The sequence below is a fragment of the Ferrovibrio sp. genome (assembly GCF_025869515.1).
Taxonomy (GTDB): Bacteria; Pseudomonadota; Alphaproteobacteria; order Ferrovibrionales; family Ferrovibrionaceae; genus Ferrovibrio.
On the sequence record NZ_JAOZVR010000051.1, the window covers coordinates 1 to 55,314 of the forward strand.

The following is a 55,314-nucleotide window of genomic DNA, read 5'->3' on the forward strand; positions in this document are numbered from 1 at the left end:
AAAAATACACCATGGCTGGCAGGCTTGACCGGTCCGGGGATTGATCCAGATTGCAAATGGATACGTACATTACGGTGTAATCCAGAGACCGGAACTTCGCAAAGACCATGGCTGTGACCGATTTGGCCGCTTATCCCGATTCGCCCCGCGGTTCCATGCAGGGACCGGCGCATCATATTCCGGCCGAGTTGCTGTTGGATTACGCTACCGGCACCCTGGCCGAGCCGTGGTCGCTGGTGGTGGCCTGCCATCTGACGCTGTGCCCCCATTGCCGCCGCGAACTGGCCGCCATCGAGGCGACCGCCGGCGCCATGCTCGAGGAGATTGCGCCGCAGCCGGTCAGCGCAGGCGGCTTTGCCGCCGTGGCCGCCAGGCTCGGCCCGCAGGACGCCGCGCCGGCTGTGCGGGCACCGGCAAAGGACGGCCTCCCGGCACCGCTGCGCGATTATCTGGCCACCGGTATTGATGCCATCCGCTGGCGCTGGAGCGGCGCCGGCCTGCAGTCCCATGCCCTGCCGATGCGCAAGACGAGCGGCGGCATGGTCAGCCTGCTCAGGGTCGCGCCGGGTGCCGGGCTGCCGATGCACACCCATGCCGGCAATGAAATGACCCTGGTGCTCAGCGGCGGCTATACCGCCGGGAATGACGCCTTCCGCCGCGGCGATGTCGAGATCGCCGATGGCAGTATCGAGCATCGCCCGGTTGCCATGGCAGACGGCCCCTGCATCTGTCTCGCAGTGACTGACGCGCCGCTGCGTTTCAGCGGCTCTTTCGGATGGCTGCTGAATCAATGGGCCAGACTCTCCGCCTAGCATCATGACGGCAAACGGTGTCGTCTGGATCACCGGTGCCGGCTCCGGTATCGGCCGTGCGCTGGCGCTGCGCTACCTGCGTGCCGGCGCCATCGTCGCCGGCACGGCGCGCCGGCGCGAAACCCTCGACAGCCTGCCGGACGAAGCACGCGGCGCCGGCGGACGTTTTCATGCCTTTGCCGCCGACCTGACCGATCTGGCCGCCACCCGCGCCGTCGTCGCGCGCATTGAGGCCGATCTCGGCCCGATCCGCCTTGCGGTGCTCAATGCCGGCACGCACAAGCCGACGCCGGGCACGCGCTTCAGCGCCGATGATGTGCGCCTGCTGCTCGACAGCAATGTGATGACGGTGGCCAACAGTCTGGATGCCGTGCTGCCCGCGCTGCTGCGGCGCGGCGCCGGCATGGTGGCGATCAATGCCTCGCTTGCCGGCTATGGCGGCCTGCCGTCGGCGGCCGGTTATGGCGCCAGCAAGGCGGCCCTGATCAACATGGCCGAGGCGCTGAAACTCGATCTGCAGGGCCGGGGCATTGACGTGCGGCTGATTTCGCCGGGCTTCATCAAAACACCGCTGACCGATCGCAATACCTTTCCGATGCCCTTCCTGATGCCGGTCGAGGCCGCGGCCGGGCGGCTGTGGCAGGCGCTGGAAACCGGCACGGATTTCGAGATCGTCTTCCCGCGCCGCTTCGCCTGGATCATGAAGCTGCTGCGGCTGCTGCCGTACGGCCTGTATTTCCCGCTGGTGCGCCGCCTCACCGGGATCTAACCCGGGAAGATTTATGACCGGGTGAAACCGTATTGCAGCACGTCGATGGTGCCGGCGTTGAAACCGCCCTCGCAATAGGCGAGGTAGTAGCGCCACATGCGACGGAAGCGTTCGTCGAAAGCCAGCTTGCGGCTGTCCAGCGCGCGAATCTGCGGCCAGGCCGCCTCGAAGCTCTGGTGCCACAGATTGAGCGTGCGGGCATAGTCGCGACCGAAGCTGAACGTATCGGCGATCTGCAGGCCGGCCGCTGCGGCCTGACGCTGCACCGTTCCGGGCGACAGCAGCATGCCGCCGGGAAAGATATGGGCCTGGATGAAATCCATGGTGCCGCGATAGTCCTCGAAATACCGGTCGGCGATCACGATGGCCTGGATGCCGGCGCGGCCCTGCGGCATCAGGCGGTCGCGCAACTGGCCGAAATAGCGCGGCCAGTATTTCTCGCCCACCGCCTCGATCATCTCGATGGAGGCGACGGCATCATACTGCCCGGTCAGGTCGCGATAGTCGCGCAGCTCGATCTGCACGCGGTCGGTCAGTCCGGCCTGCTGCACGCGGCGCTGGGCGTAATCATGCTGCTCGCGGCTGATGGTGATGGCATGCACGCGGGCGCCGAATTCCCGTGCCGCAAGGCAGGCGAAGCCGCCCCAGCCGCAGCCGATTTCCAGCACGCGCTGATCCGGTCTGATCCGCAGCACGTCGCCGGCCAGACGCCGGTATTTGTTCAGCTGTGCCTGTTCCAGCGTCTCGTTTGTGTCGCGCCAGATCGCGGCGGAATAGGTCATCGAGGGATCGAGCCACTGGCCGTAGAAATCGTTGCCGAGGTCGTAATGGTAGGCGATGTTGCGGCGGCTGCCGCGCCGGCTGTTGGCGGCAAGGGCAAAACCAAGCCGGCGCAGCAGGCGCAGCCACGGCTTGCCCATCAGCGTGGAATCCAGATCGCTGTTGCGGCAGGCCCATTCGGTCAGCGCGGCCAGGTCCGGGCAGTCGAAATCGCCATCGAGATAGGCTTCGCCGACCGCCAGGTTGCCGCCGAGCAGCAGCCGCTTCGCCAGGCGATGCGTATTGATGTCCAGCCGCGCATCGGGGCCGGGATGCGGGCCGCGCGCCTGCACGGCGCGGCCGTCGGGCAGGGTGATGGTCAGGCTGCCGTGACTGACACGGGCGGCGAGCGACAGCATCAGGCGGGTCCAGCGCGGCACGTTGTGCAGGCGGAGTGCATCCTGCGCGGACTTGAGCAGCAGCGGTTCGGAAGTGGCGGCATGAGGACCGGGGATGGCCCCGAGGCCTGTATGCGCCATCACTTCGGCGGCGGCATCGCGCGCGGCATCCATGGCAATGTCGGCTGCCCGGTCCAGCGCCGTGGTGCGATCGGCAAAGGCTTCAGTCATGCAATCCGCTCCCGTCAGTCTCGCACCGGCTATTCGTCGATCATCGGCCGGCCCGGCGACACCGCATCGCGCGGCGGCGGGCTCCAGCCGAAAAAGGCCGCGCCCTTGCGCCAGAGCTGCAGCGCCTCCCAGTGGATGCCGGCTATGACTTTTACGGTCATCAGCGGATGCCGGATGACGGCTTTCAACAGACTGTGATCGGTCAGGTCTTCGCGGCGGCCGGTCTGCGTCGCCAGCAGCTGCAAGGCGCCGCCCGGCGCCAGCTGGCGGATCAGGATGCCGATCTTGTCGCCCGGCGGCAGCAGCCGGAAATGGTAGTCGCCGTCCATCGGCAGGAAGGGCGAGACATGGAAGCGCTTGGCCACGCTCTGCTCGATCACCGGTCCGCTGTTGCGGTTCAGCGGCACCTCGATCAGATAGCCATGCTGGTCGCCGAAGGTGTTCTTCACCTCATACAGCACGGCGCGCAGGCGGCTGCGCACGTCGTAGCAGAAGAACACGCTGAGCGGATTGAACACATATCCGAACAGGCGCGGGAAGCAGAAGATGCGGATCTGCGCTGCCGCTTCCTGCAGGCCTTCGCGGGCCAGTGCCGCTTCCACCCAGGGCCGCAGCGGCGCGCCGTCGCGCGGGCCATGGTCGCGGTCGTGGAAACTGACCAGGCCGAAGCGGTTGTGCCGCAGCAGCCGCGAGTTGGCGGCAATCGCCGGCAGCCGGTTGATATCGAGCAGCAGCGAAAAGACGCGATAGGTGAATTTGTGTTTGAACGGCAGCAGCCGCTCATGCACCACCCGGCACCAGTACAGGCTGGCGCCAGGCAGAGTTTCTGGCAGAGTTTCTGGCAGAGTTTCAGGTGGCAGCGGTATGGCGGCGTCCATCATTCAGCCGCATCCCGGAGGCTGGTTGCCGCATCGAACGGCCGGACGCCGAGCGCCTGCGCCACCTGCAGGCCGGCGCTGAAGCCGTCCTCATGGAAGCCGTATTTGCACCAGGCGCCGCAGAACCACAGCCGGTCCTTGCCCTGAATCTCATGCAGCCGCGCCTGCGCGTCGATGGCGGGGCGGTCGAACAGCGGATGCTCGTAGGCGAATTCGGCAAACACCAGATCGGGTCGCGGCTCGACAATCGGGTTCATGGTCACGAACAGCGGTCGGCTGTCGTCGATCGATTGCAGCCTGTTCATCCAGTAGGTCAGGCCGACGCGGCGCTGCAGGTCGCGGCGCTGTTCGGACAGATAGTTCCAGCTGGCCCAGACGCTGCGGCGTCGCGGCATCTGCGCGACATCGCGATGCAGCACGGCACGGTTGGGCTGGAAGCGGAAGGCGGACAGGATGCTGTGTTCCGTGGCGGTGGCGCCGTCATCCAGCAGGCGCAACGCCTGATCGCCATGGCAGGCGAGCACTGCCTGGTCGAAATGCTGGCTGCCGCCGGCGGTGCTCACGGTCACGCCGACCGCTTCGCGGTGCACGGCATGAACGGGGGTATGCAGGTGCAGCGCGAAATCGCCATCGGCGATCAGGCGCTTCACATATTCGCGGCTGCCGCCCTGCACCGTATACCATTGCGGTCGGTCGTTGACGCTGAGCAGGCCGTGATTCTTGAAGAAGTTGGCAAAGGTCTCGGCCGGGAAGGCGAGCATCTCGGCAAGCGGCGCCGACCAGATCGCTGCACCCATCGGCAGCAGGTAATCCAGCATGAAACTGTCGCTGTAGCGGTCCTGCGCCAGATAGTCGCCCAGGCTCAGGCCGGCCATGCGGCCGCCCGCCAGATCGGCGATGGCGCGTTTGTTGAAACGCAGGATGTCGCGCCACATGCGATGGAAACTCGGCCGCAGCAGGTTGCGCTTCTGCGCGAACAGCGTGGAGAGTGTGTCGCCACTCCATTCCAGCGCGCCCCGGGACTCGCCCTGGCCGACCGAAACCGCGAAGGACATGTCGCTCTTGATCGAGGGCACATCCAGCTGTGCGAAAAGCCGGCGCAGGTTGGGGTAGTTCCAGTCGTTGAAGACGATGAAACCGGTATCGACGGCGATGCTGGCACCATCGTAATCGACGTCGACGGTGTTGCTGTGGCCGCCGGGAGTGGCATTGGCCTCGAAGACGGTGACGTCATGGCGTTTCGACAGCGCCCAGGCTGTGCCCAGACCGGCGATGCCGGCCCCGATCACGGCGATACGTTGCCGCCGCTCCCCCGCGACTGTCGTCATTCAGCCCCCGCTGCCTCGGCTGCATCATTGCGCAAAGCGGCGAAGGCTGCCAGTGCTGCCTTGCGCGCCGTATCGTGATCGACCAGCGGCCGCGGATAGTCGCGGCCGAGGACAATCCCCGCCTGATTCAGCACCGTCTCCGGTGCCGACCATGGCTTGTGAATGTATTTATCGGGCAGCGCCGCCAGTTCCGGCAGCCAGCGCCGCACATAGGCGCCCTGCGGGTCGAACTTTTCGCCCTGCAGCACCGGATTGAAGATGCGGAAATACGGCGCGGCATCGGCGCCCGAACCGGCCACCCACTGCCAACCGCCGGCATTGTTGGCCAGGTTGGCATCCACCAGCGTGTCCCAGAACCAGGCTTCGCCTTTGCGCCAGTCCTGCAGCAGGTGCTTGATCAGGAAGGAGGCGGCGATCATGCGCACCCGGTTGTGCATCCAGCCGGTCTGCCAGAGCTGGCGCATGCCGGCATCGACGATGGGATAGCCGGTGCGGGCCTCTTGCCATGCTTTGACGTGATCTGCACGGGGATTCCACGGAAAGGCATCGAAACCGGCGCGGAAATTCTGCTGCGGCAGGGTGGGGAAATGAAACAGCAGGTGATGGCAGAATTCGCGCCAGCCGAGTTCGCTCAGGAATTTTTCGGCATTATGGGCAAGTCCGGCGCCGCCGCGCTCCACGGCCATCTGCACCGCCTGCCAGATCTGGCGCGGGCCGATCTCGCCGAACTGCAGATGGGCCGACAGGCGCGAGGTGCAGTCGAGATCCGGCCGGTCGCGGCCATCGGCATACTGGATCAGGTCATGCTCGATGAAAGCCTGCAGCCGCGCAGCGGCGCCGGCTTCGCCGGGGGTCCAGCGCGCGCGCAGGCCGCCGGCCCAGTCGGGCGCCGTCGGCAGCAGGGCCCAGCTGTCCAGCGCGTCGCTGTCGACGGTCTCGGGCCAGCGCGTCACGCTTTGCGGCGCGCGCTGCGGCGCGGCCGGGCCTCGCGCGCGGCAGGCACGCCAGAACGGCGAAAACACCTTGAACCAGCCGCCTGCCTGGGTCTGCACGGTCCAGGGTTCGAACAGCAGGGCGGCGTTATGCGTCTCGACTGCGATGCCGTCGTCTTTCAGCGCCGTTTTCAGGGCGCTGTCGCGCGCAATCGCCGCCGGTTCGTAACAGCGGTTCCAGTGCACGGTTTCCGTGACGGTTTCGCGCAGCAGGGCCGGCAGGATCGTGGCCGGATCGCCGCGGCGCAGGATCAGCCCGATATCGTATCGTTGCTTGAGATCGGCGCCGAGCTGCACCAGGCTGTGATGCAGCCACCAGCGTGTGGCACCGCCCATCGCCCAGGCCGTGGTTGCCGTGTCGAGGATATAGAGCGCCAGCACCGGCCGGCCGCTCGCCGCGGCTGCCGCCAGGGCCGGATTGTCGTTCAGCCGCAGATCCTGGCGGAACCAGACCACAACCGGAGACAACGCGGATGAAAGAGGCGACATTCTGCCAGGCCGTATCTGCTGCTGCCGCATCCACCGGAACTGACCGTGCGGCGTTCATCATTTGATACGCAAGGCGCGGCGGGGTGGATCACCCCGGGGTTGATGGTCAGCGCAGCGGGGTTTCGCCGTCGCGCTCCAGCAGGCGCAGTGCCAGCGAGGCAGCCTGGGTGCGGTTGAACACCTGCATCTTGGTGAAGATCTGGCGCAGATGCGCCTTCACGGTGACTTCCTGAACGCCGAGCCGGATGGCGATGGCCTTGTTTGAATCGCCCTGGCTGACCCATTTCAGCACTTCGCGTTCGCGGTCGGTCAGCGCGGCGAGGCGCGGATCGGCAGGCTCGCTGGCGGCCGGCGGCCGCGCGGCCCCGTCATCGGCGGCATCGAGTTCATGGCGCAGGCTGCGCAGCAATTCACGATCATCGGCGCCGGCCCTGGCGCGTTCGGCCAGATTGGCGAATTTGGCGGCGGCGATATAGCTGGGCAGGAATTCCTCATACAGCCGCAGTGCCTTCACCACGGTGAGGATCATGGTCTGCTGCGTCAGCTCGGTCTTTTCCTTGTAATCGTTGATGCCGTGGTTCGACACCACGGTCAGCGGCGGGGCCTGGCCCGGCTGGCCGGTGCGGATCACGATCTGCGCCGACTTGTTGTTGAGGTCGGTGCGGATGAAATCCACCAGCGCCAGACCGGCATGCTCGGTCTCCATCACCACATCCAGCAGCACCAGGGCGGTGTCGGGATTGTCGCGCATCACGTCGCGCGCCTCGGTGGCGGAGTAGGCACTGAGGAAGGTGAGGCCGCGCTTGCGGTAGTTGAAATTGCGCAGCAGCAGTTTGGTCAGCGAATGGACATCGGGCTCGTCGTCGACGATCACCACTTTCCAGTTGCGCCGGTCGCTGCCGCCCGTCGGGCCGCCGCCACCGCCACCACCCGGCGGGCGCGTGTCGTCGCGTCGGTCCGCGCGCTCGTCGAGAAAGTTGATTGAAGGTTCCGCCAAGGCTGCTTCTCCCGTACAGCGCGTATTGTAGCGGATCGGCTCGCAAAAGAAACGAGGCGCTGCCTGAAATTCAACTTAAGTTGAGGCTGAAAACCGCAAATCAGGCACGCGTCCGGATCAGGGTGTCGGCGCCGGCGAGTCGGCGTCCGTCGGCGGCGCGCAACTCCAGCGGTTGGACCGGCGCGCCCTTGTCGCGGTCGACCAGTTCGATCCTGCAGGCTTCCCCGGGAAACTGATGGGCCTCGCCCCACTGGCGCAGGGCGACCAGAACCGGAAACAGGTCGCGGCCCTTGGCTGTCAGCACATACTCCTTGTAAGCGCCGCCATCCGCCGCCGGCACGGCGTCCAGGATGCCGCTCTCCACCAGGCCGCGCAGCCGCACGGTCAGGATGTTCCTGGCCATCCCGAGGCTTTTCTGGAATTCGCCGAAGCGGCGCAGGCCGAAAAAGGCGTCGCGCACGATCAGCAGCGACCACCAGTCGCCGACCGCATCCAGCGCCCGTGCCACCGGGCAGTCCGCATCGTCCAGGCTGGTGCGCCGCATGGTTCTCCTCGCGAGGTCTGGCCCACCAATGGATCGGGGCCGGCCAATTTGTGCCCCCGTCACGAGGCGGGTTCACTGATCGGTTGCATCATAAAACTACCAGGTCTACACAGCAAGTATAGTTGCATTATTAAACCAATAACCGGACTGGAGAGACCCATGAGGCTCAAGAACAAGACGGCGCTGATCACCGGCGGAAACAGCGGCATCGGCCTGGCCACCGCCAAAGCTTTCATTGCCGAGGGTGCCCGCGTCGCCATCACCGGCCGCAACCAGGCCACCCTGGATGCGGCTCTGGCCGCGCTGGGCGCCAATGCGATCGCCCTGCAGGCCGACGCCACCGATATCGCCGCCACCGAGCAGGCCGTGGCATCGGCCGTGAAGGCCTTCGGCGGGCTCGACATCCTGTTCGCCAATGCGGGCATCCCGGGCAGCACGCCGCTGGGCGGCAGCAAGCTCGAGGTTTTCGAGCAGATCCTGCGCACCAACATCACCGGCGTCTTCTTCACCGTGCAGGCGGCAGCGCCGTATCTCAACGACGGCGCGTCGATCATCCTGAACGGCTCGGTGATGTCGCAGCTGGGATCGCCCGGGTCATCGGCCTATGCCGCCAGCAAGGCCGGCGTGCGCGGCATGAGCCGCGTGCTGGCCGCCGAACTGGCGCCGCGCGGCATCCGCGTGAATGTCGTCTCGCCCGGCGCCACCCGCACGCCGATCTGGAATGGCGCGGCGCCGACGCCCGAGGCGATGACTCAGCTGGAAAAGCGCCTGGCCGGCATCATCCCGCTCGGGCGTCTGGGCGAGGCGGAGGAGATCGCGAAGACCGTGCTGTTCCTCGCTTCCGACGACGCCTCGAATGTCAGCGGCGCCGAACTCTTCGTCGATGGCGGCAGCAACGGTTCGCCGGTCGGCGGACCGGTGTTTCGCGGCTGAGCGCCACAACGAGATCGTGCGGAGAAGAGGGGCCGGCCGGCCCCTCTTTTTTGCGGGCGGCTACTGCAGCCGGGTGGTCAGCAGTTTGACCCCGGCATAACCGAAGGCCAGCGCGAATGTCGCCTCGAACCAGCGGCGCAGCCGCATATAGCCGCGCGCCACCGGCGGGCTGGAAAACAGCAGCGCATAGCCGTGGAAAACCAGCGTGCTCTGCAGCGCGACGGCGGCGATGATCACCAGCAGCGTCGCCGGCGCGGCATGGGCCGGCACGCCGACGGCATAGAGCGAGCCGAAGAACAGGATCGGCTTCGGATTGGTCAGGTGCAGGCCGAGCCCGGCGGCGTAGGCGCGTTTCCACGTCGGGTTCGCCAGGCCTCCCGGTTCGATGTCGCCCGGCGTCAGAGCCGACCTGGCGGATTTGACGGCGAGAAAGATCAGGTAGCCGGCGCCGCAATAGCGCAGCAGTTCGAACAGCCAGGCATTCGCCAGCATGATGGCGCCGAGCCCGAAGGCGGCCGCCGTCGACCACATCAGCGATCCGGTGCTGATGCCGGTGGCGACGGCGAGGCCGTATTTGCGGCCGGCTTTCATCGAGGTGCCGGCGATGGTCACGGTGGCCGGGCCGGGACTGGACGTGGCCATCAGCGCGGCCAGCAGGATCAGGGGGAGATTGATATCGTCGGGCATGCGCGAGTTTGGTTCGGCGCGTGGCGCGAAGGCAAGGGCGGAGATGTATCGCTACAATCCGCCCGGGCCGATGCGCAGGACGATCAGGCCTAATCCGGCCGCGATGGCGGCGCCGCCGGTGGCGCGCGCGATGCGCGGGCCCGCCGGGGCGAGACGTTCGAGGGTGATGGCCGCCGTGACGATGGCCATCGCGCGCAGGTCCATGACGCCGATGACGAGCAGGATCGCGGTCAGGCCGGCACAGCTGCGGAGGCAGTGCAGGCCGAGGCGCAGGCCCAGATGCAGGCCCTGATGCCAGGCCGTGCCGATGCCCGCCGGTGCCTGCCGGCAGCAGGCCAGGTGGCGCGCCTTCCATGCGGTGCACTGGACCGCGCCGGCGATCAGCACGACCATGCCGGCCGCGACCGGAACGGCGCGCGCCAGCGCCGGCCACTGCGTGGCGCTCTCCGCCAGCGCGGCGCCCAGCAGGAAAATCGCCAGGCCCGCCATGGCCCATACGAAGAAATATCCCGCGCCGGCCAGCGCGGTCGGCCGCGCCCCGCCGCCGGCCCGGTAACAGCGCCACAATGTCGGGGCCAGCGATGGCAGCATCATCGCCGCCATCATCACGACCCACATGCCGAGGAAAGATGCGGCGGCGCCGGCCCAGCTCTGGCCGCACATCGGCATCCAGGCCATCGACATGGTCCAGCCGCCGGCCATCGGGATCTCGCCCATTGTCGCCATCGACAGGCACCACATCGCCGTCACCGTCGCGCTGCCGGCGAACAGCAGTGCCATGATGCCGAAGAAGGCGGCGTACCGGGAGTCCCGTGCGGCCATGCTGCCGCGCGGGACCCTGCCGGTTGCCTGGCTTAGCCGCAGCATGACGCGGCGGGGCGCGTCTTTGCCGCCGGCTGGTCATACTCGTCATGGCGACGCCACCAGATGCCGGCCTCGTTGCGGCCCTTTGGCGCGCGGTCGAGCCACTGATACGACCCCCACAGGCTGTCCAGTCCGCGGGCATAGGTCGAGTAGGTGTGGTAGACCGCACCATCTTCCAGCACGAAACTGCTCATGCCCGGCCGGTCGCGCGAATAGGTGGCGACATCGGTGCCGCAGACCGCCGCGATCCTGACGACAGCGTCGGGAATCACGGTTGCCTTCATCGTCTGGCGGCCGCGGTCGTAGTTGTAGTCGATGTCGTTCTTGCGCTGCTGCTCCTCGGTGAAGGAGACGTTGAAGTCGAAATTGAAGTCGCTGACCAGCGCCGAGGCCCAGGGGAAAGTCCAGCCCATCCGCTGCCTGTAGGCCTGCAGCTTGGCCAGCGGCGCGCGCGACACCGCCGTCAGCGTGACGTCGTGGTTGGCCAGATGCGTGGCGAAACCGTTGAAGCCGTCGGCGATCATCGAACAGGACGGGCAGCCGGCCGTGTAGTCGGGCCCGAACATGAAATGATAGACCAGCAGCTGCGAGCGGCCCTGGAACAGGTCGGCCAGCGTGGCGCTGCCGGCTTCGGTCTCGAACCGGTATGCCTTGTCGACGCGCACCCAGGGCAGGTCCTGGCGCTGCCGTGCCAGTGCGTCGCTGCGCCGCGTCAGCTCCTTTTCCGCTTTCAGCAGTTCGAGCCGCGCGGCCAGCCAGTCTTCGCGGGTGCCGGTGATATGTGTGGTCATGGGTCTGTCTCCTCTGGGTTCGCCGGCATGCGCAGCGTTTTTCGATGCGACAGGCCGGTCGGTGTGCGGAGAAGACTAGGAGCGCGCGGCGCAGGGCAGGGAGTGACAAGTGTGTCGCGATTCCGTTTCCGCGGCGCCGGCGCCAGGCCGCAGCGGGATCGTGCGCGTGTTCGCGATAGTCTGGTTGGCGGAGGACGGATAGACTGGCATCGGACGCGACAGCCGGGAGTCACAGTGTGTCGGGACTGCAATGGATTCGCTGATCACGGCGGCGGCGCGGGCGCTGGCAGGCGGTGATCCGCTCGGCGCGCTGAAACGCGTTGCCCTGCGCGATGACGCGCCGGCCCTGGCGCTGCGCGGCATCGCCATGGCGCAGCTTGGCGATTTCGCCCGCGCGAAACTCCTGCTGCGCGGCGCGGCGCGTGCCTTCGGTGCGAAAGAACCCGTGGCCCGGGCCCGGTGCGTCGTCGCCGAGGCCGAGATCGCGCTGGCCGCGCGCGACCTCGGCTGGGCGGCGAAGACGCTGGATGCGGCCCGCGCGACGCTGGAAGCGCATGGCGACCAGGCCAACGCCGCCCATGCGCGCTATCTCGAGATCCGGCGCCTGCTGCTGATCGGGCGCCTCGACGAAGCCGAGCATCTGATCGGCCGGCTCGATCCGGTGCTGCTGCCGCCCGCCCTGCGCGCCGCGCATGAGATGGTGGTGGCGGGGATCGCGCTGCGCCGCCTGCAGACCAGGGCAGCGCGCGCCGCCCTCGGCCGTGCGGCGCGGGCCGCGCAGCAGGCCGGCATTCCCGCGCTGGCAACCGAAGTCGAAACCGCCTTCCGCGTGCTGGATATGCCGGCGGCACGCCTGATCGCGCGTGGCGGCGCCGAGCGTCCGCTCCTGCTCGAAGAGGTCGAGGCGCTGCAGACATCCAAAGCGCTGGTGGTGGATGCCTGCCGCTATGTCCTGCGCGATGCCGGCAGGACGGTCTCGCTGGCGACGCGGCCGGTCCTGTTCGCGCTGGTCCGCGCGCTGGCCGAAGCCTGGCCGGCCGATGTGCCGCGCGCCGTGCTGCTCGCGAAAGCCTTCGGCGCGAAACATGCCGATGACTCGCATCGCGCGCGGTTGCGGGTCGAGATCGGACGGCTGCGCATGGAGCTGCGGTCCGTGGCCGGGGTGAACGCCACCAAAGCCGGCTTCGCGCTGGCGCCGTGCCGGGCGCGCGAGGTCATCGTGCTGGCGCCGCCGGTCGAGGAGCCGCATGCGGCGGTGCTGGCGTTTCTTGCCGATGGCGAATCATGGTCGAGTTCGGCGCTGGCGCTGGCGCTGGATACCAGTCCGCGCACCGTGCAGCGGGCGCTCGACGCGCTGGCCGCCGCCGGCAAGGTGCAGTCCTTCGGCCGCGGCCGGGCACGCCGCTGGATGACGCCGCCGATCCCGGGATTCACGACGGCTTTGTTACTCCCGACGCCTCTGCCCAATCATTAGGATGACGGCATGACACGATCAGCGAGGAGGACAGACCCATGAAACGATCGACCGCCGACATCATCCGCGAATACGGTCCCTATCCCGGCGTCGAGGCCGTGCATGGCGTCAGCTATGACGGCCGCAATGTCTGGTTCGCGGCCGGAGACACGCTCAACGCCATCGATCCGGACAGCGGGCAGACGCAGCGCACGCTCAATGTTGCCGGGCATGCGGGCACCGCCTTCGACGGAAGGCACCTGTTCCAGATCGCCGAGAACCGCATTCAGAAGATCGACCCGCAGACCGGCGAGGTGCTCGCCACCATCCCGGCGCCTGGCGGCGGCAACGATTCAGGCATGGCCTGGGCCGAAGGCACGCTCTGGGTCGGTGAGTATCAGGCGCGCAGGATCCACCAGATCGACCCCGAGACCGGCGCCATCCTGCGCACCATCGAGTCAAACCGTTTCGTCACCGGCGTCACCTGGGTCGACGGCGAACTCTGGCACGGCACCTGGGAGGCCGACGAAAGCGAACTGCGCCGGATCGATCCGCAAACCGCAGAGGTGCTGGAAAGCATCGCGATGCCGGCCGGCACCGGCGTGTCGGGACTGGAATCCGACGGTGCCGACCGCTTTTTCTGCGGCGGCGGCAACAGCGGCAAGGTGCGGGCGGTGCGCCGGCCGAAGCGGGCATAACGGCGACGGCGCGCCGGCATCCTGCTAGCGCGACGTCTTTTTTCTGTGCGCGCGGCTGAGTTTGCCGGCCGCGCGCAGCCGGCGCCGGAAACTCGGGCATTCCAGATGGCTCGGCGCCTTGCACACCGCGGCGTGGCGCAGCCCGTCGCGCATCGCCGTCAGCCGCCGGATGGTCTCATCCAGCTCGTCCGCCTTGGCGACCAGTTGCTCGCGCCGGATGCGCAGGCGGCCGTTGGGCGAAAACATGCCGGCGATCTCCTCCAGGCTGAATCCCGCCAGCCGCCCCAGCGCGATCAGCGCCAGGTGGTCCAGCACGACCGGTTCGAACAGGCGCCGCAGGCCGCGCCGCCCCACCGAGGCGATCAGGCCTTTCTCCTCATAGAAGCGCAGCGCCGAGGCCGGCACGCCGGCCCGGGCCGAGACTTCCGCGATATCCAGCAACTGCATGCCAAAGAGATTCCTTCTTGACCTCAAGTGAACTTGAAGTCGTAGGCTACCCCAACATCACAACTGCACAAGAGGAATTTCAAGATGCTGGATACGATTTTACAGGTCGCGGCGGTGGGCGCGGGCGCCACGCTGGCGATGGATGCCTGGGGCCTGCTGCTGCGGCGGGTCTATGGCGTGGCCGGACTGGATTATCGCTTCGTCGGGCGCTGGCTCGGCCACCTGCCGCGCGGCCGTTTCCGCCACGATGGCATCGGCAAGTCGGCGCCGGTGGCGGGCGAGGTGCTGCTCGGCTGGGCCGCGCATTACGCCATCGGCATCGCCTTCGCCGCCGGCCTCGTTGCCATCCGTGGCGCCGACTGGCTGGCAACGCCGACGCCGGCGCCGGCTTTGCTGGCCGGGCTGGTCACCGTTGCCGCGCCGTATTTCGTGATGCAGCCGGCCTTCGGCATGGGCATCGCGTCATCGCGCACCCCCGATCCGACGGCGGCGCGGCTGCGCAGCCTGATCACCCATCTGGTGTTCGGCACCGGGCTCTATCTCGCCGCACGGCTGATGGCGGCGCTGTGACTCGCTCTCCCCAACCTGAAAGGAAAGAACAATGATCTCCCCGCGTTTCGCTCCCGTCGTGTTCGGCTTTGTGCTCTCCGCCCTGATGTCCTTCATCGTCTCGGGCATCGCCACCGTCCGCACGGCCGGCCCGGTCGATGGCTTTCTCACTCTCTGGATCGGCGCCTGGCTGCCGTCCTGGCTGGTGGCTTTCCCGGTCGTGCTGGTGGTCGCGCCGGTGGCGCGCAAGATCGTGCAGGGGATGGTGCGGGCATAAGCATGGTCAGGCTGCGGTCGGACAATGGTCTCCGGCCGCAGCTTGCGCTGCGCTTGCATGTCTGGCGATGTCTTGGAGAATGGCTCCCAGGGAGGGATTCGAACCCCCGACCGGGCGGTTAACAGCCGCCTGCTCTACCACTGAGCTACCTGGGACCAGTGCGGCGCGCAACCTAGCCACCCAGGCCCCCGACCGCAAGGCCTGTCCGCAAAAATTCCGCAACCGGTTTTGCGGCCCGTCAAACCGGCTTTTCCCTTTGCGCGCCAGATGCTAAGCGGAAGGTGAGGGAGCCGCGAAAATGAAAATGACCCGGGCCGAACTGGCCGCCTTTCTCGATACCGAATTTCCGCAGATGCGGGCGCAGCAGTTTCGAATCGAACACTGGGACGGCGCGACGCTGCGGCTGGCCATGCCGATCGGCGAGCAGAACCTGCGGCCGGGCAACACGGTGTCGGGCCCGGCGATGATGACGCTGGCCGACTGCGCCGCCTATCTGCTGCTGCTCGGCCTGATCGGCCCGGTGGCGCTGGCGGTCACCACCAACCTCAACATCAACTTCCTGCGCAAGCCGGGCCTGGGCGAGCTGAGCGCCGAAGCCGACATGCTGAAACTGGGCAAGACGCTGGCGATCATCGAGATCACGCTGTATTCGGCCGGGGTGGACGAACCGGTGGCGCATGCGGTGATGACCTACGCGATTCCGCCCAAAGGCTGAGGACAGGTCCAAAGGCTGAGGACTGGCCCAAGAGGACAGACGCGGTAAGCCGGGCAGGGGGCTTGACCCCGGCACCAGCTGTTCCTATATCGTTCTCTGCGTGCAGGGCCGGCATCCGTAAACCCGCAGGAGCAGAAACGAACTCAAACGAAGCGAAACGAACCCGAACGAAGCCAAACGAACCGCAACGAAGCCAAACGAGCACCGAACGAACCGCAACGAACCCAAACGAAGCGGAACGAACGTTTTTCTGAGGTTTCGTCGCGCCCGCGAAGGCGGGAGTCCAGTCTTAAAACCCGGGTTCGATAAATAAGCTGGATTCCCGCTGTCGCGGGAATGAGGATAAAGTTGTTAAGTCTTTGTTTTATATGATCCTGGACAATGGTATCATAATACCGCTATCTAAGATGTTGATTTCTAAGGCCAGAACCTGTTTGACAGCACGCGAAAAATCCTCATAGTGCGCCCCGATCCGCCCGCCGGCTGTCCGGCGGGATTTTACTACTCTGTCAGGACGTCAGATGAAGACTTTCACCGCCAAAGAGTCCGAAGTGGACAAGAAGTGGCTGCTGATCGACGCCGACGGTTTGGTGCTGGGGCGGCTTGCCTCCCTGATCGCCATGCGTCTGCGCGGCAAGCACAAGGCCATCTTCACGCCGAACTGCGATACCGGCGACAATATCATCGTCATCAATGCCGAGAAGGTTCGCCTCACCGGCCGCAAGGCCGCGAATGAGGTCTTCTACTGGCACACCGGTCATCCGGGTGGCATCAAGGGTCGCACCCTGGGCGAAGGCCTGGCCGGCAAGTATCCCGAGCGCGTCATCATGAAGGCCGTCGAGCGCATGCTGCCGAAGGAGAGCCCGCTGGCTCGCCGTCAGCTCACCAAGCTCAAGGTCTACAAGGGTGCCCAGCATCCGCATGAGGCACAGCAGCCGGTGAAGCTGGATGTCGCCGCGCTCAATCCGAAGAACAAGAGGAACGACTAATGGCTGAGTCCCGCACGCTCGCCGATCTGAGCCTCGGCAACGCCCAGGCCGCCGTGGCCGCCACTGCCGCCGCTCCCGCCGAGCGCAAGCTCGACAAGTACGGCCGCGCCTACGCCACCGGCAAGCGCAAGAACGCCATCGCCCGCGTCTGGATTAAGCCCGGCACCGGCAAGTTCACCGTGAACGGCAAGGAGAGCAACGACTACTTCGCTCGTCCCGTGCTGCGCATGCTGCTCGCCCAGCCGATGGTGGTGACCAACCGCAGCGGCCAGTTCGACATCTATGCCACCGTCGTCGGCGGCGGCCTGTCGGGCCAGGCCGGCGCGCTGCGTCACGGCATCTCCAAGGCGCTGACCTATTTCGAGCCGACGCTCCGTCCGGCCCTGAAGGCCCAGGGCTTCCTGACCCGCGACAGCCGCGTGGTCGAGCGCAAGAAGTACGGCAAGCCGAAGGCCCGCCGCAGCTTCCAGTTCTCGAAGCGCTAATAAGACTCGCTGTCATCTGGCGGCGGATGAAAGGGCCGGGGCGCAAGCTCCGGCCTTTTTGCTTTTTTTAAGGATGTATGCATCGCCCAGCGGTGCTATGGCTGAAACGACTGCAACGCTTTAGAATTGCAGCGCAAACGGAGTTTCGCGATGGATGCCGAAGACGCATTGCTTCTGGTTGTGCCGGCGATGCTGGTGCTGCTCGCGGCCGGCGGTCTCGCCGGCTATATCGAAGCCGCGGTCTACCAGCTCTACGGCAGCGGCAGCGGCCCCGGCGATGCCACGCGCCAGGCGCAGATGCAGAGCGACTACAGCCGGCGCCGCACCGACTTCGCCGCCCTGCGCGACGAGAAGGCGCAGCTCGATGCCGATCTCGCCATGCTGATGAAGGACCGCGCCAACCTGCAGGACCAGGAACGCCGTCTCGCCGACCGGCAGAACAACCTGGTGGCGGAGGCCGGCTATCCGGCGCCGGGCACGCCGGGCTTCTATTTCCGCATCGAAGGCCCCGCCGCGGTGATGCCCTTTGCCGGGCTGGCCTCGGTGCCGACCGCGATGGGCGGCAAGCGCCGCGTGCGGCTGGTGGTCTGGGCCGGCAATATGGAAGCGGCGCAGGCACTGGCGGCGAACTGGGTCGGCGATGGCACCAAGATGATCGACAGCCGTGAATTCGCCGGCAAAGTCTTCTGGCACGAGGCCTGAGCGATGGCGGAGCTGCTCACCGCGCTGGCGGCGCTGATCGCGCTGCTGCTGTTCGGCCTGGCGCTGGCCATCGTGGTCGATCGTGCCCGCATGGGCTATCGCCGCGCCGAGTATGAAAAGGCCATGCGACGCCAGGGCGAGCATGAACTCTCGATGCGGCTGGAACAGCTCGAACGCGCCATCGCCGAGCAGCGGCCGGCGATTGCCTCGGCGCGGCGTCAGTTCACCCAGATGCAGGACGAATGCGACGGGCTGAAGCGCCGGCTCGACAGCACCGAATATCCCTTCGCCTATACCGCCGTGCCGATGGAAAGCCGCGACATGTATGCGCGCTCCTGGCGCTTCTCCGCGCGCCATCCCAGCCTCGGCGCCGACCTGTCCGAAATCGAACCGGCCGGGCAGTGGGGGCAGGGACGGCTCTATGTGGTGGCGGCCGAAAACCAGGCCGAGGCGCGCTCGCTGATGGATCGCCTGCTGCCGCGCCATCGCGGCTTCGTCGTGGTGACTGTGGGCGAGGCGCCGGCCGAGCCGCCGCCGCCGGCCTGACATCAGTACGCCGCGTCCGAGTCGGCGCAACGCCCTGCTACCAGCGGTAAAACTCCGATTGATTTGATACTGCCTTTGCCCGACAGTACCCGGAGGATCACTCTAGGGGGCATGGCCAGAGGCCGCCGGCATGGACGCCGTCGACATCGTTTCCGCACTGCTGCCGTCGCTGCTGATGTTCTTCGCCGTCTCGCTCGGCGCGAACAGCCTGGAACGCTATGTCTTCAGTTATGCGCGCGGCCGTTTCCAGCTCGACCAGCTGGTCAGCGAGGCCGAGCAGCTGCGCAATCGGATGGCCGAGATCCGCGTCGACTACGACAAGCTGCAGGAAGACAAGGCCCGGCTCGAGTTACACCTGAGCGAACGCCAGAACACCTATGGCGGGATGATGGCGCGCGAGGTCGAATTCAGCGACGCGCGCAACATGGTGATCTACGAGGTCGGCACGCCCAGGCCGCATCACACCGGCTGGTATGTCAAGCTGATCGGCCCCGAGATGCACGAGATGTTCAGCGGCCCCGGTTCGGGCGTGTCGGCGTTTCCCGGCCGCCGCACCGCGCGGGTGGTGATGTGGGGCATCGAAGACGAGCATATGGCGCGGCTGCGCACCAAGAAGATTTTCGGCGCGCTGTCGGAAGTCATGCTGATCCGTCCGTTCAACGGCAAGATCAGGCTCGGCGATGTCTGAGATTTCCATCACCCAGTTCATCGGCATCCTGGCCGCGGCTGCCAATATCGGCATCGCGGTGATGATCATCATCCTGCTCGGCGAGCGCAGCCATGCCGCCTGGACCCGCGTGCGCCTGAAGGCCGAGGAACTGACCGGCGTCAAGGAAGACTTCGCACGCCAGGTCGAGGATGCGGTGAAGGCCGTGCAGACGCTGCATGAAAGCATCGCCGATCTGAAGAACCAGGTGACGCGCGCCGAACAGGATCTTGAATCGCTGACCAGGCGACACAAGGAAACCGACCTGCCGTTCGGCTACACCGCCACCATCGTGGATATCGTGGACCGCCGCTACCGCACCTGGCGCGTGGTGGTGCGCAATGCCGATCTCGGCGCCCAGGCCGGCTCGTTCAGCCATCCGGCGCATAAATGGATCGAGGGCCGCTTCTACGAAGTGCCGGCGCCCAACATGGAATACGCCGTGCAGGCGATGCAGCAGCGGTTCCTGCTGCGCGACGGCTTCACCGTCGATCCGGCGCCCTTGCGCGGCAGTGTCGCCGAGGCGCCTGCGCCGGCGGCGAGCCTCGAGGCGGCGATCAGCGCGATCTAGCGGTTCAGCTCTTTCATCCCGCGTTCCAGGCCTTCGAGGGTGAGCGGGAACATGCGGTTGCCCATCAGCTGGCGGACCACCCCGACCGACGGCGTGAAGTCCCAGTATTTTTCCTGCACCGGGTTGAGCCAGATCGCCTTCGGATAGGTATCCAGCAGGCGCTGCAGCCACACCGCGCCGGCTTCCTCGTTCCAGTGCTCGACGCTGCCGCCGGGCTGCACGATCTCGTAAGGCGACATGGTGGCGTCGCCGACGAAGACCAGCTTGTAGTCATGCTGGTAGGTGCGCAGCATCTCGAAGGTCGGCGTGAAATCGGCATGCCGGCGGCGATTGTCCTTCCACAGCTTCTCGTAGACGCAATTGTGGAAGTAGAAGAATTCCATATGCTTGAATTCGGCGCGCGCCGCCGAGAACAGCTCCTCGGTGATACGGATATGATCGTCCATCGAGCCGCCGATATCGAACAGCAGCAGCACCTTCACCTTGTTATGCCGCTCGGGCACCATCTTGATGTCGAGATAGCCGGCATTGGCCGCCGTCGACTTGATGGTGTCGGGCAGGTCGAGTTCCAGGTCGGCGCCGTCGCGGGCGAATTTGCGCAGGCGGCGCATCGCCACCTTGATGTTGCGGGTGCCGAGCTCGACGCTGTCGTCCAGGTTCTTGTATTCGCGCTTGTCCCACACCTTCACGGCGCGGCGGTTGCGCGACTTGTCCTGGCCGATGCGCACGCCTTCGGGATTGTAACCATAGGCGCCGAAGGGTGAGGTGCCGGCGGTACCGATCCACTTGCTGCCGCCCTGGTGGCGGCCCTTCTGCTCTTCGAGGCGCTGCTTCAGCGTCTCCATCAGCTTGTCCCAGCCGCCGAGCGCCTCGATCTGCGCCATTTCCTCCGGGGTCAGAACCTTCTCGGCCAGTTTGCGCAGCCATTCCTCCGGGATTTCGGCGGTGATCTCGGCGCCGGCGCCGACGGACTGCAGGCCGTTGAAACACTGGCCGAAGACGCGGTCGAATTTGTCGAGGTTGCGCTCGTCCTTCACCAGCGCGGTACGCGACAGGTAATAGAAATCCTCGACGCGATATTCGGGCACGCCCTTGTCCATCGCCTCGATCAGCGTGAGATATTCCCGCAGCGTGGCGGGCACCTTGGCCTTGCGCAGTTCGAGGAAGAAGTTGATGAACATGCCAGCTCTCCTGGGCGGCCTCGTCTCTAAGGCTTAGTTCCGCTCACGGCGCGCGATGAAGGCGAGCCGCTCAAACAGATGCACATCCTGCTCGTTCTTCAGCAGCGCGCCGGCCAGCGGCGGAATCAGCTTGCCCTGGTCCTTGCTGCGCAACGCATCGGCCGGCAGGTCTTCGGCCATCAGCAGCTTGAGCCAGTCGAGCAGTTCCGAGGTGGACGGCTTCTTCTTCAGGCCGGGCGTCTCGCGGATATCGTAGAAGACATTCAGCGCATCGCGCAGCAGGTTTTTCTGCACGCCGGGATAATGCACCTCGACGATCTCTTCCATCGTCTCGCGTTCGGGGAAACGGATGTAGTGGAAGAAGCAGCGGCGCAGGAAGGCGTCGGGCAGTTCCTTCTCGTTGTTCGAGGTGATGATGATGATCGGCCGCACGCTGGCCTTCACGGTCTCGTTCGTCTCGTAGACGAAGAATTCCATGCGGTCGAGTTCGAGCAGCAGGTCGTTGGGGAATTCGATATCGGCCTTGTCGATCTCGTCGATCAGCAGCACCGGGCGCTGCGGCGCCGTGAAGGCATCCCACAGCTTGCCCTTCTTGATGTAGTTGCGGATATCCTTGACGCGCTCGTCGCCGAGCTGGCTGTCGCGCAGGCGCGACACGGCATCGTATTCGTACAGGCCCTGCTGGGCCTTGGTGGTGGATTTGACATGCCAGGTGAGGAGCGGGGCGTTCAGCGCCCGGGCGATCTCGATGGCCAGCACGGTCTTGCCGGTGCCCGGTTCGCCCTTCACCAGCAGGGGCCGCTCCAGCGCGATCGCGGCATTCACCGCCACCTTGAGATCGTTGGTGGCGACGTAGGATTCGGTACCCTTGAACTTCATTGCGGTTTTCCCGGAGTCTGCAAATGAACAGTGTCGGGACAAACGCTAGGTCGCGCCCCGGCAGGGCGCAAGCCGTGACGTTACGTCAATGCAGCAGCCGCGACCGCAGGTCGCTTCAGTTGGCGGTCTTGTAGTTGACGCAGATTTTGGCTTTTTCACCGGTCTCGATGGCTTCGCCATTGTTGCCGCAGATGCCGGTGGCCGCGTCCGCGCCATTCTGCTGGGCGTTGACGCAGAACAGCGAACAATCCTGGCAGACGCCGAATTCGCTGATCTGGTTGCGGGTCTGCAGGTCGTGCAGCAGGCGCGACAGGCCCTTCACCATCTGGATGCCCAGCTCGTCGGCCACTTCCAGCGTCGCCTGTTCCAGGGTCTGCATCGGGTCCTTGACCAGCATGGCCTGGCCGGCCTCGGTGAGGCAGAGATCCACCTGGCGGCGGTCCTCAGTCTTTTTGCAGCGGGTGATCAGGCCCTTGGACTCGAGGGCGATGAGGGTCTGCGAGACGGTTCCCTTGGTGGCGCCGAGATAATGGGCCAGCGCGGTGGGGGAGCGGGAATATTTGTTGGCCTGGGCCAGGAACCGCAAAGCTTCCCATTGGGCAGGGTTGAGTCCGTCGGCGAACTGCAACTCGCGGGTGAGCCGCCCCAGGCGGTCCAGCAATATGATAACCCGTTGAGCAAGCGCGACTTTTCCCTCATGGGCGGCACCGTTTCCGGTCCCGGCGATCTGGGCGTGGCTGTGGTCGGTGATCGGCATCACAGTTTTGTTTCGACTCGCTAATACGGCTTGCTGGAGGAACGGCCCCGGGCGTATCGTGTTTTTATATCGACCCGATACAAATTAGCCCCTTCGCCTGACCCTGTACTCGGCTCCAGTGCAAGCAACCTAGTGCAGACAAGGGCGAAAGTCGATGGAGGACCTACAAAATGGCCATCGCATCCGCCCCCCGGACTCTCGACAGCGCCGACCGGCGCTACCTGTCCACCGTCATGACCAAGGCCATGCTGACGGAAGAAGAAGAATTAAAGCTGGCCCGCGGCTGGCGCGTTGACGGAGATCAAAAGGCCATGCAGAAGCTGGTCACAGCCTATCTGCGCCTGGTGGTCGCCACCTCGACCCGCTTCCGCAATTACGGCCTGCCGATGCCCGACCTGATCCAGGAAGGCAATATCGGCCTGATGCTGGCGGTCAACCGCTTCGACCCCGAGCGCGGCGTGCGCTTTTCCACCTATGCGTCCTGGTGGATCCGCTCGTCGATCCAGGAATATGTGCTGCGCAACTGGTCGATCGTGCGCTCCGGCACTTCGGCCGGCCAGAAGGCGCTGTTTTTCAACCTGCGCTGGCTGCGCGCCAAGCTGGAACGGGCCGGCGGCGGCACGCTGACGCTGGACAATGCCACCCGCGACGAAATTGCCACGGCGCTCAAGGTGTCGCCGAATGACGTGACCAACATGGCCCAGCGCCTGTCGGCCCGCGACCATTCGCTGAACGAGACGGTCGGCGGCGAGGAGGGCGGCGACGCCTTCCAGGATTTCCTGGTCGATCCCGGCCCGAATCCCGAGGAAATCGTCACCACCAAGATGGATGGCGGCCAGCGCCACGTCTGGCTGACGGAATCGCTGCAGGAGCTCAGCGCGCGCGAGCAGATGATCATCGTCGAGCGCATGCTCACCGATGACAAGGCGACCCTGGAAGAGCTGGGCGGCAAGCTCGGCGTCACCAAGGAACGCGTGCGCCAGATCGAGACCAAGGCCTTCCGCAAGCTGCAGAATGCCGTGCACCGCAAGGCCAAGCAGGCCGGCGAAAAGCTGGCCCCGATGCTGGACGACATGAGCCACATGGCCCCGGCGTGATCCTGGCCTGAAGCCGGGCTGACGAAAGCCTTCCAAGTCTTTGCAGGCGTGGCCGGAATATCGGTCACGCCTGCTTGACATCGGGGGTGGTGAAGGGTAAACCGCCTGCCGCCGCGGGGGTGTAGCTCAGTTGGTTAGAGCGCCGGCCTGTCACGCCGGAGGTCGCGGGTTCAAGTCCCGTCACTCTCGCCATTTCCCCGCCGGCACCTTTTCTCAAAATCCGTCCTGCATGACCGCCCCGCCGGGCGGGCCGAATCCGCGTCTTCGTACACGGATCGATTCGCCCGCAAGTCCTGCCGCGAGTGATTCTCAAAAAGCTGAAAACCGGTTTTTCGCCGGCCACTTGCGGGTTTTTTAGCTCACGGGCGCGTGTTGCGGCGCGGCACGGAACCGGCTAGAACAACCCGGAACTCGGGCAGGGTGGGACCAGCCCGGGCAGACCGTTTGTTCGGAGGGGAATGACCGTGGACGCCCTGCTGCGGGAATATCTGCCGATCCTGCTTTTCCTTGGCCTGGCCATCGCGCTGGCCGTGATTCTGGCCCTGCTGCCCTTCGTGGCAGCCAAGCGCGCGCCGGACCCCGAGAAGAATTCCACTTACGAGTGCGGCTTTGAGCCCTTCGGCGATTCCCGCAAGCAGTTTGATGTGCGGTTCTACCTCGTCGCCATCCTCTTCATCATCTTCGACCTGGAAGTGGCCTTCCTGTTCCCCTGGGCGATCAGCCTGGGCGAGATCGGCGTCTACGGCTTCTGGTCGATGATGATCTTCCTCGGCATCCTCACCATCGGCTTCATTTACGAGTGGAAGAAGGGGGCTCTGGAGTGGGAATGAGCAACGCCATGCAGACTGCCGCCTCACAGAATACCGCCCCGGCCGAAACCGCTCTCAAGCTGGGTTCGGACCAGGACGGCTTCTACAAGGACCTGTCCGACGAACTGGCCGACAAGGGCGTGGTGATTTCCACCCTCGACAAGCTGGCCAACTGGGCCCGCAGCGGCTCGATGTGGCCGATGACCTTCGGCCTGGCCTGCTGCGGCGTCGAGATGATCCACGCCTATATGGCGCGTTACGATCTCGACCGTTTCGGAGCGATGCCGCGGGCCTCGCCCCGCCAGTCCGATGTGATGATCGTCGCCGGCACGCTGACCAACAAGATGGCGCCGGCCCTGCGCAAGCTGTACGACCAGATGGCCGAGCCGCGCTACGTCATCTCGATGGGCAGCTGCGCCAATGGCGGCGGCTATTATCACTATTCCTATTCGGTGGTGCGCGGCTGCGACCGCATCGTGCCGGTCGACATCTACGTCCCCGGTTGCCCGCCGACCGCCGAGGCGCTGGTCTACGGCCTTCTGCAGTTGCAGAAGAAGATCTGGCGCACCGGCACGATTGCCCGCTGAGGGACGCGACATGACCGACAGCAAGGCGATCTTGCATGAACAGGAACAGGCGCTGCGCGACCTGGCCGACCATCTCGCCGCCGGTCTCGGCGCCGACCTGCTCGACAGCCGCATCACGCTGGGCGAGCTGACCATCCAGGTGCCGGCCGAGCGCATCGTCAAGGTGCTGACCTTCCTGCGCGACGACGGCAACTGCCAGTTCACCGAGCTGGTCGATCTCACCGGGCTGGACTGGCCCGAGCGCGCCAGGCGTTTCGATGTCGTCTACCATCTGCTCAGCATGAAGCTGAACCAGCGCATCCGCATCAAGGCGCAGACCGATGAAGAGACGCCGGTGCCGTCGGCGGTCGGCGTCTATGCCGCCGCCAACTGGTTCGAACGCGAGACCTGGGACATGTATGGCGTGATGTTCTCCGGCCATCCGGACCTGCGCCGCATCCTGTCGGATTACGGTTTCGAAGGGCATCCGCTGCGCAAGGATTTCCCGCTCACCGGCTATGTCGAAGTGCGTTACGACGAATCCCAGAAGCGCGTGGTCTACGAGCCCGTGCAACTGACCCAGGAATTCCGCCGCTTCGATTTCATGAGCCCGTGGGAAGGCGCGAAATACGTGCTGCCGGGCGACGAAAAGGCCGAGGGGCAGAAGTAACATGGCCGAAGTCACAATCGCCAACTACATGGTCAATTTCGGGCCGCAGCATCCGGCGGCCCACGGCGTGCTGCGCCTGGTGATGGAACTCGACGGCGAGATCGTCGAACGCTGCGATCCGCATATCGGCCTGCTGCATCGCGGCACCGAGAAGCTGATCGAGCACAAGACCTATCTGCAGGCGGTGCCGTATTTCGACCGCCTCGATTATGTCGCGCCGATGAACCAGGAGCATGCCTTCGCGCTCGCCACCGAGCGGCTGCTCGGCCTGGAAGTGCCGGCGCGCGGCCAGGCAGTACGCGTGCTGTTCGCCGAGATCGGCCGTCTGCTCAACCACCTGCTGAACGTGACCACGCATGCCCTCGACTGCGGCGCCATGACGCCGGCGCTCTGGGGCTTCGAGGAACGCGAGAAGCTGATGGAATTCTACGAGGGCGTTTCCGGCGCCCGCATGCATGCGGCCTATTTCCGGCCCGGCGGCGTGCACCAGGACATGCCCAGGGGCATGGACGAGGAGATCGTCAAATACCTGCCGCGCATGCTGAAGGTGATCGACGATATCGAAGGCCTGCTGACCGAGAACCGCATCTATCGCCAGCGCAATGTCGATATCGGCGTGATCAGCGCCAAGGATGCGATGGACTGGAGCTTCTCCGGCGTCATGCTGCGCGGTTCGGGTGTCGCCTGGGACCTGCGCAAGTCGCAGCCCTATGACGGCTACGAGAAATACGATTTCGACATTCCGGTGGGCAAGAACGGCGATTGTTTCGACCGTTACCTCTGCCGCATCGAGGAGATGCGCCAGAGCGCCAAGATCATCGAGCAGGTGGTCGCCAGCATGCCGACCGGGCCGATTGCCTCCGACGACCGCAAGGTGGTGCCGCCCAAGCGCGGCGAGATGAAGAAGTCGATGGAAGCGCTGATCCATCACTTCAAGCTCTACACCGAAGGTTATCACGTGCCCGAGGGCGAGACCTATGCCGCCGTCGAGGCGCCGAAGGGCGAGTTCGGCGTGTATCTGGTGTCGGACGGTTCGAACAAGCCATATCGCTGCCGCATCCGCGCCCCGGGCTTCCCGCATCTGCAGGCCACCGACTTCCTGTCGAAGGGTTACATGCTGGCCGATGCCGTCTCCATCGTCGGCAACATGGATATCGTGTTCGGAGAGATCGACCGATGAGTGGCGTCCATATCGCACCGCCCGAGCAGCAGCCGGCCAGCTTCGCCTTCACGGCGGAAAATCTGGAACTGGCGAAGCAGCATATCGCCAAGTATCCGGCCGGCCGCCAGCAGAGCGCGGTGATGCCGCTGCTGGATATCGCGCAGCGCCAGCATGACAACTGGGTGCCGCAGGCTGCCATCAGGTACATCGCCGAGATGCTCGGCATGGCGACGATCCGCGTGCTGGAAGTCGCCAGCTTCTACACGATGTACAACCTCGCGCCGGTGGGTAAGCATTTCGTGCAGGTCTGCACCACCACGCCGTGCTGGCTTGCCGGTTCGGACAAGGTGCTGAGCGCCTGCAAGAAGCATCTCGGCATCAATCCGGGCGAGACGACGCCCGATGGCCAGTTCACCGTGATCGAGGTGGAATGCCTCGGCGCCTGCGTGAACGCGCCGATGCTGCAGTATGGCGACGACTTCTACGAAGACCTGACCGAGGAAAGCACCGGTAAGGTTCTCGAGGCGCTGAAGCGTGGCGAGCGGCCGAAGCCCGGCCCGCAGAGCGGCCGCCTTTCGTCGGAGCCGCTTGGCGGCGCCACCACCCTGACCACCTTCAACCCCGCCGGTAATGCCGGCGGCGGTGACGACTGAGGCGGAGCCGGATCATGCTTCAGGACAAAGACCGCATTTTCACCAATCTCTACGGCCAGCAGTCGTGGCGCCTTGAGGCTGCCCGCAAGCGTGGCGACTGGGATAATACCAAGGCACTGCTCGACAAGGGCCAGGACTGGATCATCGAGGAGATGAAGAAGTCCGGCCTGCGCGGTCGTGGCGGCGCCGGTTTCCCGACCGGCCTGAAATGGTCGTTCATGCCCAAGCAGTCGGACGGCCGTCCGAGCTATCTCGTCGTCAATGCCGACGAGGGCGAGCCCGGCACCTGCAAGGACCGCGACATGATGCGGCACGACCCGCACAAGCTGGTCGAGGGCTGCCTGGTGGCCGGCTTCGCCATGCGCGCGGTCGCAGCCTATATCTACATCCGCGGTGAATTCTATCGCGAAGCCGAAAACCTGCAGGGCGCCATCGACGAGGCCTATGCGGCCGGCCTGATCGGCAAGAATGCCTGCGGTTCGGGTTATGACTTCGACGTCTTCGTGCATCGCGGCGCCGGCGCCTATATCTGCGGCGAGGAAACCGCGCTGATCGAAAGCCTGGAAGGCAAGAAGGGCCAGCCGCGCCTGAAGCCGCCGTTCCCGGCCAATATGGGCGTCTGGGGCTGCCCGACCACGGTGAACAACGTCGAGAGCATCGCGGTGGCGCCGACCATCCTGCGCCGCGGCGGCGAGTGGTTCGCCGGCATCGGCCGCCCGAACAACACCGGCACCAAGGTGTTCTGCATTTCCGGCCATGTGAACAAGCCGTGCAATGTCGAAGAAGAGATGGGCATTCCGCTCAAGGAACTGATCGAGAAGCATGCCGGCGGCGTGCGCGGCGGCTGGGATAACCTGCTGGCGATCATTCCGGGCGGTTCCTCGGTGCCGCTGCTGCCCAAGACGATCTGCGACGACGTGCTGATGGATTTCGACTCACTTCGCGCGCAGCGTTCGGGCCTCGGCACCGCGGCCGTGATCGTGATGGACAAGTCGACCGACGTGGTGCGCGCCATCGCGCGGCTTTCCAAATTCTACAAGCATGAATCCTGCGGCCAGTGCACGCCGTGCCGCGAAGGCACCGGCTGGATGTGGCGCGTGATGGAGCGGCTGGTGCAGGGTCGCGCCGAAAAGCGCGAAATCGACATGCTGCTCGAAGTCACCACGCAGGTGGAAGGCCACACGATCTGCGCGCTCGGCGATGCCGCGGCGTGGCCGATCCAGGGCCTGATCCGGCATTTCCGCGGCGAGATCGAACGCCGCATCGACGCATATCACACGGGCGCGCCGGTTCTGCCGGCGGCAGCCGAGTGACACGGCAGTAGGCGGGGAAGGGTAAGCAATGCCCACGTTGACCATCGACGGCATCCAGGTAACGGTCGAGCCCGGCACCACCGTGCTGCAGGCCTGCGAGTTGGCCGGCAAGGAAATCCCGCGCTTCTGCTACCACGAGCGCCTCACCATCGCCGGCAACTGCCGCATGTGCCTGGTCGAGCAGGAGAAGGCGCCGAAGCCGATCGCCTCCTGCGCCATGCCGGCCGCCGACAACATGGTGATCAAGACCGACACGCCGCTGGTCAAGAAGGCCCGCGAAGGCGTGATGGAATTCCTGCTGATCAACCATCCGCTCGACTGCCCGATCTGCGACCAGGGCGGCGAGTGCGACCTGCAGGACCAGTCGATGGGCTACGGCAAGGGCGCTTCGCGTTACGACGAAAACAAGCGCGCCGTGAACGACAAGTATATGGGTCCGCTGGTCGCCACCACGATGACCCGCTGCATCCACTGCACCCGCTGCGTGCGTTTCGCGCAGGAAGTGGCCGGCGTGCCGGAACTCGGCGCCATCGGCCGCGGCGAGGACATGCAGATCACCACCTATCTCGAGCAGGCGATGACGTCGGAGCTGTCCGGCAACGTGATCGATCTCTGCCCGGTCGGCGCGCTCACCTCCAAACCCTATGCCTTCACCGCGCGGAGCTGGGAACTGCGCAAGACCGAGACCATCGATGCGATGGACGCGGTCGGCGCCAACATTCGTGTGGACGTGCGCGGTCGCGAAGTGATGCGCGTGCTGCCGCGCGTGAACGAGGACGTCAACGAGGAATGGCTGTCGGACAAGAGCCGCTTCGCCTATGACGGCCTGCGCGCCCGCCGCCTGGACCGCCCCTATGTGCGCAAGGCCGGCAAGCTGCAGGAAGCCACCTGGCCGGAAGCCTTCGCCGCCGTCGCCGGCGCGTTCAAGGGCCTGCAGGGCAGCCAGATCGCGGCCATTGCCGGCGATCTTGCCTGCGCCGAGAGCATGACGGCGCTGAAGGATTTGATGGAGAAGCTGGGGTCGCCCAATCTCGACTGCCGGCAGGACGGCGCGAAGATCGATGCGTCGACCCGCGCCGGTTACATCTTCAACAGCGGCATCGCCGGCATTGAAGAGGCCGATGCCATCCTGATCGTCGGCAGCAACCCGCGCCGCGAAGCCGCCCTGATCAACGCCCGCATCCGCAAGCGTTCGCTCACCGGCAAGGTGAAGATCGCGCTGATCGGCAATGAGCAGCCGGTCCTGACTTACAAATACGACTATCTCGGTGCCGGCGCCGCCACGCTGAAGGACATCGCCGAGGGCCGTCATGCCTTCGCCGAAGTGCTGAAGACCGCGCAGAAGCCGGTGCTGATCCTGGGGCAGGGCGCGCTTGCCCGCGCCGACGGCGCCGCCGTGCTGGCGCTGGCGAAGCAGGCCGCCGACGGCCTCGGCCTCGTGAAAGACGGCTGGAACGGCTTCAACATGCTGCACACCGCCGCCGCCCGCGTCGGTGGGCTCGATCTCGGCTTTGTTCCGGGCCAGGGCGGCAAGGACGTGACCGGTATCCTGGCCGCTGCGCAGTCGGGCGAGATCAAGGCCGTGTATCTGCTCGGTGCCGACGAGATCGACATGAGCAAGCTCGGTTCGGCCTTCGTGATCTACCAGGGCAGCCATGGCGATGCCGGCGCGAAGCGCGCCGATGTGATCCTGCCGGGCGCCGCCTATGTCGAGAAGGACGCCACCTGGGTGAATACCGAGGGGCGGGTTCAGTTGGGACGTCGCGCTGCAGCTCCCCCGGGCGATGCCCGCGAGGACTGGTCGATCATCCGCGCGCTGTCCGAGCCGCTCGGCCATAAGCTGCCCTACGACAATCTCGGCATGCTGCGCCGTCGTATGCTGCAGCTGGCACCGCATTTTGCCGCCGTCGACAAACTGACGCCGGCCGCCTGGGGTGCGTTTGGCACCGCCGGCACCGTCACCGACGCGCCGTTCGTTTCGGCGGTGGCCGATTTCTATCTGACCAATCCGATTGCGCGCGCCTCGGCCACCATGGCCGAATGCTCCGCCATCGCGCGCGGCATCACGCAGCCGAAGACGGGTACCCATGACTGAGTCGCTCTGGCAAACACTCTGGACCGGCTACGTCTTTCCGGGCGGCCTGATCCTTGTCCATATCCTGATGCTGACGGTGCCGCTGCTGATCGCGGTGGCCTATCTTACGCTGATGGAACGCAAGGTGCTGGCGGCGATGTCGCTACGCATGGGCCCCAACGTGGTCGGGCCTTTCGGCCTGCTGCAGCCGTTTGCCGATGCGGCCAAGCTGATCTTCAAGGAAACCATCATCCCGTCCGGCGCGAACAAGTTCCTGTTCATCGCCGCGCCCTGCATCACCTTCATCCTGGCCCTGATCGCCTGGGCGGTGATCCCGGTGGGCGAGGGGCTGGTGATCGCCAATATCAATGTCGGCGTGCTGTATCTCTTCGCGATCTCCTCGCTCGGCGTCTACGGCATCATCATCGCCGGCTGGTCGTCGAATTCGCGCTACGCTTTTCTCGGTGCGCTGCGCTCCTCGGCACAGATGGTGTCCTACGAAGTCTCGATGGGCTTTGTCATCATCAGCGTGCTGCTCTGCGTCGGCTCGCTGAATCTCAGCGCCATCGTGCAGGCGCAGAAGACGGTGTGGTTCGCCATTCCGCTGTTCCCGATGTTCATCGTCTTCTTCATCTCGGCGCTGGCCGAGACCAACCGGCATCCTTTCGATCTGCCGGAAGCGGAAGCCGAACTGGTTGCTGGTTACCAGGTCGAATATTCGTCGATGGCCTTTGCGCTGTTCTTCCTCGGCGAATACGCCAACATGATCCTGATGTCGGGCATGACGACGATCCTGTTCCTCGGCGGCTGGCTGCCGCCCTTCGACATTGCGCCGTTCAACTGGATTCCGGGCATTGTCTGGTTCTGCCTGAAGATCTTCGTGCTGCTGTTCGTCTTCATCTGGGTGCGTGCCACCGTGCCGCGCTATCGCTACGACCAGCTGATGCGTCTGGGCTGGAAGGTGTTCCTGCCGTTCTCTCTGTTCTGGGTGGTGTTGACCGCGGGCGTGCTTCTCGCCTTCGATCTGCTGCCGAAAGGGGTCTAAGCCATGGCTTTGCTCGATCGCGGCGCCCGTTCGATCTTCCTGTGGGAACTGGTCAAGGGCCTCAGCCTGACCTTCTCCTACATGTTCAAGCCGCGCGCCACCGTGAACTATCCCTATGAAAAGGGCCCGCTCGGCCCGCGCTTCCGCGGCGAGCATGCGCTGCGCCGTTATGCCAACGGCGAGGAACGCTGCATCGCCTGCAAACTGTGCGAGGCGATCTGCCCGGCCCAGGCCATCACCATCGAGGCCGAACCGCGCGATGACGGCTCGCGCCGCACCACGCGCTACGACATCGACATGACCAAATGCATCTATTGCGGCTTCTGCCAGGAAGCCTGCCCGGTCGATGCCATCGTCGAGGGGCCGAATTTCGAATTCGCCACCGAGACGCGTGAAGAGCTGTTCTACGACAAGGACAAGCTGCTCGCGAATGGCGAACGCTGGGAATACGAGATTTCGCGGAACATCGCCGCGGACGCGCCGTACCGTTGAGCGCGCCGCAGGCGAGGGGGTAGACGATGATTATCCAGGCTTTGGCCTTCTATCTGTTCGCAGCCATCACCGTGGCCTCCGGCTTCATGGTGATCGCGTCGCGCAACCCGGTGCACAGCGTGCTGTTCCTGATCCTGGCATTCTTCAATGCGGCCGGGCTGTTCGTGCTGATGGGCGCCGAATTCCTCGGCATGATCCTGGTGATCGTCTATGTCGGCGCCGTGGCGGTGCTGTTCCTCTTCGTGGTGATGATGCTCGACATCAACTTCGTCGAACTGCGCCAGGGCTTCCTGCAATACCTGCCGATCGGCGGCCTGATCGGTTTCATCCTGCTGGTCGAACTGGCGCTGGTGCTGGGCGGCTGGGTGATTACTCCGGCGGCCAGGAGCGCCGGTACCGATCCGATCCCGGCGCTGGACCAGGTGACCAACACCCATGCGCTCGGCGCGGTGATCTACACGAAATACATCTACCTGTTCCAGGGTGCCGGCCTGATCCTGCTGGTCGCCATGATCGGCGCCATCGTGCTCACCCTGCGCTCGCGTCCCGGCGTGAAGCGCCAGAGCATCTCCGAGCAGGTCAACCGCCCGCGCGGCGACGCCGTGGCGGTCCGCAAGGTCGAGCCGAGGAAGGGAATCTGACCATGACCATCGGCCTCGGACATTATCTCACGGTCGCCGCGATCCTGTTCACGCTCGGCATCCTCGGCATCTTCCTGAACCGCAAGAACGTGATCGTCATCCTGATGTCGGTCGAGCTGATGCTGCTCGCCGTCAACCTGAACCTGGTGGCATTTTCCACCCACCTGAACGATCTGGTCGGCCAGGTCTTCGCCCTGTTCGTGCTGACGGTTGCCGCCGGCGAGGCGGCGATCGGCCTGGCGATCCTGGTGGTCTATTTCCGCAACCGCGGCACCATCGCGGTTGAAGACATCAATATGATGAAGGGCTGAGGCGGCGATGACGATGTACCATCTGATCGTTTTCCTGCCGCTGCTGGCCGCTATCGTCGCCGGCCTGTTCGGTCGCCGCCTCGGCGACGCGGCCTCCATGGCCGTCACCTGCGTGGCGGTGATCATCTCGGCCATTCTGTCCTGGGTCGCCTTCTACCTGGTGATCTCCAAGGGCATGGTCGTCACCGTCAAGGTGCTCGACTGGATCGATTCCGGCAGCTTCAGCGTCGACTGGGCGCTGAAGATCGACCAGCTCACCGCCGTGATGCTGGTGGTGGTCAACACCGTGTCGGCCGTCGTGCATGTCTACAGCGTCGGCTACATGAGCCACGATCCGCACCGGCCGCGCTTCTTCGCCTATCTGTCGCTGTTCACGTTTGCCATGCTGATGCTGATCACGGCGGACAATTTCGTGCAGCTCTATATGGGCTGGGAAGGCGTCGGCCTCGCCTCCTACCTGCTGATCGGCTTCTGGTATCACAAGCCGACCGCCAATGCGGCCGCCATCAAGGCCTTCGTGGTCAACCGCGTCGGCGATTTCGGCTTCGCACTCGGCATCATGGCGCTGTTCCTTGCCACCAATTCGGTCAGCTTCGATGCGGTCTTCGGCGCCGCGCCGGCGCTGGCTGGCAAGACCTTCCATTTCCTCTGGAAGGACTGGGATATCCTGACGGTGGCCACCTTCCTGCTGTTCCTCGGCGCCATGGGCAAGTCGGCCCAGCTCGGCCTGCACACCTGGCTGCCGGATGCGATGGAAGGCCCGACCCCGGTGTCGGCGCTGATCCATGCCGCCACCATGGTCACCGCCGGCGTCTTCATGGTGGCGCGCTGCTCGCCGCTGTTCGAATACGCGCCCGATACGCTGGCCTTCGTCACCGTGATCGGCGCCAGCACCGCCTTCTTCGCCGCCACCGTCGGCCTGGCGCAGAACGACATCAAGCGCGTGATCGCCTATTCGACCTGCTCGCAGCTCGGCTACATGTTCTTCGCGCTCGGCGTCTCGGCCTATCCGGCCGCGATCTTCCATCTTTTCACCCATGCCTTCTTCAAGGCGCTGCTGTTCCTCGGCGCCGGCTCGGTGATCCATGCCGTCGACGGCGAGCAGGACATGCGCCGCATGGGCGGGCTGTGGAAACACATCAAGGTCACCTATGTGATGATGTGGATCGGCAGCCTCGCACTGGCCGGCTTCCCGATCTTCGCCGGCTATTACTCCAAGGACATGATCCTCGAAGTGGCTTATGCCGCCGGCGGGGTAGGGCAGTATGCCTACATCATGGGTATGGCGGCGGCGATCCTGACCGCCTTCTATTCCTGGCGCCTGATCTTCATGACCTTCCATGGCAAGCCGCGCGCCGACCATCACGTGATGGAGCACGTGCATGAAAGCCCGATGATCATGCTGGCGCCGCTCGCCGTGCTGGCCGTCGGTGCGGTCTTCGCCGGCATCGCCTTCCACGACGGTTTCATCGGCCATCACTGGAAGGACTTCTGGGGCAGCTCGATCCTGATCCTGGAAAACCACAAGGCGATGGACGAGGCGCACAGCGTGCCCTTCCTGGTCAAGGTCGGCCCGATCATCGTCGGCATCATCGGCATCTTCGTGGCCTGGATCGCCTATATCCGCGATACCAGCCTGCCGCACCGCGCCGCCGCGCAGCAGCCGCTGCTGTACCAGTTCCTGCTCAACAAGTGGTATTTCGACGAGCTGTATGACCGCATCTTCGTGCGTCCGGCCTTCTGGATCGGCCGGGTGCTGTGGAAGGGCGGCGACGGCAAGATCATCGACGGCCTCGGCCCGGATGGCTTTGCCGCCACCGTGGTCCGCCTGGCCCGGCGCGCCAGCATCCTGCAGTCCGGCTATGTCTATCACTATGCCTTCGCCATGCTGATCGGCGTGGCGGCGCTGGTGACCTATTTCTTCAGTGCGATGGGGCACTAATCCGATGTCGAGCATGCCCTTGCTGTCGATCGTCACCTTCCTGCCGCTGGTCGGCGCCGCCTTCATCTTCCTGGCGCGCGGCCCGGAAGAGATTGTGGCCCGCAATGCCCGGTCGGTGGCGCTGTGGACCACCACGATCACCTTCCTGGTGTCGCTGCTGATCTGGCTGAACTTCGATAACAGCACCGCCGCCTTCCAGTTCGTCGAGAAGGTCGACTGGATCGGCGCCGGCATCAACTACCATATGGGCGTCGACGGCATCTCCATGCTGTTCGTCATCCTCACCACCTTCCTGATGCCGTTCTGCATCCTGGCCTCGTGGGAATCCATCGAGACCCGCGTCAAGGAATACATGATCGCCTTCCTGGTCATGGAAACCCTGATGATCGGCGTGTTCTGCGCGCTCGATCTGGTGCTGTTCTACCTGATGTTCGAAGCCGGCCTGATCCCGATGTTCCTGATCATCGGCATCTGGGGCGGCAAGCGCCGCATCTATGCCAGCTTCAAGTTCTTCCTCTACACCCTGCTCGGCTCGGTGCTGCTGCTGCTGGCGCTGCTCTACATGTATTTCATCGCCGGCACGACCGACATCCCGAGCCTGATGAAGACCGGGCTGTTCTCGGCGCAGGCGCAGACCTGGCTCTGGCTCGCCTTCTTCGCCTCCTTTGCGGTGAAGATGCCGATGTGGCCGGTGCATACCTGGCTGCCGGATGCCCACGTCGAAGCGCCGACCGCCGGTTCGGTGATCCTGGCCGCCGTGCTGCTGAAGATGGGCGGCTACGGCTTCCTGCGCTTCTCGCTGCCGATGTTCCCGATCGCCTCGGAATATTTCGCGCCCTTCGTCTTCACGCTTTCCGTCATCGCCATCGTCTATGCCTCGCTGGTGGCGCTGGTGCAGGAAGACATGAAGAAGCTGATCGCCTATTCCTCGGTGGCGCATATGGGCTTCGTCACCATGGGCATCTTCGCGCTCAACACGCAGGGCGTCGAAGGCGCCATCTTCCAGATGCTGAGCCATGGCATCGTCTCGGGCGCGCTGTTCCTATGCGTCGGCGTGGTCTACGACCGCCTGCATACCCGCGAGATCGCCCGTTACGGCGGTCTGGCCAGCAACATGCCGAAATACGCCGCGGTGTTCATGCTGTTCACCATGGCCAATGTCGGCCTGCCGGGCACCGGCGGTTTCGTCGGCGAGCTGCTCACCCTGGTCGGCGCCTTCCAGGCCAACACCTGGGTCGCCCTGATCGCCACGTCTGGCGTGATCCTCGCGGCGGCCTACGCGCTGTATCTCTATCGCCGCATCGTCTTCGGCGAACTGACCAAGGCCGACCTCAAGGCGATGGTGGATCTCAGCCCGCGCGAGATCGCCATCTTCGCCCCGCTGGTGATCATGACGCTGTGGATGGGTATCTATCCGGCGCCGTTCTTCGATGTCATGGCCGCCTCGGTCAAGCATCTGCTCGACCAGCACCAGACTGCGCTCGCCGCCGCCAAGGCGATAGCGACCGCTGCCCGCTAGGAGTTTGACCGTGACCGCTCTGCCCGCACTCGCGCCCGCCTATCCGGAACTCTGGCTCGCGCTGTCTGCCATGGCGCTGCTGATGCTCGGCGTCTTCCGCGGCGACGGCGCCACCCGGCTGGTTTCCTGGCTTTCGGTCGCGGCGCTCGCCGTTACCGTGCTGCTGATCACCATGCAGCCGGCCGAAACCGTCACCACTTTCGGCGGACTGTTCGTGGTCGATGGTTTCGGCCGTTTCGCCAAGGTGCTGATCCTGCTCGGCTCGGCATTTTCCATCATCCTGTCGCTCGGCTATATCCGCTATGAGCGCATGGAGCGCTTCGAATATCCCGTACTGATCCTGCTTGCCAGCACCGGCATGCTGATGATGGTCTCGGCCAACGACCTGATCGCGCTGTATCTCGGGCTCGAGCTGCAGTCGCTGTCGCTCTATGTGCTGGCGGCCTTCAAGCGCGATTCCGGTCGCGCCACCGAAGCCGGCCTGAAGTATTTCGTGCTCGGCGCGCTGTCGTCCGGCATGCTGCTCTACGGCGCTTCGATGATCTACGGCTTCGCCGGTTCGACCGGTTTCCCCCAGATCGCCCAGATTCTGAGTCAGGGGGCACTGGTCGGCGGCCAGGCTTCGATCGGTCTCGTGGTCGGCATCGTCTTCCTCACCGCCGGCCTGGCCTTCAAGGTTTCGGCCGTGCCGTTCCATATGTGGACGCCCGATGTGTATGAGGGCGCGCCCACGCCGGTGACTGCCTTCTTCGCCGTGGCGCCGAAGATCGCCGCCATGGCGCTGTTCGTGCGCGCCATCCTCACGCCCTTTGGCGAGATCGCCCATGAATGGCAGCAGATCATCATCGTGGTCAGCGCGCTCTCCATGCTGCTCGGCGCTTTCGCCGCCATCGCGCAGAGCAATATCAAGCGCCTGATGGCCTATTCCTCCATCGGCCATGTCGGCTATGCCCTGATCGGCCTGGCGGCCGGCACGGAAGAGGGCGTGCGCGGCATCCTGATCTATCTGGCGATCTATCTCGCCATGAATGTCGGTACCTTTGCGATCATCCTGTGCATGCGCCAGAAGGACCAGATGGTGGAGGGCGTGAACGACCTCGCCGGACTGGCCAAGACCCATCCGGGCATGGCGCTGCTGCTCGCCGCCTTCATGTTCTCGCTCGCCGGCGTGCCGCCGATGGCCGGTTTCTTCGGCAAGTTCTACATCTTCATGGCCGCGATCAATGCCGGCCTCTATACGCTGGCGGTGATCGGCGTGCTCAGCTCGGTGGTGGGCGCCTATTACTACCTGCGCATCGTCAAGCTGATGTATTTCGACGAGACGGCCGAGCCGCTGGCCAAGCCGGTGCGCGGCGAGTTGGGCGCGGTGATGACCGTGACCGGCCTGTTCACCATGCTGTTCTTCATCTGGCCGGCCCCGCTGCTCAGCATGGCCGCCACGGCTGCCCGGGCGCTGTTCCCGTAAGCGGATCGCCGCCGGACCCATGCGATGAAGTGGGATCTCCGGGTATTCGACAGCCTCGACAGCACCAATGAGGAAATCCGCCGCCAGGCCGAAGCCGGCGCGGCGGAAGGCCTCGCGGTGCTGGCCCGGCAGCAGACGGCTGGCCGTGGCCGCCGTGGCCGCGGCTGGACCTCGGTGCCGGGCAACATGTTCCTGTCGCTGCTGCTGCGGCCCCAGTTAAACGGACAGCGGGCCTCACCCGCGCAGGCGGCCACGCTGTCTTTCCTCACGGCCGTGGCCGTGTTGGAGGCCATCGATCTGGCTGGTCCTGCAGCAGGCACGCAATTGACATGCAAATGGCCCAACGACGTGCTGGTGGACGGCGCCAAGGTGGCTGGCATCCTGCTGGAATCGCGCACCACGCCCGATGGTGCCCTGGGCTGGGTCACGGTCGGCATCGGCGTCAATCTGGTTTCACATCCCGCCGATACGCTCTACCCGGTCACGGCGCTGAACCGCCATGGCATCGAGGCCATGCCGGAAGACTTCGCCGGCTGGCTGCTGGCGCGCTATGGCTACTGGTATGACCGCTGGCAGGCCGAAGGCTTCGCACCGGTGCGTGCTGCCTGGCTGAGACGGGCGCAGGGCGTGGGCCAGCCGGTGATCGTGCGGTTGCCGGACCAGGAGCTGCGCGGGACTTTCATCGCGCTGGACGACGGTGGCGCGCTTATACTGGAATTGCCCGACGGACGGCGTCACACTGTCACCGCCGGCGATGTTTTCCCGGCCGGCTGAAGAGGACGCGCCATGCTGCTCGCCATCAATGCCAACAATACCAACGTGAAGTTCGGCGTCATCGACGGCGACCGCATCGTCGGTGAATGGCGCCAGCATACCTCGGCCATGCGCACCGCCGACGAACATGCCGTCTGGCTGCTGCAACTGATGCAGATCGAGGGCATCGACCCGAAAAGCGTGCGCAGCGCCATCATCGCCAGCGTGGTGCCGCAGGCCACTTTCAATCTGCGCCGGCTCTGCACCCGCTATTTCGAGACCGAGCCGCTGGTGCTGGGCGAACCGAATGTGAAATACGGCATCCAGATCAAGGGCGCCGGTGCCGGTGCCGACCGCATCTGCAACACCGTGGGCGCCAGCGTGATGTTCCCCAAGACGCCGCTGATCGTGGTCGATTTCGGCACCGCCACCACCTTCGACGTGGTCGATGAAGAAGGCAGCTACTGCGGCGGCGTGATCGCGCCCGGCATCAACCTGTCCATCGAGGCGCTGGTCAATGCCACAGCCCTGCTGCCGCGGATCGTGGTCGAGAAGCCGAAGAACGTGATCGGCACCACCACCGTGGCCTGCATGCATTCCGGCGTGTTCTGGGGCTATGTCGGCCTGATCGACGGTATCGTCGCCCGTATCCGCGAAGAGTTCGGCCGGCCGATGAAGGTGATTTCCACCGGCGGCCTGGCGCCGGTCTTCGACGGTTCCACCGACGTGATCGAGCAGAATGTGCCCGATATCACCGTGCGCGGCCTGATCGAAATCTATCGCCGCAGCACCACGTAAACCGAATGTCAGCCCGCCTCAAAAAAGACAGCCTGTATTTTCTGCCGCTCGGCGGCGTGAACGAGATCGGGATGAATCTCAATCTCTACGGCTACAACGACCAGTGGCTGATGGTCGATCTCGGCACCAGCTTTGCCGATGACGCCATGCCCGGCGTTGACATGATCGTGCCTGATGTCACCTGGATCGCCGACCGTCGCGACCAGCTGCTCGGCCTTGTGCTGACCCATGCGCATGAGGACCATCTCGGTGCCATCAGCCATTGCTGGGATGAATTGCAATGCCCGGTCTGGGCCACCGGCTTCGCTGCCAGCGTGCTGCGCCGCAAGCTGGCCGAGAAGGGCATGGTCGACGACGTGCCGCTGCATATCTATCAGCCGGGCGACCTGATCGAACTGGGGCCGTTCAGGATCCGCTCGATGAACATCACCCATTCGACGCCGGAGAGCCAGGCGCTGGCCATCGAGACGCCGCAGGGCACCGTGCTGCATACCGGCGACTGGAAGCTCGATCCGCGCCCGATGCTGGGCCCGCAGACCGAGGTCGAGGCGCTGCGCGGCTATGGCGACAGGGGCGTGCTGGCGCTGGTTTGCGACAGCACCAATGTGTTCAGCCGCGGCAGTTCGGGCTCCGAAGGCGAGGTGCATGACAGCCTGATCCCGCTGCTGCGCGACAAGCCCGGCCGCATTGCCGTCACCACCTTTTCATCAAATCTAGCCCGGCTGGAAACCCTGTTCACCGTGGCGAACGAACTCGGCCGCCATATCTGCCTGATCGGCCGTTCGCTGCACCGTTTCCTGGCGGCGGCGCAGGAGAACGGTTACCTGAAGCATATCCCCAATCAGGTGGACGACCGCGAGGCCGGTTTCCTGCCGCGCGAGAAGATCATGTATATCTGCACCGGTTGCCAGGGCGAGCCGCGCGGCGCCATGGCGCGCATCGCCTTCGGCAGCCATCCGCATGCCGTGGTCTCGCCCGGCGATACGGTGGTGTTCTCGTCCAAGATCATCCCCGGCAATGAGCGCACGCTGTTCAAGCTGCATAACGAACTGGTCAGCCGCGGCATCGAGGTGATCACCGAGAAGGATGCCTTCGTGCATGTCTCCGGCCATCCCTCGCGCGACGAACTGGCCGAGATGTATGCGCTGGTACGGCCGCAGATCGCCGTGCCGGTGCATGGCGAACCGCGCCATCTGGTGGAGCATGCGCGCTTCGCCCAGAGCCTGCAGGTGCCGCACGGCATCGTGCCGCGCAACGGCGACCTGATCCGACTGGCGCCCGGCGCCCCCGATGTGGTGGAGCAGGTGCCGGCCGGCCGGCTGGCGATCGACGGCGACGAACTGATCCCGATCCAGGGCGGCACCCTGCAGGTGCGGCGCAAGCTCGCCTTCAACGGTGCCGCCGCCGTGACCCTGGTGGTGGACGAACGCGGCAGCCTGCGCGCGCCGCCACAGGTGCTGCTGGCCGGCGTGGTGAATTACGACATCGAGGATATCGAGGCCGAGATCGCCGACGAGATCGCCGATGCGCTGGTGCTGCTGAAATCCGCCGCCCGCGACGATGCCGCGCTGGAGCAGGCGGCGCTGCGGGCCATGCGCGGCTACCTGCGCGGCCTGACCGGGCGCAAGCCGGTCTGCCAGGTGCAGATCGTCCGCCTGCCGCAGGGGTAAGTTCCGCGCGGCGCTGCGACTTTCCGCCGTCTTACTGGCCACCGGCTTGCCGGCTGCCGCTTTCGGCCCCATATTGCGGTGCAGAAAAGCCAGCAGGGAATCCCGTCCATGATCGGTCGCCTCAACCACGTCGCCATTGCCGTTCCGGACCTCGCCGCCGCCGCCGCCATGTATGCCGATACGCTCGGCGCCAGGGTGTCGGCGCCGCTGGCGCAGCCCGACCATGGCGTGACCGTGGTGTTCGTCGAACTGCCCAACACCAAGATCGAGCTGCTGCATCCGCTGGGCGAGAATTCCACCATCGCGAAATTTCTCGCCAACAATCCCTCGGGGGGCATGCACCATGTCTGCTACGAGGTGGAAGACATCATCGCGGCACGCGACCGGCTGAAGGCGCAGGGCGCCCGCGTGCTCGGCGACGGCGAGCCGAAGATCGGCGCGCATGGCAAGCCGGTGCTGTTCCTGCATCCGAAGGATTTCGCCGGCACGCTGGTTGAGATCGAACAGGTCTGACGGCAGCGGAGTTCAGCAGCGTGACCTGGTTCAATAACGGAATCGCTTTCGTCATCATCTACATGGTGACGCTGTTCTGCGTGCTGCCGATCGGTGTGAAGACCGCCGAAGAGGCCGGTGAGGCGAAGCTGCCCGGCCAGGCCGATTCCGCGCCGGCCAACCCGCGCCTCGGCTTCAAATTCCTGCTGACCTTCGGGATCAGCTGCGTGCTGTTCGGGATTTATTACGTGGTCGGCACTTACGACCTGCTGGGCCTGAGCGCGCGCTTCGACCGCTAGGCGGAAAAGCCTGCGCGGAAAAGCCCTGTACAGGGCAGAAATTTTCGAATTTGAGATCGGAAATCCGGGGCCTGGCCCGGTTTTGGCCGTTCATGGGGAGCGAAGGCTGATTTCAGCCGGATTACTCAACCTATAGGCGTGATTTTCGGAAGGGGTATGCACAAAAAAGAAAGGAGCAAGGACATGCCTCGCTCCGGACCCCGTCTCGCACGGGTAAGTTTAAGCCTCCCCAGACTTGGGCCGCCTGTTACCAAGCGGTTGCGTATTTTCTATACCGAATGATGAAAGCGTTGTCATCCAAAAAGTTATGACCTCCTAACAAAATGGTAATAATGCCGGTACAGAGTGCCCAGATGCTCCGGATTCCGACCACCCTGCTGCTCGGACTGCTGCTGCTACCGCTGGCCGGGCAGGCGCAGACAGGTAGTCAGCCTACGAAATCCCCGCCCAAAGCCCCCGACTCGGGCGCCAGGGCTGCCCCAAAGGCCGAAGGGCCGGGGGATTTACCCGTCGTCGTTGCCCTGGATGCGAAGGAATGCCGCCGCCTGCTGGCCCAGCGCGGCATGGTGACCGCGCACCAGCCCGCGCCGGACGTGAATTACCAGCCTGGCCGCGATGTCGATTCCAAAGGTCGCCCGATTGCGCCCGCCGATCTGCCGGGCAGCAATCCGCTGCCGCTGGACGGCATGATCGAGCTGCCGATCCGCATGCCGCTCAGCGGCCTGCCGGGCCTGTCGCAGGTGCCCACCGCGGTGAAGGAAGAGTCCCGGCTGCGCATCGCCACGCTCAGCGTCGATCCGCTGACCGGCAAGCTGGCTTTCAACGGCAAGCCGCTGGAGCCGACCACGGAAGACGCCATTGCCGTGGCCTGCCGGGATTACCTGACCAAGGCCCAGCCCCCCAAACGCTGACAGCCGGGCATTGCAGCAAGGGGGCCATTGCAGTCAGCAGGACTGGGCCTTAAAAACGCCCCATTATCCCGCCATCACCGCACGATAATTCAGGATAACCAGACCTATGCGGCTCAGCAGTTTCTTCCTGCCCGTTCTCAAGGAAAACCCCTCCGAAGCCCAGATCGTCAGCCACCGGCTGATGCTGCGCGCCGGCATGGTGCGCCAGACCGCCGCCGGCATCTATGCCTGGCTGCCGCTCGGCCATCGCGTGCTGAAGAAGATCGAGCAGATCGTGCGCGAGGAGCAGGACAATGCCGGCGCCCAGGAACTGCTGATGCCGACCATCCAGTCGGCCGAACTGTGGCAGAAGAGCGGCCGGTATGAGGATTACGGCAAGGAGATGCTGCGCATCACCGACCGCCACGAGCGGCCGATGCTGTATGGCCCGACCAACGAGGAAATGCTCACCGACATCATCGCGACGGAATTCAAGAGCTATCGCGACCTGCCGAAAATTCTCTACCACATCCAGTGGAAATTCCGCGACGAGGTGCGCCCGCGCTTCGGCGTCATGCGCGGCCGCGAATTCCTGATGAAGGATGCCTATTCCTTCGATCTCGACCAGGCCGCCGCACGCCGGTCCTACAACCGCATGTTCGTCGCCTACCTGCGCACCTTCGCGCGCCTGGGCCTGAAGGCGATCCCGATGCAGGCCGATACCGGGCCGATCGGCGGCGACCTCAGCCATGAATTCATCGTGCTGGCCGAGACCGGCGAAAGCGGCGTGTTCTGCGACAGGGCACTGATCGAGCGCGACGTGCTGGGCGAGGGCGTGGATTACAGCAGCGACCTGCAGCCGATCGTCGATTCCTGGACCGCCCCCTATGCGGCGACCGAGGAAAAGCACGATGCCGCCCGCTTCGAGGCTTTGCCGAAGGAACGCCAGGTGGCGGCCCGCGGTATTGAAGTGGGCCATATCTTCTATTTCGGCACCAAGTATTCCAAGCCGATGGGCGCGGTGGTGCAGGGTCCGGGCGGCGAGAGCATCACGCTGGAGATGGGCTCCTATGGCGTCGGCGTGTCGCGTCTGGTCGGCGGCATCATCGAGGCCAGCCATGACGAGGCCGGCATCATCTGGCCGATGAGCGTGGCGCCCTTTCATGTCGGGCTGATCAACCTGAAGGCCGGCGATGCCGACTGCGACAAAGCCAGCGACGATCTCTACGGCAAGCTGAAGGCGGCCGGGCTGGATGTGCTGCTGGATGACCGCGACGAACGCGCCGGCGCCAAATTCGCCACCATGGACCTGATCGGTCTGCCCTGGCAGGTGACGGTCGGTCCGCGCGGCCTGAAGGCCGGCGTGGTCGAGATCAAGAACCGCGCCAGCGGCGAAAAACAGGAACTTTCGGTCGAGGCCGCGCTGAACAAGCTCGCCGCCGCTAAAGTGTAATCAGCTCCGGACATCGCATGCCCTTCTTCTCGCGTTTTGAATGGATGCTCGCCCTGCGGTATTTACGGGCGCGGCGGCAGGAGGGCTTCATCTCGGTGATCGCGATCTTCAGCTTCCTCGGCATCATGCTCGGGGTGGCGACGCTGATCATCGTGATGAGCGTGATGAACGGCTTCCGCGCCGAGCTGCTCGGCCGCATCCTCGGCCTCAACGGCCACCTGACCATCCAGTCCGAATCCGCGCCGGTCATCCGCGACTTCCAGTTCGTCACCGATGCGGTGGGCCAGATGCCCGGCGTGGTGATGGCCAATCCGATCGTCGAGGGCCAGGTGATGGCCACGGCGGATCGCGGCTCGTCCGGCGCCGCCGTGCGCGGCGTGCGGCCGGAAGACCTGGCGAAAGAGAGCGCCATCGCCAAGGGTATCCGCGAGGGTTCCTTGCGCGATTTCCATGGCGACGACGCCGCCGTGATCGGCCACCGCCTGGCGCGCAAGCTCGGCCTGCGTGTCGGCGACCAGATCACCCTGATCTCGCCGCAGACCAACGCCACGCCCTTCGGCAGCGTGCCGCGGCTGGTGCGCTACCGCGTCGCCGCCGTCTTCGATGTCGGCATGTTCGAATACGACAGCGCCTTCATCTATCTGCCCTTCGAGGCGGCGCAGACCTATTTCCGCCTGCAGAACATGGCCAGTTCGGTGGAAGTGCGGCTGGTCGATCCGCTCAAGGCCCGCGAGGCCGCCCGCGCCATCATGCAGCGGCTCGGACCCAATTACCGGCTCTACGACTGGCAGCAGGCCAATGCGCAGTTCGTCAGCGCGCTGGAGGTGGAACGCAATGTGATGTTCCTGATCCTCACCCTGATCATCGTGGTGGCGGCCTTCAATATCATTTCCAGCATGATCATGCTGGTGAAGGACAAGGGCAGGGATATCGCCATCCTGCGCACCATGGGCACGGCGCGCGGCACCATCATGCGGATATTCGTCATCGCCGGCGCCAGCATCGGCGTGCTGGGCACCGGCTCGGGCTTCGCGCTCGGCCTGGCCTTCGCGCTCAATATCGAAAGCATCCGCCAGGCGCTGCAGGCCATGACCGGCTGGCAGCTCTTCCCGGCCGAGATCTATTTCCTCTCGCAGCTGCCGGCCAAGGTCGACAGCACCGAGGTGGTTTACGTGGTGATCATGGGCCTGACCCTCACCCTGCTGGCCACGCTCTATCCCAGCTGGCGCGCCGCCCGCCTCGATCCGGTGGAGGCGCTGCGGTATGAGTGAGGTCAAAGTGAAATGGGATGCCCGGGTCAAGCCCGGGCATGACAAACACACTAAAACCGTCACTCGCGGGCTTGACCCGCGCGTCCCATTTGGTGCCCGTCATGTCTGACGTGCTTGTCCTCGAAAACATCCAGCGCGTGTTCAGACAGGGCGGCGAGGACATCGCCGTGCTGCGCGGCGTCGATCTCAGTGTGAAGCGCGGCGAGATCGTCGCGCTGCTGGGTCCGTCCGGCTCGGGCAAGTCGACACTTCTCCATATCGCCGGCCTGCTGGAGCAGCCGTCGTCCGGCCGCATCGTCATCGGCGGGCAGGATTGCAGCGCCATGAACGACGCCGAGCGCACGCTGACCCGGCGCCACCGGATCGGCTTCGTCTACCAGTATCATCACCTGCTGCCGGAATTCTCGGCGCTGGAAAATGCCGCCATGCCGCTGCGCGTGCGCGGGCAGGGCGCCGGTGAGGCCAAACGCACCGCCGGCGATCTGCTCACGCATCTTGGCCTGGGCCATCGCCTCGACCACCGCCCGGCGCGGCTGTCGGGCGGCGAGCAGCAGCGCGTGGCGATTGCGCGTGCCGTGGTCGGCAAGCCGGATCTGCTGCTGGCGGACGAGCCGACCGGCAACCTGGATGAAAAGACCGCCGAGATCGTGTTCGGCGAACTGACCGGCCTGGTGCGCAACAGCGGTATCGGCGCGCTGATCGCCACCCATAACCTGGAGCTGGCCAAACGCATGGACCGCGTGGTGACGCTGCATGAGGGCAGGCTGGCCACCTGAGTGACGGGTCAGCCGGCGCGCGCGCCGAGTGCCTGCATCTCTTCCAGCCAGAGCTCGCGTTGTTCCGCGCTGGCGCCGGCAATGCTGCCGTAGATCGTGTCGGCCACCGGCGCGATGCCGACGAAGCCGAGGATATTGCGCTTGAGCAGGCGCAGGCTGTGACCGCAGTAGAACCAGCGATAGGCGAAGGCCGGCATGCCCATGGTGATGACCACATGGCCGGTGCGGCCGGCGAGGCGCTTCTCCGGAAAGCCCTTGGCGCGATAGGCGAAGGCGAAACCCGGTCGCAGCACCTGTTCGAAAAACGCCTTCAGCCTGGCCGGCATGTCGCCGAGCCAGAGCGGAAAAAACACCACCACATGCTCGGCCCAGGCCAGCGCCTCCTGCGCCTCCGCCAGTGGCGGCGGCGGGGTGCCATTTTCGAACTCGTCCTGTCCGCGCAGGAACGGAATATCCAGCGCGGCGATGTCGATGCGGCGGATGTCGTGGCCGGCCGACATGGCGCCATAGGCATAGGCATCGGCCAGGGCACGGCCCAGCCGGGCCTGGTCAGGGTCGGGATGGCCCTGCAGAATCACGATACGGCGGTACATGGTTGGCAGGCTGCACCGGCGGCCGGAGGTCCGCTTTGATCTGGGTCATGCGTCAGCGCCGCCGTGCCTTCCACTGCTCCCGCGTCTGGCCCCAGACCACCGTCGCCATATTGAGCGGCGCCGGCAGCCAGCCGTCGCGCAGGATGGTCGAGCCCAGCCGCTGGGCCACCTTCTGCGAGTTCACGTTCTCCGGCACGATGGTATGGATCACCTCGGTCCAGCCGAGATGGTCGAAGGCCCAGTCGATGGTGGCCGTGGCGCCTTCGGTGGCGTAGCCCTTGCCCCAGGCCTCGCGCACCAGGCCCCAGCCCACTTCGGTGCCCGGCCAGTCATGCGGCTGCCAGGGGCCGAGGCGGCCGATCCAGCGGCCGGTCGCCTTCTCGATCACCGAAAACATCGAATAGCCGTCCAGCGCCCAGTTGCCGGCCATGATGCGGATCGAGCGCCAGACCGCGGCCGGCGGCAACACGCCGCCGAGATGCTTCATGGCTTCTTCGTCGGCGGCCCAGTGACTCCAGGCGTCGAAATCCTCTTTCGCCGGCGGGCGCAGGATCAGGCGGGCGGTTTCAAGCTGGACCATGCATTCTCTCCGGAAACGGACCGGCATCCCAATGAAAGCCGCCGCTCCGGTCAAGCCGGAGAAATGTCACCCGGACAATAATGCTGACATAAAAGGGCCGGAGCGATCCGGCCCTTTCCGTCTGGCAGCCGTTTCGCGCGGCTCAGAAATCCACGCTGGCCGAGAGCAGGAAAGTGCGCGGCGCGCCCAGCGACAGGCTTTCGAAGCCGCGATTGGTCGAGGTCCAGTAATTGGCGTCGAACAGGTTCTCGATATTGGCGCGGATCGTCACCGGGGTGCCGCGCGTCTCCAGGCGGTAGCGCGCGCCGATATCGAAGCGCTGCCAGGACGGAATGCTCAGCGTATTGCCGGCATTGGCATATTGCGATCCGGTATGGATCATGCGGGCCGTCAGGGTCAGGTCCCGGTCGAACCAGGTGTCGTATTCGACGCCGAGATTGAGATAGGTCTCGGGCACGCCGATGGCGGCCTTGCCGTCGTTGGTGCCGCTGGCGGTCTTGGTCTGCTCGGCCTTGATATAGGTGACGCCGCCCAGGATGCGCAGGTCGTCGGTCAGGCTGCCGAAGGTGGACAGCTCGATGCCGCGATTGCGCTGCTCGCCATCGTCCGTGAAGGTGTTGTTGACGATGATGCCATTCGGCTTGCTGATCTGGAACACGCTCAGGGTGGTGGCGAAACTGCCATGGTCCAGTTTCACGCCGGCTTCATACTGCTGGGTCTTGTAGGGCGCCAGGTAGACGCCCTTGTTGGTCAGGCCGGTGGTGTCGTTCTTTTCGCCGGGCGACAGGCCCTCGATGTAGTTGCCGTAGACCGAGACAGTCTCCCACGGCTTCACCACCAGGCCGGTCATCGGCGAGAAGGCCCGTTCGTCGAAGCTGGTGGTCTGGCCGCCGGTGGCGACGAAGTTGATCGTGTTCACCCGCTGCAGCCGGCCGCCGACCGTCCACTGGATGCGGTCATCAAAGAAGGACAGGGTATCGGCCAGGCCGATCGACTGCAGGGTCTTCTCGCCCAGTTTGGGCGCATAGGTGCTGAAGTTGGAATGGCTGGGTTCCGTCACCGACAGCGGGTTGTAGATGTTCGATGCTGTCGTTGTGTAGGAGTTGAAGGTGTAGCCGTTCTCCAGCCGGGCGGCGTTCACCGCCAGAGAAACATTGTGCTTCACGTCACCGGTCTCGAAATCGCCGCGCAGACCGGTTTCGCCGGCCAGCGTGTTGAACTCGGAATAAATGTAGCTGGCGCCGTTCTGGGAGGAGGAGGCGCTGTTGCCGAAATTGCCCGCCGCATCGACATAGACCGCCTGGCCGAAGGTGGTGTTGGACGAGCGCCGCGCGCCGAAGGCGGCAAAGGCGGTGACGCGGTCGGTCAGGTCGACCTCGCCGCGCACCACGCCGAACAGGTCGCGGGTTTCGGCAAAGCTCCAGGGCGCCAGAAAGCTGTCGCTGGCATCCGGGGCATTCGGGATGATGCTCAGGCCGCTCTGCAGGTTGATGAAGCCGACCGGCTGCGTGGTGTTCTGCGCCTGGTAGCCGGCATCGAGCGAGATACGCACCCGTTCGCCCCGCAGGTCGAGGCCGACGGCGCCCAGGCCGTATTCCTGGTCCACGCCATCGGTGGCGGTCTCGCCATTGCGATAGGCGCCGTTGAAGCGGAGGCCATACTGGCTGCGCTCGCCGGCCCGGCGGCCGATATCGACATGGGTACCGAAATTGGCCTCCGACATGTAACCGAAGGTCAGCCGGGTCAGCGGCTCGTCCTCGGCGCGCTTGGGCACGATGTTGATGTCGCCGCCCACCGAGCCTTCGGGCTTGATGCCGCCCAGCATGGCACTGGGGCCGCGCAGGGTCTCGACCCGCTCGGCATATTCCACGCCGGCGGTCTGGCGCGGCACGATGCCATAGAGGCCGTTGAAGGCAACGTCGTCGTTCGGCACGTCGAAGCCGCGGATCTTGTACTGGATGTCGTAGCTGCCGCGCGTGGTGGTGGTGCGTACCGACGGGTCGTTGTCCAGCACATCGGCGATGGTGCGGGCCTGCTGGTCCTGCATCGCCTTGGCGGTATAGGTCGTGGTGTTGAAGGGCGTATCCATGATGTCGCGGTTGCCGAGCAGGCCCAGCTGGCTGCCGCGCGCCACCTGGCCGCCGGCATAGGCGGGCGGCAGATTGCCGATCATGGCAGTCGACGGCACGCTGTCGCCGCGACCTTCGATGGTCACCGGCGGCAGCACGGTGGCGGCGCCGCTTTTCGGAATCTCCACCACCGTGACGCCGTTGTTGCCGGTGAAGCGGTACGTCAGTCCGGTGCCGGTCAGCAGGCGCTGCAGCGCCTGTTCGGCGGTCAACTGGCCGGTGACGGCCGTCGACTGGCGCCCGGCCAGCAGCTCGCTGCTGACCAGCAGGCGCAGGCCGGCGCGTTCGCCGAAGGCGGTCAGCGCGGCGCCGAGCGGGCCGGCCGGGATGCTGTAGCTCTGCAGGACGACCGCCTGGGCGACCTGGATATCGGCGGACTGTGCCTGAACGGCGGCAGGCGTCAGCACGGTTGAGGCCAGCAGGATCATGGCCAGACGGGCGCGCGCGCCGGAAAACTCAGTCATTACGGAAATCCCCCAGAGGAAACTGCGACTCACTCTCAAAGGGAAAGACGCCGCACGGCCGGGACACGACAGCAGTTTTTCAAAAATTCTCAGTCGGCCGCCGCGATGGGCCGGATGACGGTGACCAGCGGCAGGCGCAGCACCCGCACCGGCAGGCTGGCGGCGATGGCCTCCACCAGGCCATCGCTGTCGCCGGTGGCAAACACGCCGGTGACCGGCAGCGCCCGCAGCCGCGCATCGCTGATCAGGATCAGGCCGCGGCGATAGCGCTGCATGTCGGCCACCACATCGCCCAGCGGCTGGCCGTCGAAGACCAGGCGGCCGCGCTGCCAGGCGGTCAGGCTGGCCAGATTCGCCGGCTGTGCCGTCTGCAGGCCGGTGGCGGGGCCATAGCGCAGGCTCTGGCCGCTCTGCACCGCGCGGCTGCTTCCGTCTGGGGCGCTGACGCGCACGGCATGCTCGGTCACCGTCACCTGCACGCTGTCGTCGCGCCGGCGTACCTCGAAGGCGGTGCCCAGCGCCCGGGTGGTGGTGCCGGCGGCGATCACCTCGAAGGGGCGGGCCGGATCGGGCGCCACCGTCACATGCAGGGCGCCGCGATGCAGGTGCAGGCGGCGATGCTCTGGCGTGATCTCGATATCCAGGCTGGTCTCGGCATCCAGCAGCAGCGCCGAGCCATCGGCCAGCGTCATCTGCCGGCGTTCGCCTGTGGCGGTGCTGATATCGCCGTCCGGCAGCAGGGCGGCCCCCAGACCGAGCAGGCCGAGGCCGACGAGCAGCAGGGCCAGCAGCGGGCGTGTGCGCCGGCGCGGGCGATGCAGGGCCGCGCCCAGGCCTTCCCACAGGCGTTCCGCACGCAATGCTGCCGACCGATGCTCGGGGCCTGCGGCCTGCCAGCTGTCATAGGCGGCCCAGTCGGCCTCGCCGGCGGTGCCGTCATGCAGGCGCACCAGCCATTCCAGCGCGGTCTCGCTCAGGGGATCGAGCGGCGCATCGAGCTGGTCGGCTGGGACGGGGGCAGAGGCGGGGCGTGCGGTCATGGGCATGGAGTCAGACGATGCTGCCGGCTGGAACGACAGCGGAAAGGATGGAGCTGGCTCAGCGGTCCAGTCCCAGGCGGCGCGCGCAATGGCGCAGCGCGCGCATGATGTATTTTGTCACCATACTGGTGGAAACCTTTAATCGGCTTGCGATTTCTGCGTGGCCCATGCCGTCGAGGCGGTTCATCAGCAGGGCGCTGCGGCAGTTCGCCGGCAGTTCGTTCAGCGCCGCCTGCAGGCGGGCGAGCTGCTGCCGGCCTTCGAGATGGCGGTCGATGGTGGGGGCAGGGTCAGCCAGGGAGTCGGCCATGCTGTCGAGCCCGACATGTTCGCCACGACGGCGCTCCCTGCGGCGCAGGTCGATCACCAGGTTGCGCAGGATGCGCCAGAGGAAAAAGCGCGGCTGCTCGATGCCGAAACTGCCGGCCGGCTGGCTGGCATAGCGGAGGAAGGTGTCCTGCACCAGGTCGGCGGCCCGGTCACGGTCGCGCGTCTCGCGATAGGCGAAGCGTCGCAGCTCCAGGCTGTGTTCGCGGAACAGGGTGTCGAGATCAGTCGCCATGCGGCGGCAGATTAGTAATTATGCGAATAATTCGCAATAGCGTATGAGGGCCTTGTCCGGGATAAAGTTCGCACTATGTTCCGTACCGGTTGTGCATCGACCGGAGCTGGACAAGGAGAAATCGAAATAAGACGGAATAAGCCGAAATAAGCCCCGGCTAAGCAGAAATAAGCCGGGAATAAGCTGGCTTAAGCCGGCAATAAACCAGCATAAGCCATTGCAGCTCAATAATAAGGCGAAATTAGCTGCGCCAGCGAAGGACCGTGTCCTTCACCGCATTCATGAAGGGCCGGCCTTCATCCCGGGCGCGCTGGTATTCGTTCTTGAGCTGGTAATACCACCGCGCCTGCGTATCGGTGTCGCGGATCAGCATCAGGGTCGGGTCGTATTTCAGGCCGCGCTGCTGGCGGATCAGGATGTCGCGGTCCTGGCCCAGGAAATGGTCCATGACGACAAGTGCGAGTGGAGTCAGCAGCTTGAGCCAGGGCATGGTCCAGAAGAAGATGTTGGTCACCTCGGTCTGGGTGTCGTCGATCGGGGTGACGGCGGTGAAGTTCCAGACGCTGTTGCGGCCGATGCGGATATGCTCGATGCGCACGCCGGGCAGGCGGAAGCTGATCTCGGTTTCCGGCGCGGCGCCGAGGATGCGATAGGCCAGCGTGATCGCCGGCTTGTGCCGCTTCATCGTGAAACCATAAGGACTTGGGCCGAATTCCTTAGACTTTGTCTTAAGTTTGATCGGGCCGGTGCGCCAGTACCAGGAGCGGTGGATGAAGGGCACATGGGCCGGGTCCATCAGGCCGACCACGGCATGGTCCATGCTGCAGGGGAACAGCATCGCCTTGGTCAGGGTCGGGCGCAGCTCGGCCGGCAGGTCGGGCAGGCCGGGCGGCTCCTGGTCGGGCTCGTCCTTGCCCATCCAGATCCAGACCAGGCCGTTCTGCTCCCGCACCGGGTAGCGGCGGACCTTGATCTTGCCGATGTCGAACTCCTGGCCTTCGACCAGCGACGGGATATGGGTGCACTGGCCGGACGGACCGAACTTCCAGCCATGGTAGGGACACTGCACCTCCTGGCCGTCGAAGCTGCCTTCCGACAGCGGCACGCCGCGATGCGGGCAGATGTCGCGGATGGCGAAGACCTCACCATCGCGCGTCCGGCCAAACAGCACCGGCTCGTTGAGCAGGATCTTGGTTTTGGTCTTGCCCGGCTTGAGATCGTGGCCGGGCAGGGCGAAATACCAGATGTCTTTCAGCAGGAAGGGCGTGGCGGCACTCATACCGGGTTACCTAGCATGCGCGGGGTCGTGGCAGCCAGCGACAGGCCGACGCACCCCGGCTGGCTAATCCTAGGACGGATTTTCGCTCCGTTCTCCCGCATCTGGGATTCGTCCGCAGGCGTTCCCCTGACCCTGGGCCGGAATCGGCACTTATCCACAAGATATTGGGAATCAACACAATTTCGCCACACTCCTTATGGGATTCGGATTCCATGCGTTCTGGTTTTGCGGCCCTAGGTCGCGTATCGTAAAGCGTGAACGGGAATCGAAAATCCAGCTGCATCCGGGGTTCATGAGTCACGCCGATTTCGTCCATTTGCGCGTCCACACCGCCTATTCGCTGACCGAGGGCGCCATCCGTCTGCCCAAGCTGGCCGAGCTGTGCAACCGCAACCGCATGCCGGCGGTGGCGATCACCGATACCAACAACCTGTTCGGCGCGCTGGAATTCTCCAAGGAGATGGCCGGCAAGGGCATCCAGCCGATCATCGGCTGCCAGCTCAGCCTCGCCCGCGCCGACCATGCCCAGCCGAGCGCCCGCAACCTGCGCAAGCCCGACCCCGACCGGATCGTGCTGCTGGCCCAGACCGAGGCCGGTTACGCCAACCTGATGAAGCTCTCGACCAAGGCCTATCTGGAGCCGCCGCCGGGCGAGGTGGCGCAGATCCAATGGGCAGACCTGGAGGCCTGCAATACCGGCCTGATCTGTCTGACCGGCGGCCCCGGCGGCCCGATTGCCCGTCTGCTGCTGGACGGCCAGATGGAAGCGGCGCGCGAACAGCTGGTCGCGCTGGCCGGGATTTTCCCCGGCCGGCTCTATGTCGAACTGCAGCGCCACGGCTGGACCTCGGAAGCCAAGAGCGAGCCCGGCCTGCTCGACCTGGCCTACGAGCTGAACCTGCCGCTGGTCGCCACCAACGACTGCTATTTCCCCGACGAGGATATGTACGAGGCGCATGACGCGCTGCTCTGCATCGCCGAAGGCGCCTATGTCAGCGAGCAGGACCGCCGCCGGGTGACGCCCGACCACCGCTTCAAGTCGGCCGAAGAGATGCGGGTGCTGTTCGCCGACCTGCCCGAAGCCATCGACAACACGCTGGTGATCGCCCGGCGCTGCGCCGTGAAGGCCAACGAACGCGCCCCGATCCTGCCCAATTTCGGTGACGGTACGGGGGAAAGCGAGGCCGACATGCTGCGCCGCATGGCGCGCGACGGCCTGGAAGAGCGCCTGCAGCAGATCGGCATCACCGACCCGGACAAGGCCAAGGTCTATTACGACCGTCTCGAATTCGAATGCGAGACGATCATCAACATGAAATTCCCCGGCTACTTCCTGATCGTGGCCGACTTCATCCAGTGGTCGAAACGCAAGGGCATCGCCGTGGGTCCGGGCCGCGGTTCGGGCGCCGGCTCGGTGGTTGCCTGGGCGCTGACCATCACCGACCTCGACCCGCTCCGCTTCGGCCTGCTGTTCGAACGCTTCCTCAATCCGGAACGCGTCTCGATGCCCGACTTCGATATCGATTTCTGCCAGGAACGCCGCGACGAGGTGATCCGTTATGTGCAGACCCGCTACGGCGCGGCCAACGTGGCGCAGATCATCACCTTCGGCAAATTGCAGGCGCGTGCGGCTTTGCGCGACGTCGGTCGCGTGCTGCAGCTGCCGCTCGGCCAGGTCGACCGCATCTGCAAGCTGATCCCCAACAACCCGGCCAATCCGGTGACCCTGGCGCAGGCGATCAAGGAAGAGGTGCGCCTGCGCGAAGAACGCGACCGCGATGAAGCCGTCGGCCGCATGATGGATGTGGCGCTGAAGCTGGAGGGCCTGTATCGCAACGCCTCGACCCATGCCGCCGGCGTGGTGATCGGCGACCGGCCGCTGGTCGAGCTGGTGCCGCTCTATCGCGATCCGCATGCCTCGATGGCGGCGACGCAGTTCTCGATGAAATACGCCGAGGCCGCCGGCCTGGTGAAATTCGACTTCCTCGGCCTGAAGACGCTGGACGTGCTGGAAAAGGCCGTCGCGCTGATCCGCGCCCGGGGCGTGCCGATCGAGCTGGCCGGCATTCCGCTCTCCGA

58 protein-coding genes and 2 tRNA genes (1 of these 60 only partly in view) are annotated in these 55,314 nt (G+C 65.3%); 40 read left to right on the forward strand and 20 right to left on the reverse strand.

The genetic code is table 11. From position 1 onward, the window contains the following. The first annotated feature begins 107 nt into the window (after positions 1-107). Both OJJ21_RS07825 and OJJ21_RS07830 read left to right on the forward strand, forming a co-directional pair. Positions 108-812 carry a ChrR family anti-sigma-E factor gene (locus OJJ21_RS07825; RefSeq protein ID WP_297684837.1) on the forward strand — a complete coding sequence of 235 codons (705 nt, stop codon included), beginning with the start codon at positions 108-110 and terminating at the stop codon, positions 810-812. A gap of 4 nt (positions 813-816) precedes the next feature. Next, a complete protein-coding gene (locus OJJ21_RS07830; protein WP_297684839.1) occupies positions 817-1,581 on the forward strand; it encodes an SDR family NAD(P)-dependent oxidoreductase in 765 nt (254 codons plus the stop codon). Positions 1,582-1,592: 11 nt separating this feature from the next. On the opposite strand, the gene OJJ21_RS07835 is transcribed toward OJJ21_RS07830, so the two are convergent. The 6 genes from OJJ21_RS07835 to OJJ21_RS07860 form a co-directional block, all read right to left on the reverse strand. After that, entirely contained in the window at positions 1,593-2,969 is a 1,377-nt protein-coding gene (locus tag OJJ21_RS07835) for a cyclopropane-fatty-acyl-phospholipid synthase family protein (protein ID WP_297684841.1), read from the reverse strand. Positions 2,970-2,998: 29 nt separating this feature from the next. Continuing rightward, the gene (locus OJJ21_RS07840; RefSeq protein WP_297684843.1) at positions 2,999-3,850 is read right to left on the reverse strand and encodes a DUF1365 domain-containing protein; all 852 of its coding nucleotides are present in this window, start codon (positions 3,848-3,850) and stop codon (positions 2,999-3,001) included. Then, positions 3,847-5,175, reverse strand: coding sequence for an FAD-dependent oxidoreductase (locus OJJ21_RS07845; protein WP_297684845.1), 1,329 nt, complete (start codon positions 5,173-5,175; stop codon positions 3,847-3,849). The genes OJJ21_RS07840 and OJJ21_RS07845 overlap by 4 nt, the downstream gene beginning before the upstream one ends. Further along, positions 5,172-6,656 carry a deoxyribodipyrimidine photo-lyase gene (locus OJJ21_RS07850; RefSeq protein WP_297684847.1) on the reverse strand — a complete coding sequence of 495 codons (1,485 nt, stop codon included), beginning with the start codon at positions 6,654-6,656 and terminating at the stop codon, positions 5,172-5,174. The genes OJJ21_RS07845 and OJJ21_RS07850 overlap by 4 nt, the downstream gene beginning before the upstream one ends. 106 nt (positions 6,657-6,762) lie before the next feature. After that, on the reverse strand, positions 6,763-7,653 hold the full coding sequence (locus OJJ21_RS07855; protein WP_297684849.1) for a response regulator transcription factor: 891 nt from the start codon (positions 7,651-7,653) through the stop codon (positions 6,763-6,765). Positions 7,654-7,753: 100 nt separating this feature from the next. Further along, a complete protein-coding gene (locus OJJ21_RS07860) occupies positions 7,754-8,197 on the reverse strand; it encodes a helix-turn-helix domain-containing protein (protein WP_297684851.1) in 444 nt (147 codons plus the stop codon). 159 nt (positions 8,198-8,356) lie between these two features. Between OJJ21_RS07860 and OJJ21_RS07865 the strand changes: the two genes are divergently transcribed. Beyond that, entirely contained in the window at positions 8,357-9,130 is a 774-nt protein-coding gene (locus OJJ21_RS07865) for an SDR family oxidoreductase (protein WP_297684853.1), read from the forward strand. A 60-nt stretch (positions 9,131-9,190) separates the two neighbouring features. On the opposite strand, the gene OJJ21_RS07870 is transcribed toward OJJ21_RS07865, so the two are convergent. The 3 genes from OJJ21_RS07870 to OJJ21_RS07880 are packed head-to-tail and all read right to left on the reverse strand — an operon-like array spanning position 9,191 to position 11,472. Continuing rightward, entirely contained in the window at positions 9,191-9,817 is a 627-nt protein-coding gene (locus OJJ21_RS07870; protein ID WP_297684855.1) for a LysE family translocator, read from the reverse strand. Positions 9,818-9,868: 51 nt separating this feature from the next. Beyond that, positions 9,869-10,639 carry a DUF2182 domain-containing protein gene (locus OJJ21_RS07875; RefSeq protein WP_297684857.1) on the reverse strand — a complete coding sequence of 257 codons (771 nt, stop codon included), beginning with the start codon at positions 10,637-10,639 and terminating at the stop codon, positions 9,869-9,871. Between the two features lie 32 nt (positions 10,640-10,671). Then, positions 10,672-11,472, reverse strand: a complete 801-nt coding sequence (locus OJJ21_RS07880; protein WP_297684859.1) for a DUF899 domain-containing protein — start codon at positions 11,470-11,472, stop codon at positions 10,672-10,674. Positions 11,473-11,722: 250 nt separating this feature from the next. Here OJJ21_RS07880 and OJJ21_RS07885 point away from each other — a divergent pair, with 250 nt between their 5' ends. After that, positions 11,723-12,946, forward strand: a complete 1,224-nt coding sequence (locus OJJ21_RS07885; protein WP_297684861.1) for a helix-turn-helix domain-containing protein — start codon at positions 11,723-11,725, stop codon at positions 12,944-12,946. Positions 12,947-12,984: 38 nt separating this feature from the next. Then, positions 12,985-13,623 (forward strand): DUF5074 domain-containing protein, encoded by a 639-nt coding sequence (locus tag OJJ21_RS07890; RefSeq protein WP_297684863.1) that lies wholly within the window; start codon positions 12,985-12,987, stop codon positions 13,621-13,623. A gap of 24 nt (positions 13,624-13,647) precedes the next feature. On the opposite strand, the gene OJJ21_RS07895 is transcribed toward OJJ21_RS07890, so the two are convergent. Next, positions 13,648-14,070 (reverse strand): helix-turn-helix domain-containing protein, encoded by a 423-nt coding sequence (locus tag OJJ21_RS07895; protein WP_297684865.1) that lies wholly within the window; start codon positions 14,068-14,070, stop codon positions 13,648-13,650. 84 nt (positions 14,071-14,154) lie between these two features. Here OJJ21_RS07895 and OJJ21_RS07900 point away from each other — a divergent pair, with 84 nt between their 5' ends. Continuing rightward, the gene (locus OJJ21_RS07900) at positions 14,155-14,640 is read left to right on the forward strand and encodes a DUF2938 domain-containing protein (protein ID WP_297684867.1); all 486 of its coding nucleotides are present in this window, start codon (positions 14,155-14,157) and stop codon (positions 14,638-14,640) included. A 31-nt stretch (positions 14,641-14,671) separates the two neighbouring features. Then, complete coding sequence (locus OJJ21_RS07905) at positions 14,672-14,896, forward strand: DUF2798 domain-containing protein (protein ID WP_297684869.1); 225 nt, start codon at positions 14,672-14,674, stop codon at positions 14,894-14,896. An 80-nt stretch (positions 14,897-14,976) separates the two neighbouring features. Here OJJ21_RS07905 and OJJ21_RS07910 read toward each other — a convergent pair. Beyond that, a tRNA-Asn gene (locus tag OJJ21_RS07910) sits at positions 14,977-15,051 on the reverse strand. Between the two features lie 143 nt (positions 15,052-15,194). On the opposite strand from OJJ21_RS07910, the gene OJJ21_RS07915 reads away from it, so the two are divergent. From OJJ21_RS07915 to OJJ21_RS07945, 7 genes are all read left to right on the forward strand, one after another. Further along, entirely contained in the window at positions 15,195-15,611 is a 417-nt protein-coding gene (locus tag OJJ21_RS07915; RefSeq protein ID WP_297684871.1) for a PaaI family thioesterase, read from the forward strand. A 521-nt stretch (positions 15,612-16,132) separates the two neighbouring features. Next, on the forward strand, positions 16,133-16,600 hold the full coding sequence (gene rplM, locus OJJ21_RS07920) for a 50S ribosomal protein L13 (RefSeq protein ID WP_297684873.1): 468 nt from the start codon (positions 16,133-16,135) through the stop codon (positions 16,598-16,600). Then, entirely contained in the window at positions 16,600-17,085 is a 486-nt protein-coding gene (gene rpsI, locus OJJ21_RS07925; RefSeq protein WP_297684875.1) for a 30S ribosomal protein S9, read from the forward strand. Before rplM ends, rpsI begins: the two co-directional genes overlap by 1 nt. 150 nt (positions 17,086-17,235) lie before the next feature. Beyond that, positions 17,236-17,787, forward strand: coding sequence for a hypothetical protein (locus OJJ21_RS07930; protein WP_297684877.1), 552 nt, complete (start codon positions 17,236-17,238; stop codon positions 17,785-17,787). A gap of 3 nt (positions 17,788-17,790) precedes the next feature. Beyond that, positions 17,791-18,333 carry a hypothetical protein gene (locus OJJ21_RS07935; RefSeq protein WP_297684879.1) on the forward strand — a complete coding sequence of 181 codons (543 nt, stop codon included), beginning with the start codon at positions 17,791-17,793 and terminating at the stop codon, positions 18,331-18,333. Positions 18,334-18,463: 130 nt separating this feature from the next. Then, positions 18,464-19,021, forward strand: coding sequence for a hypothetical protein (locus OJJ21_RS07940; RefSeq protein ID WP_297684881.1), 558 nt, complete (start codon positions 18,464-18,466; stop codon positions 19,019-19,021). Further along, positions 19,014-19,610 (forward strand): hypothetical protein, encoded by a 597-nt coding sequence (locus OJJ21_RS07945; RefSeq protein WP_297684883.1) that lies wholly within the window; start codon positions 19,014-19,016, stop codon positions 19,608-19,610. Before OJJ21_RS07940 ends, OJJ21_RS07945 begins: the two co-directional genes overlap by 8 nt. Here OJJ21_RS07945 and OJJ21_RS07950 read toward each other — a convergent pair. The 3 genes from OJJ21_RS07950 to OJJ21_RS07960 form a co-directional block, all read right to left on the reverse strand. Continuing rightward, positions 19,607-20,791: a VWA domain-containing protein gene (locus OJJ21_RS07950; RefSeq protein WP_297684885.1), complete on the reverse strand. Its 1,185-nt coding sequence runs from the start codon at positions 20,789-20,791 to the stop codon at positions 19,607-19,609. The genes OJJ21_RS07945 and OJJ21_RS07950 overlap by 4 nt on opposite strands. A gap of 33 nt (positions 20,792-20,824) precedes the next feature. Next, positions 20,825-21,670: a MoxR family ATPase gene (locus OJJ21_RS07955; RefSeq protein WP_297684887.1), complete on the reverse strand. Its 846-nt coding sequence runs from the start codon at positions 21,668-21,670 to the stop codon at positions 20,825-20,827. A gap of 115 nt (positions 21,671-21,785) precedes the next feature. After that, entirely contained in the window at positions 21,786-22,427 is a 642-nt protein-coding gene (locus OJJ21_RS07960; RefSeq protein ID WP_297684889.1) for a MarR family transcriptional regulator, read from the reverse strand. Positions 22,428-22,597: 170 nt separating this feature from the next. On the opposite strand from OJJ21_RS07960, the gene OJJ21_RS07965 reads away from it, so the two are divergent. The 25 genes from OJJ21_RS07965 (at position 22,598) to OJJ21_RS08085 (ending at position 46,588) form a co-directional block, all read left to right on the forward strand. Further along, positions 22,598-23,524, forward strand: coding sequence for an RNA polymerase factor sigma-32 (locus OJJ21_RS07965; protein WP_297684892.1), 927 nt, complete (start codon positions 22,598-22,600; stop codon positions 23,522-23,524). A gap of 115 nt (positions 23,525-23,639) precedes the next feature. Further along, positions 23,640-23,716: transfer RNA gene (locus tag OJJ21_RS07970), tRNA-Asp, on the forward strand. A gap of 272 nt (positions 23,717-23,988) precedes the next feature. Beyond that, complete coding sequence (locus tag OJJ21_RS07975; RefSeq protein ID WP_297684961.1) at positions 23,989-24,354, forward strand: NADH-quinone oxidoreductase subunit A; 366 nt, start codon at positions 23,989-23,991, stop codon at positions 24,352-24,354. Positions 24,355-24,362: 8 nt separating this feature from the next. Continuing rightward, positions 24,363-24,920: an NADH-quinone oxidoreductase subunit B gene (locus OJJ21_RS07980; protein ID WP_297684963.1), complete on the forward strand. Its 558-nt coding sequence runs from the start codon at positions 24,363-24,365 to the stop codon at positions 24,918-24,920. A 10-nt stretch (positions 24,921-24,930) separates the two neighbouring features. Next, positions 24,931-25,569: an NADH-quinone oxidoreductase subunit C gene (locus OJJ21_RS07985; protein ID WP_297684894.1), complete on the forward strand. Its 639-nt coding sequence runs from the start codon at positions 24,931-24,933 to the stop codon at positions 25,567-25,569. Between the two features lies 1 nt (position 25,570). Continuing rightward, positions 25,571-26,749: an NADH-quinone oxidoreductase subunit D gene (locus tag OJJ21_RS07990; RefSeq protein ID WP_297684896.1), complete on the forward strand. Its 1,179-nt coding sequence runs from the start codon at positions 25,571-25,573 to the stop codon at positions 26,747-26,749. Beyond that, on the forward strand, positions 26,746-27,384 hold the full coding sequence (nuoE, locus tag OJJ21_RS07995) for an NADH-quinone oxidoreductase subunit NuoE (RefSeq protein ID WP_297684898.1): 639 nt from the start codon (positions 26,746-26,748) through the stop codon (positions 27,382-27,384). Before OJJ21_RS07990 ends, nuoE begins: the two co-directional genes overlap by 4 nt. 14 nt (positions 27,385-27,398) lie before the next feature. Next, the gene (nuoF, locus tag OJJ21_RS08000) at positions 27,399-28,697 is read left to right on the forward strand and encodes an NADH-quinone oxidoreductase subunit NuoF (protein WP_297684900.1); all 1,299 of its coding nucleotides are present in this window, start codon (positions 27,399-27,401) and stop codon (positions 28,695-28,697) included. 28 nt (positions 28,698-28,725) lie between these two features. Continuing rightward, on the forward strand, positions 28,726-30,792 hold the full coding sequence (gene nuoG, locus OJJ21_RS08005; protein ID WP_297684902.1) for an NADH-quinone oxidoreductase subunit NuoG: 2,067 nt from the start codon (positions 28,726-28,728) through the stop codon (positions 30,790-30,792). Then, the gene (nuoH, locus tag OJJ21_RS08010) at positions 30,785-31,816 is read left to right on the forward strand and encodes an NADH-quinone oxidoreductase subunit NuoH (RefSeq protein WP_297684904.1); all 1,032 of its coding nucleotides are present in this window, start codon (positions 30,785-30,787) and stop codon (positions 31,814-31,816) included. The genes nuoG and nuoH overlap by 8 nt, the downstream gene beginning before the upstream one ends. A 3-nt stretch (positions 31,817-31,819) precedes the next feature. Continuing rightward, entirely contained in the window at positions 31,820-32,308 is a 489-nt protein-coding gene (gene nuoI / locus OJJ21_RS08015) for an NADH-quinone oxidoreductase subunit NuoI (RefSeq protein ID WP_297684906.1), read from the forward strand. A 26-nt stretch (positions 32,309-32,334) separates the two neighbouring features. After that, the gene (locus tag OJJ21_RS08020; RefSeq protein WP_297684908.1) at positions 32,335-32,949 is read left to right on the forward strand and encodes an NADH-quinone oxidoreductase subunit J; all 615 of its coding nucleotides are present in this window, start codon (positions 32,335-32,337) and stop codon (positions 32,947-32,949) included. Positions 32,950-32,951: 2 nt separating this feature from the next. Further along, a complete protein-coding gene (gene nuoK, locus OJJ21_RS08025) occupies positions 32,952-33,260 on the forward strand; it encodes an NADH-quinone oxidoreductase subunit NuoK (protein WP_297684910.1) in 309 nt (102 codons plus the stop codon). Positions 33,261-33,273: 13 nt separating this feature from the next. Further along, entirely contained in the window at positions 33,274-35,202 is a 1,929-nt protein-coding gene (nuoL, locus tag OJJ21_RS08030; RefSeq protein ID WP_297684965.1) for an NADH-quinone oxidoreductase subunit L, read from the forward strand. 4 nt (positions 35,203-35,206) lie between these two features. Beyond that, positions 35,207-36,721, forward strand: coding sequence for an NADH-quinone oxidoreductase subunit M (locus tag OJJ21_RS08035; RefSeq protein WP_297684912.1), 1,515 nt, complete (start codon positions 35,207-35,209; stop codon positions 36,719-36,721). A gap of 4 nt (positions 36,722-36,725) precedes the next feature. Beyond that, positions 36,726-38,186 (forward strand): NADH-quinone oxidoreductase subunit NuoN, encoded by a 1,461-nt coding sequence (nuoN, locus tag OJJ21_RS08040; protein WP_297684913.1) that lies wholly within the window; start codon positions 36,726-36,728, stop codon positions 38,184-38,186. A gap of 24 nt (positions 38,187-38,210) precedes the next feature. Beyond that, the gene (locus tag OJJ21_RS08045) at positions 38,211-38,960 is read left to right on the forward strand and encodes a biotin--[acetyl-CoA-carboxylase] ligase (protein WP_297684915.1); all 750 of its coding nucleotides are present in this window, start codon (positions 38,211-38,213) and stop codon (positions 38,958-38,960) included. Between the two features lie 12 nt (positions 38,961-38,972). Beyond that, positions 38,973-39,737 carry a type III pantothenate kinase gene (locus tag OJJ21_RS08050; protein ID WP_297684917.1) on the forward strand — a complete coding sequence of 255 codons (765 nt, stop codon included), beginning with the start codon at positions 38,973-38,975 and terminating at the stop codon, positions 39,735-39,737. Positions 39,738-39,742: 5 nt separating this feature from the next. After that, positions 39,743-41,407, forward strand: coding sequence for a ribonuclease J (locus tag OJJ21_RS08055; protein WP_297684919.1), 1,665 nt, complete (start codon positions 39,743-39,745; stop codon positions 41,405-41,407). A gap of 108 nt (positions 41,408-41,515) precedes the next feature. Then, entirely contained in the window at positions 41,516-41,920 is a 405-nt protein-coding gene (gene mce, locus OJJ21_RS08060; RefSeq protein ID WP_297684921.1) for a methylmalonyl-CoA epimerase, read from the forward strand. 20 nt (positions 41,921-41,940) lie between these two features. Further along, a complete protein-coding gene (locus tag OJJ21_RS08065) occupies positions 41,941-42,198 on the forward strand; it encodes a DUF1467 family protein (RefSeq protein WP_297684923.1) in 258 nt (85 codons plus the stop codon). 353 nt (positions 42,199-42,551) lie between these two features. Continuing rightward, positions 42,552-43,109 (forward strand): hypothetical protein, encoded by a 558-nt coding sequence (locus OJJ21_RS08070; RefSeq protein ID WP_297684925.1) that lies wholly within the window; start codon positions 42,552-42,554, stop codon positions 43,107-43,109. A 106-nt stretch (positions 43,110-43,215) separates the two neighbouring features. Continuing rightward, a complete protein-coding gene (gene proS / locus OJJ21_RS08075; protein ID WP_297684927.1) occupies positions 43,216-44,541 on the forward strand; it encodes a proline--tRNA ligase in 1,326 nt (441 codons plus the stop codon). Between the two features lie 17 nt (positions 44,542-44,558). After that, positions 44,559-45,812 carry a lipoprotein-releasing ABC transporter permease subunit gene (locus tag OJJ21_RS08080; protein ID WP_297684929.1) on the forward strand — a complete coding sequence of 418 codons (1,254 nt, stop codon included), beginning with the start codon at positions 44,559-44,561 and terminating at the stop codon, positions 45,810-45,812. 101 nt (positions 45,813-45,913) lie between these two features. Next, entirely contained in the window at positions 45,914-46,588 is a 675-nt protein-coding gene (locus OJJ21_RS08085; RefSeq protein WP_297684931.1) for an ABC transporter ATP-binding protein, read from the forward strand. Between the two features lie 8 nt (positions 46,589-46,596). Here the strand turns inward: OJJ21_RS08085 and OJJ21_RS08090 are convergent, their stop codons facing one another. From OJJ21_RS08090 to OJJ21_RS08115, 6 genes are all read right to left on the reverse strand, one after another. Next, positions 46,597-47,181 carry an NAD(P)H-dependent oxidoreductase gene (locus OJJ21_RS08090; protein ID WP_297684933.1) on the reverse strand — a complete coding sequence of 195 codons (585 nt, stop codon included), beginning with the start codon at positions 47,179-47,181 and terminating at the stop codon, positions 46,597-46,599. Positions 47,182-47,233: 52 nt separating this feature from the next. Further along, positions 47,234-47,761, reverse strand: coding sequence for a GNAT family N-acetyltransferase (locus OJJ21_RS08095; protein ID WP_297684935.1), 528 nt, complete (start codon positions 47,759-47,761; stop codon positions 47,234-47,236). A 142-nt stretch (positions 47,762-47,903) separates the two neighbouring features. Next, the gene (locus tag OJJ21_RS08100) at positions 47,904-50,354 is read right to left on the reverse strand and encodes a TonB-dependent receptor (protein ID WP_297684937.1); all 2,451 of its coding nucleotides are present in this window, start codon (positions 50,352-50,354) and stop codon (positions 47,904-47,906) included. Positions 50,355-50,443: 89 nt separating this feature from the next. After that, positions 50,444-51,394 carry a FecR domain-containing protein gene (locus tag OJJ21_RS08105; RefSeq protein WP_297684939.1) on the reverse strand — a complete coding sequence of 317 codons (951 nt, stop codon included), beginning with the start codon at positions 51,392-51,394 and terminating at the stop codon, positions 50,444-50,446. Positions 51,395-51,452: 58 nt separating this feature from the next. Beyond that, positions 51,453-51,956 carry a sigma-70 family RNA polymerase sigma factor gene (locus OJJ21_RS08110; protein WP_297684941.1) on the reverse strand — a complete coding sequence of 168 codons (504 nt, stop codon included), beginning with the start codon at positions 51,954-51,956 and terminating at the stop codon, positions 51,453-51,455. 241 nt (positions 51,957-52,197) lie between these two features. Continuing rightward, positions 52,198-53,235 (reverse strand): aromatic ring-hydroxylating dioxygenase subunit alpha, encoded by a 1,038-nt coding sequence (locus OJJ21_RS08115; RefSeq protein ID WP_297684943.1) that lies wholly within the window; start codon positions 53,233-53,235, stop codon positions 52,198-52,200. A 292-nt stretch (positions 53,236-53,527) separates the two neighbouring features. Between OJJ21_RS08115 and dnaE the strand changes: the two genes are divergently transcribed. Further along, positions 53,528-55,314 carry the 5' portion of a DNA polymerase III subunit alpha gene (gene dnaE / locus OJJ21_RS08120; RefSeq protein WP_297684945.1) on the forward strand. It continues 1,684 nt past the right edge of the window, so the window shows 1,787 of its 3,471 coding nt (coding positions 1-1,787); its start codon is at positions 53,528-53,530; the stop codon falls past the right edge of the window.

Coding starts and splice junctions, on each gene's coding strand:
- OJJ21_RS07825 (WP_297684837.1), top strand. CDS start 108: ATGGCTGTGACCGATTTGGCCGCTTATCCCGATTCGCCCCGCGGTTCC.
- OJJ21_RS07830 (WP_297684839.1), top strand. CDS start 817: ATGACGGCAAACGGTGTCGTCTGGATCACCGGTGCCGGCTCCGGTATC.
- OJJ21_RS07835 (WP_297684841.1), bottom strand. CDS start 2,969: ATGACTGAAGCCTTTGCCGATCGCACCACGGCGCTGGACCGGGCAGCC.
- OJJ21_RS07840 (WP_297684843.1), bottom strand. CDS start 3,850: ATGATGGACGCCGCCATACCGCTGCCACCTGAAACTCTGCCAGAAACT.
- OJJ21_RS07845 (WP_297684845.1), bottom strand. CDS start 5,175: ATGACGACAGTCGCGGGGGAGCGGCGGCAACGTATCGCCGTGATCGGG.
- OJJ21_RS07850 (WP_297684847.1), bottom strand. CDS start 6,656: ATGTCGCCTCTTTCATCCGCGTTGTCTCCGGTTGTGGTCTGGTTCCGC.
- OJJ21_RS07860 (WP_297684851.1), bottom strand. CDS start 8,197: ATGCGGCGCACCAGCCTGGACGATGCGGACTGCCCGGTGGCACGGGCG.
- OJJ21_RS07865 (WP_297684853.1), top strand. CDS start 8,357: ATGAGGCTCAAGAACAAGACGGCGCTGATCACCGGCGGAAACAGCGGC.
- OJJ21_RS07870 (WP_297684855.1), bottom strand. CDS start 9,817: ATGCCCGACGATATCAATCTCCCCCTGATCCTGCTGGCCGCGCTGATG.
- OJJ21_RS07875 (WP_297684857.1), bottom strand. CDS start 10,639: ATGGCCGCACGGGACTCCCGGTACGCCGCCTTCTTCGGCATCATGGCA.
- OJJ21_RS07880 (WP_297684859.1), bottom strand. CDS start 11,472: ATGACCACACATATCACCGGCACCCGCGAAGACTGGCTGGCCGCGCGG.
- OJJ21_RS07885 (WP_297684861.1), top strand. CDS start 11,723: ATGGATTCGCTGATCACGGCGGCGGCGCGGGCGCTGGCAGGCGGTGAT.
- OJJ21_RS07890 (WP_297684863.1), top strand. CDS start 12,985: ATGAAACGATCGACCGCCGACATCATCCGCGAATACGGTCCCTATCCC.
- OJJ21_RS07895 (WP_297684865.1), bottom strand. CDS start 14,070: ATGCAGTTGCTGGATATCGCGGAAGTCTCGGCCCGGGCCGGCGTGCCG.
- OJJ21_RS07900 (WP_297684867.1), top strand. CDS start 14,155: ATGCTGGATACGATTTTACAGGTCGCGGCGGTGGGCGCGGGCGCCACG.
- OJJ21_RS07905 (WP_297684869.1), top strand. CDS start 14,672: ATGATCTCCCCGCGTTTCGCTCCCGTCGTGTTCGGCTTTGTGCTCTCC.
- OJJ21_RS07915 (WP_297684871.1), top strand. CDS start 15,195: ATGAAAATGACCCGGGCCGAACTGGCCGCCTTTCTCGATACCGAATTT.
- rplM (WP_297684873.1), top strand. CDS start 16,133: ATGAAGACTTTCACCGCCAAAGAGTCCGAAGTGGACAAGAAGTGGCTG.
- rpsI (WP_297684875.1), top strand. CDS start 16,600: ATGGCTGAGTCCCGCACGCTCGCCGATCTGAGCCTCGGCAACGCCCAG.
- OJJ21_RS07930 (WP_297684877.1), top strand. CDS start 17,236: ATGGATGCCGAAGACGCATTGCTTCTGGTTGTGCCGGCGATGCTGGTG.
- OJJ21_RS07935 (WP_297684879.1), top strand. CDS start 17,791: ATGGCGGAGCTGCTCACCGCGCTGGCGGCGCTGATCGCGCTGCTGCTG.
- OJJ21_RS07940 (WP_297684881.1), top strand. CDS start 18,464: ATGGACGCCGTCGACATCGTTTCCGCACTGCTGCCGTCGCTGCTGATG.
- OJJ21_RS07945 (WP_297684883.1), top strand. CDS start 19,014: ATGTCTGAGATTTCCATCACCCAGTTCATCGGCATCCTGGCCGCGGCT.
- OJJ21_RS07950 (WP_297684885.1), bottom strand. CDS start 20,791: ATGTTCATCAACTTCTTCCTCGAACTGCGCAAGGCCAAGGTGCCCGCC.
- OJJ21_RS07955 (WP_297684887.1), bottom strand. CDS start 21,670: ATGAAGTTCAAGGGTACCGAATCCTACGTCGCCACCAACGATCTCAAG.
- OJJ21_RS07960 (WP_297684889.1), bottom strand. CDS start 22,427: ATGCCGATCACCGACCACAGCCACGCCCAGATCGCCGGGACCGGAAAC.
- OJJ21_RS07965 (WP_297684892.1), top strand. CDS start 22,598: ATGGCCATCGCATCCGCCCCCCGGACTCTCGACAGCGCCGACCGGCGC.
- OJJ21_RS07980 (WP_297684963.1), top strand. CDS start 24,363: ATGCAGACTGCCGCCTCACAGAATACCGCCCCGGCCGAAACCGCTCTC.
- OJJ21_RS07985 (WP_297684894.1), top strand. CDS start 24,931: ATGACCGACAGCAAGGCGATCTTGCATGAACAGGAACAGGCGCTGCGC.
- OJJ21_RS07990 (WP_297684896.1), top strand. CDS start 25,571: ATGGCCGAAGTCACAATCGCCAACTACATGGTCAATTTCGGGCCGCAG.
- nuoE (WP_297684898.1), top strand. CDS start 26,746: ATGAGTGGCGTCCATATCGCACCGCCCGAGCAGCAGCCGGCCAGCTTC.
- nuoF (WP_297684900.1), top strand. CDS start 27,399: ATGCTTCAGGACAAAGACCGCATTTTCACCAATCTCTACGGCCAGCAG.
- nuoG (WP_297684902.1), top strand. CDS start 28,726: ATGCCCACGTTGACCATCGACGGCATCCAGGTAACGGTCGAGCCCGGC.
- nuoH (WP_297684904.1), top strand. CDS start 30,785: ATGACTGAGTCGCTCTGGCAAACACTCTGGACCGGCTACGTCTTTCCG.
- nuoI (WP_297684906.1), top strand. CDS start 31,820: ATGGCTTTGCTCGATCGCGGCGCCCGTTCGATCTTCCTGTGGGAACTG.
- OJJ21_RS08020 (WP_297684908.1), top strand. CDS start 32,335: ATGATTATCCAGGCTTTGGCCTTCTATCTGTTCGCAGCCATCACCGTG.
- nuoK (WP_297684910.1), top strand. CDS start 32,952: ATGACCATCGGCCTCGGACATTATCTCACGGTCGCCGCGATCCTGTTC.
- nuoL (WP_297684965.1), top strand. CDS start 33,274: ATGTACCATCTGATCGTTTTCCTGCCGCTGCTGGCCGCTATCGTCGCC.
- OJJ21_RS08035 (WP_297684912.1), top strand. CDS start 35,207: ATGTCGAGCATGCCCTTGCTGTCGATCGTCACCTTCCTGCCGCTGGTC.
- OJJ21_RS08045 (WP_297684915.1), top strand. CDS start 38,211: ATGAAGTGGGATCTCCGGGTATTCGACAGCCTCGACAGCACCAATGAG.
- OJJ21_RS08050 (WP_297684917.1), top strand. CDS start 38,973: ATGCTGCTCGCCATCAATGCCAACAATACCAACGTGAAGTTCGGCGTC.
- OJJ21_RS08055 (WP_297684919.1), top strand. CDS start 39,743: ATGTCAGCCCGCCTCAAAAAAGACAGCCTGTATTTTCTGCCGCTCGGC.
- mce (WP_297684921.1), top strand. CDS start 41,516: ATGATCGGTCGCCTCAACCACGTCGCCATTGCCGTTCCGGACCTCGCC.
- OJJ21_RS08070 (WP_297684925.1), top strand. CDS start 42,552: ATGCTCCGGATTCCGACCACCCTGCTGCTCGGACTGCTGCTGCTACCG.
- proS (WP_297684927.1), top strand. CDS start 43,216: ATGCGGCTCAGCAGTTTCTTCCTGCCCGTTCTCAAGGAAAACCCCTCC.
- OJJ21_RS08080 (WP_297684929.1), top strand. CDS start 44,559: ATGCCCTTCTTCTCGCGTTTTGAATGGATGCTCGCCCTGCGGTATTTA.
- OJJ21_RS08085 (WP_297684931.1), top strand. CDS start 45,914: ATGTCTGACGTGCTTGTCCTCGAAAACATCCAGCGCGTGTTCAGACAG.
- OJJ21_RS08090 (WP_297684933.1), bottom strand. CDS start 47,181: ATGTACCGCCGTATCGTGATTCTGCAGGGCCATCCCGACCCTGACCAG.
- OJJ21_RS08095 (WP_297684935.1), bottom strand. CDS start 47,761: ATGGTCCAGCTTGAAACCGCCCGCCTGATCCTGCGCCCGCCGGCGAAA.
- OJJ21_RS08100 (WP_297684937.1), bottom strand. CDS start 50,354: ATGACTGAGTTTTCCGGCGCGCGCGCCCGTCTGGCCATGATCCTGCTG.
- OJJ21_RS08105 (WP_297684939.1), bottom strand. CDS start 51,394: ATGACCGCACGCCCCGCCTCTGCCCCCGTCCCAGCCGACCAGCTCGAT.
- OJJ21_RS08110 (WP_297684941.1), bottom strand. CDS start 51,956: ATGGCGACTGATCTCGACACCCTGTTCCGCGAACACAGCCTGGAGCTG.
- OJJ21_RS08115 (WP_297684943.1), bottom strand. CDS start 53,235: ATGAGTGCCGCCACGCCCTTCCTGCTGAAAGACATCTGGTATTTCGCC.